At 64.7% G+C, this 54,544-nt stretch carries 63 protein-coding genes and 2 pseudogenes (2 of these 65 cut by a window edge); 41 read left to right on the top strand and 24 right to left on the bottom strand.

The features are described from left to right. On the bottom strand, positions 1–436 hold the beginning of the coding sequence (locus EJ074_RS22315) for a LysR family transcriptional regulator (RefSeq protein ID WP_095804292.1). 470 nt of this gene lie to the left of the window's left edge; only the first 436 of its 906 coding nucleotides appear in the window; it begins with the start codon at positions 434–436; its stop codon lies beyond the left edge, outside the window. A 108-nt stretch (positions 437–544) separates the two neighbouring features. On the opposite strand from EJ074_RS22315, the gene EJ074_RS22310 reads away from it, so the two are divergent. Together EJ074_RS22310 and EJ074_RS22305 are read left to right on the top strand one after the other, a co-directional pair. Next, positions 545–1,663: an FAD-binding oxidoreductase gene (locus tag EJ074_RS22310; protein ID WP_129553797.1), complete on the top strand. Its 1,119-nt coding sequence runs from the start codon at positions 545–547 to the stop codon at positions 1,661–1,663. A gap of 80 nt (positions 1,664–1,743) precedes the next feature. Then, the gene (locus EJ074_RS22305; protein WP_095804899.1) at positions 1,744–2,142 is read left to right on the top strand and encodes a hypothetical protein; all 399 of its coding nucleotides are present in this window, start codon (positions 1,744–1,746) and stop codon (positions 2,140–2,142) included. A 186-nt stretch (positions 2,143–2,328) separates the two neighbouring features. Here the strand turns inward: EJ074_RS22305 and EJ074_RS22300 are convergent, their stop codons facing one another. Further along, positions 2,329–2,763, bottom strand: a complete 435-nt coding sequence (locus EJ074_RS22300; protein WP_095804294.1) for a hypothetical protein — start codon at positions 2,761–2,763, stop codon at positions 2,329–2,331. Between the two features lie 619 nt (positions 2,764–3,382). Continuing rightward, entirely contained in the window at positions 3,383–4,870 is a 1,488-nt protein-coding gene (locus EJ074_RS22290; protein ID WP_095804295.1) for an ATP-binding protein, read from the bottom strand. Between the two features lie 213 nt (positions 4,871–5,083). Here EJ074_RS22290 and EJ074_RS22285 point away from each other — a divergent pair, with 213 nt between their 5' ends. Together EJ074_RS22285 and EJ074_RS22280 are read left to right on the top strand one after the other, a co-directional pair. After that, entirely contained in the window at positions 5,084–5,338 is a 255-nt protein-coding gene (locus EJ074_RS22285; protein WP_095804296.1) for a hypothetical protein, read from the top strand. Positions 5,339–5,573: 235 nt separating this feature from the next. Further along, the gene (locus tag EJ074_RS22280) at positions 5,574–5,939 is read left to right on the top strand and encodes a RidA family protein (protein WP_095804298.1); all 366 of its coding nucleotides are present in this window, start codon (positions 5,574–5,576) and stop codon (positions 5,937–5,939) included. Positions 5,940–5,958: 19 nt separating this feature from the next. On the opposite strand, the gene EJ074_RS22275 is transcribed toward EJ074_RS22280, so the two are convergent. Both EJ074_RS22275 and EJ074_RS22270 read right to left on the bottom strand, forming a co-directional pair. After that, on the bottom strand, positions 5,959–6,156 hold the full coding sequence (locus EJ074_RS22275) for a hypothetical protein (RefSeq protein WP_095804299.1): 198 nt from the start codon (positions 6,154–6,156) through the stop codon (positions 5,959–5,961). Positions 6,157–6,284: 128 nt separating this feature from the next. Beyond that, positions 6,285–8,075, bottom strand: a complete 1,791-nt coding sequence (locus EJ074_RS22270; protein WP_095804900.1) for an NAD(P)/FAD-dependent oxidoreductase — start codon at positions 8,073–8,075, stop codon at positions 6,285–6,287. A gap of 264 nt (positions 8,076–8,339) precedes the next feature. Between EJ074_RS22270 and EJ074_RS29820 the strand changes: the two genes are divergently transcribed. The 10 genes and pseudogenes from EJ074_RS29820 to EJ074_RS22225 all read left to right on the top strand — a co-directional run bounded on the left by EJ074_RS29820 (position 8,340) and on the right by EJ074_RS22225 (position 17,754). Continuing rightward, entirely contained in the window at positions 8,340–8,498 is a 159-nt protein-coding gene (locus EJ074_RS29820) for a hypothetical protein (protein ID WP_165349997.1), read from the top strand. Between the two features lie 15 nt (positions 8,499–8,513). After that, on the top strand, positions 8,514–8,603 hold the full coding sequence (locus EJ074_RS22265) for a K(+)-transporting ATPase subunit F (protein ID WP_095804300.1): 90 nt from the start codon (positions 8,514–8,516) through the stop codon (positions 8,601–8,603). A gap of 21 nt (positions 8,604–8,624) precedes the next feature. Continuing rightward, positions 8,625–10,327 (top strand): annotated as a pseudogene (gene kdpA / locus EJ074_RS22260) (potassium-transporting ATPase subunit KdpA). Position 10,328: 1 nt separating this feature from the next. Next, positions 10,329–10,559 carry a hypothetical protein gene (locus EJ074_RS22255; RefSeq protein ID WP_095804302.1) on the top strand — a complete coding sequence of 77 codons (231 nt, stop codon included), beginning with the start codon at positions 10,329–10,331 and terminating at the stop codon, positions 10,557–10,559. After that, the gene (gene kdpB, locus EJ074_RS22250; protein WP_095804303.1) at positions 10,556–12,652 is read left to right on the top strand and encodes a potassium-transporting ATPase subunit KdpB; all 2,097 of its coding nucleotides are present in this window, start codon (positions 10,556–10,558) and stop codon (positions 12,650–12,652) included. Before EJ074_RS22255 ends, kdpB begins: the two co-directional genes overlap by 4 nt. A gap of 11 nt (positions 12,653–12,663) precedes the next feature. Further along, positions 12,664–13,227, top strand: coding sequence for a potassium-transporting ATPase subunit KdpC (gene kdpC / locus EJ074_RS22245; protein WP_095804304.1), 564 nt, complete (start codon positions 12,664–12,666; stop codon positions 13,225–13,227). Between the two features lie 55 nt (positions 13,228–13,282). Further along, on the top strand, positions 13,283–16,006 hold the full coding sequence (locus tag EJ074_RS22240) for a sensor histidine kinase KdpD (protein WP_095804305.1): 2,724 nt from the start codon (positions 13,283–13,285) through the stop codon (positions 16,004–16,006). After that, positions 16,003–16,695 carry a response regulator transcription factor gene (locus tag EJ074_RS22235; protein ID WP_129553795.1) on the top strand — a complete coding sequence of 231 codons (693 nt, stop codon included), beginning with the start codon at positions 16,003–16,005 and terminating at the stop codon, positions 16,693–16,695. Before EJ074_RS22240 ends, EJ074_RS22235 begins: the two co-directional genes overlap by 4 nt. Positions 16,696–16,836: 141 nt before the next feature. After that, positions 16,837–17,139 (top strand): hypothetical protein, encoded by a 303-nt coding sequence (locus EJ074_RS22230; protein WP_095804901.1) that lies wholly within the window; start codon positions 16,837–16,839, stop codon positions 17,137–17,139. Between the two features lie 147 nt (positions 17,140–17,286). Then, entirely contained in the window at positions 17,287–17,754 is a 468-nt protein-coding gene (locus EJ074_RS22225; RefSeq protein ID WP_095804307.1) for an NUDIX hydrolase, read from the top strand. A 6-nt stretch (positions 17,755–17,760) separates the two neighbouring features. Here EJ074_RS22225 and EJ074_RS22220 read toward each other — a convergent pair whose 3' ends face one another. The 5 genes from EJ074_RS22220 to EJ074_RS22200 form a co-directional block, all read right to left on the bottom strand. Further along, on the bottom strand, positions 17,761–18,600 hold the full coding sequence (locus EJ074_RS22220) for a citryl-CoA lyase (protein WP_095804308.1): 840 nt from the start codon (positions 18,598–18,600) through the stop codon (positions 17,761–17,763). Further along, complete coding sequence (locus tag EJ074_RS22215; RefSeq protein WP_095804309.1) at positions 18,597–19,781, bottom strand: CoA transferase; 1,185 nt, start codon at positions 19,779–19,781, stop codon at positions 18,597–18,599. The genes EJ074_RS22220 and EJ074_RS22215 overlap by 4 nt, the downstream gene beginning before the upstream one ends. A gap of 15 nt (positions 19,782–19,796) precedes the next feature. Beyond that, a complete protein-coding gene (locus tag EJ074_RS22210) occupies positions 19,797–21,320 on the bottom strand; it encodes a tripartite tricarboxylate transporter permease (protein WP_129553794.1) in 1,524 nt (507 codons plus the stop codon). A gap of 4 nt (positions 21,321–21,324) precedes the next feature. After that, positions 21,325–21,858, bottom strand: a complete 534-nt coding sequence (locus EJ074_RS22205; RefSeq protein ID WP_095804902.1) for a tripartite tricarboxylate transporter TctB family protein — start codon at positions 21,856–21,858, stop codon at positions 21,325–21,327. 119 nt (positions 21,859–21,977) lie between these two features. Next, positions 21,978–22,955 carry a tripartite tricarboxylate transporter substrate-binding protein gene (locus tag EJ074_RS22200; protein ID WP_129553793.1) on the bottom strand — a complete coding sequence of 326 codons (978 nt, stop codon included), beginning with the start codon at positions 22,953–22,955 and terminating at the stop codon, positions 21,978–21,980. Between the two features lie 200 nt (positions 22,956–23,155). Between EJ074_RS22200 and EJ074_RS22195 the strand changes: the two genes are divergently transcribed. The 6 genes from EJ074_RS22195 to EJ074_RS22170 all read left to right on the top strand — a co-directional run bounded on the left by EJ074_RS22195 (position 23,156) and on the right by EJ074_RS22170 (position 25,906). Then, a complete protein-coding gene (locus tag EJ074_RS22195; RefSeq protein WP_095804312.1) occupies positions 23,156–23,914 on the top strand; it encodes an IclR family transcriptional regulator in 759 nt (252 codons plus the stop codon). A 94-nt stretch (positions 23,915–24,008) separates the two neighbouring features. Next, entirely contained in the window at positions 24,009–24,332 is a 324-nt protein-coding gene (locus EJ074_RS22190; RefSeq protein ID WP_095804313.1) for a metalloregulator ArsR/SmtB family transcription factor, read from the top strand. Continuing rightward, on the top strand, positions 24,329–24,739 hold the full coding sequence (locus tag EJ074_RS22185) for an SRPBCC domain-containing protein (RefSeq protein ID WP_095804314.1): 411 nt from the start codon (positions 24,329–24,331) through the stop codon (positions 24,737–24,739). The genes EJ074_RS22190 and EJ074_RS22185 overlap by 4 nt, the downstream gene beginning before the upstream one ends. Positions 24,740–24,800: 61 nt before the next feature. Further along, positions 24,801–25,028: a hypothetical protein gene (locus EJ074_RS22180; RefSeq protein ID WP_095804315.1), complete on the top strand. Its 228-nt coding sequence runs from the start codon at positions 24,801–24,803 to the stop codon at positions 25,026–25,028. Continuing rightward, the gene (locus tag EJ074_RS22175) at positions 25,028–25,477 is read left to right on the top strand and encodes a DUF1801 domain-containing protein (RefSeq protein WP_095804316.1); all 450 of its coding nucleotides are present in this window, start codon (positions 25,028–25,030) and stop codon (positions 25,475–25,477) included. The genes EJ074_RS22180 and EJ074_RS22175 overlap by 1 nt, the downstream gene beginning before the upstream one ends. A 33-nt stretch (positions 25,478–25,510) precedes the next feature. Then, complete coding sequence (locus tag EJ074_RS22170; protein WP_095804317.1) at positions 25,511–25,906, top strand: DUF1801 domain-containing protein; 396 nt, start codon at positions 25,511–25,513, stop codon at positions 25,904–25,906. A gap of 19 nt (positions 25,907–25,925) precedes the next feature. On the opposite strand, the gene EJ074_RS22165 is transcribed toward EJ074_RS22170, so the two are convergent. Continuing rightward, entirely contained in the window at positions 25,926–26,474 is a 549-nt protein-coding gene (locus EJ074_RS22165; RefSeq protein WP_095804318.1) for a GNAT family N-acetyltransferase, read from the bottom strand. Positions 26,475–26,680: 206 nt separating this feature from the next. Between EJ074_RS22165 and EJ074_RS22160 the strand changes: the two genes are divergently transcribed. Continuing rightward, positions 26,681–27,136 (top strand): DUF2214 family protein, encoded by a 456-nt coding sequence (locus EJ074_RS22160; protein WP_095804319.1) that lies wholly within the window; start codon positions 26,681–26,683, stop codon positions 27,134–27,136. Between the two features lie 50 nt (positions 27,137–27,186). Here the strand turns inward: EJ074_RS22160 and nth are convergent, their stop codons facing one another. Continuing rightward, positions 27,187–27,990 (bottom strand): endonuclease III, encoded by an 804-nt coding sequence (gene nth / locus EJ074_RS22155; protein WP_095804320.1) that lies wholly within the window; start codon positions 27,988–27,990, stop codon positions 27,187–27,189. Positions 27,991–28,012: 22 nt separating this feature from the next. On the opposite strand from nth, the gene EJ074_RS22150 reads away from it, so the two are divergent. From EJ074_RS22150 to EJ074_RS22125, 6 genes are all read left to right on the top strand, one after another. Further along, positions 28,013–28,507 carry a DUF2244 domain-containing protein gene (locus EJ074_RS22150; RefSeq protein WP_095804321.1) on the top strand — a complete coding sequence of 165 codons (495 nt, stop codon included), beginning with the start codon at positions 28,013–28,015 and terminating at the stop codon, positions 28,505–28,507. Positions 28,508–28,617: 110 nt separating this feature from the next. Continuing rightward, positions 28,618–29,511 (top strand): methylated-DNA--[protein]-cysteine S-methyltransferase, encoded by an 894-nt coding sequence (locus EJ074_RS22145; protein WP_095804322.1) that lies wholly within the window; start codon positions 28,618–28,620, stop codon positions 29,509–29,511. 167 nt (positions 29,512–29,678) lie between these two features. After that, positions 29,679–30,584 (top strand): ribokinase, encoded by a 906-nt coding sequence (locus EJ074_RS22140; RefSeq protein WP_095804323.1) that lies wholly within the window; start codon positions 29,679–29,681, stop codon positions 30,582–30,584. Then, entirely contained in the window at positions 30,581–32,041 is a 1,461-nt protein-coding gene (locus EJ074_RS22135) for an amidase (protein ID WP_095804324.1), read from the top strand. Before EJ074_RS22140 ends, EJ074_RS22135 begins: the two co-directional genes overlap by 4 nt. Before the next feature lie 97 nt (positions 32,042–32,138). Further along, complete coding sequence (locus EJ074_RS22130; RefSeq protein ID WP_095804325.1) at positions 32,139–32,753, top strand: LysE family translocator; 615 nt, start codon at positions 32,139–32,141, stop codon at positions 32,751–32,753. A 68-nt stretch (positions 32,754–32,821) separates the two neighbouring features. Continuing rightward, positions 32,822–33,139 carry a hypothetical protein gene (locus EJ074_RS22125; RefSeq protein WP_095804326.1) on the top strand — a complete coding sequence of 106 codons (318 nt, stop codon included), beginning with the start codon at positions 32,822–32,824 and terminating at the stop codon, positions 33,137–33,139. Positions 33,140–33,286: 147 nt separating this feature from the next. Here the strand turns inward: EJ074_RS22125 and EJ074_RS22120 are convergent, their stop codons facing one another. Beyond that, entirely contained in the window at positions 33,287–34,228 is a 942-nt protein-coding gene (locus EJ074_RS22120; RefSeq protein WP_129553792.1) for a nucleoside hydrolase, read from the bottom strand. Positions 34,229–34,392: 164 nt separating this feature from the next. Between EJ074_RS22120 and EJ074_RS22115 the strand changes: the two genes are divergently transcribed. Then, the gene (locus EJ074_RS22115; RefSeq protein WP_095804328.1) at positions 34,393–34,818 is read left to right on the top strand and encodes an Hsp20 family protein; all 426 of its coding nucleotides are present in this window, start codon (positions 34,393–34,395) and stop codon (positions 34,816–34,818) included. A 63-nt stretch (positions 34,819–34,881) separates the two neighbouring features. Then, entirely contained in the window at positions 34,882–35,139 is a 258-nt protein-coding gene (locus EJ074_RS22110; protein ID WP_095804329.1) for a DUF1150 family protein, read from the top strand. A 79-nt stretch (positions 35,140–35,218) separates the two neighbouring features. Here the strand turns inward: EJ074_RS22110 and ptsN are convergent, their stop codons facing one another. The 6 genes from ptsN to lptC all read right to left on the bottom strand — a co-directional run bounded on the left by ptsN (position 35,219) and on the right by lptC (position 40,579). Beyond that, the gene (gene ptsN, locus EJ074_RS22105; RefSeq protein ID WP_095804330.1) at positions 35,219–35,683 is read right to left on the bottom strand and encodes a PTS IIA-like nitrogen regulatory protein PtsN; all 465 of its coding nucleotides are present in this window, start codon (positions 35,681–35,683) and stop codon (positions 35,219–35,221) included. Positions 35,684–35,745: 62 nt separating this feature from the next. Further along, positions 35,746–36,333 carry a ribosome-associated translation inhibitor RaiA gene (gene raiA / locus EJ074_RS22100; protein ID WP_095804331.1) on the bottom strand — a complete coding sequence of 196 codons (588 nt, stop codon included), beginning with the start codon at positions 36,331–36,333 and terminating at the stop codon, positions 35,746–35,748. A gap of 421 nt (positions 36,334–36,754) precedes the next feature. Continuing rightward, positions 36,755–38,284, bottom strand: coding sequence for an RNA polymerase factor sigma-54 (rpoN, locus tag EJ074_RS22095; protein ID WP_095804903.1), 1,530 nt, complete (start codon positions 38,282–38,284; stop codon positions 36,755–36,757). Between the two features lie 195 nt (positions 38,285–38,479). Beyond that, positions 38,480–39,298 (bottom strand): LPS export ABC transporter ATP-binding protein, encoded by an 819-nt coding sequence (gene lptB, locus EJ074_RS22090; protein WP_095804332.1) that lies wholly within the window; start codon positions 39,296–39,298, stop codon positions 38,480–38,482. After that, positions 39,298–39,879 carry an LptA/OstA family protein gene (locus EJ074_RS22085; protein WP_095804333.1) on the bottom strand — a complete coding sequence of 194 codons (582 nt, stop codon included), beginning with the start codon at positions 39,877–39,879 and terminating at the stop codon, positions 39,298–39,300. The genes lptB and EJ074_RS22085 overlap by 1 nt, the downstream gene beginning before the upstream one ends. Then, entirely contained in the window at positions 39,866–40,579 is a 714-nt protein-coding gene (gene lptC / locus EJ074_RS22080; RefSeq protein WP_095804334.1) for an LPS export ABC transporter periplasmic protein LptC, read from the bottom strand. Before lptC ends, EJ074_RS22085 begins: the two co-directional genes overlap by 14 nt. A 302-nt stretch (positions 40,580–40,881) precedes the next feature. Between lptC and sppA the strand changes: the two genes are divergently transcribed. The 4 genes from sppA (at position 40,882) to EJ074_RS22060 (ending at position 43,610) form a co-directional block, all read left to right on the top strand. Continuing rightward, the gene (gene sppA / locus EJ074_RS22075) at positions 40,882–41,838 is read left to right on the top strand and encodes a signal peptide peptidase SppA (RefSeq protein ID WP_095804904.1); all 957 of its coding nucleotides are present in this window, start codon (positions 40,882–40,884) and stop codon (positions 41,836–41,838) included. Positions 41,839–41,915: 77 nt separating this feature from the next. Beyond that, a complete protein-coding gene (locus EJ074_RS22070; protein ID WP_027165368.1) occupies positions 41,916–42,200 on the top strand; it encodes an integration host factor subunit beta in 285 nt (94 codons plus the stop codon). A gap of 65 nt (positions 42,201–42,265) precedes the next feature. After that, positions 42,266–42,601, top strand: coding sequence for a DUF1049 domain-containing protein (locus EJ074_RS22065; RefSeq protein WP_095804905.1), 336 nt, complete (start codon positions 42,266–42,268; stop codon positions 42,599–42,601). A 28-nt stretch (positions 42,602–42,629) separates the two neighbouring features. After that, entirely contained in the window at positions 42,630–43,610 is a 981-nt protein-coding gene (locus EJ074_RS22060) for an ornithine cyclodeaminase family protein (protein ID WP_095804335.1), read from the top strand. A 29-nt stretch (positions 43,611–43,639) separates the two neighbouring features. On the opposite strand, the gene EJ074_RS22055 is transcribed toward EJ074_RS22060, so the two are convergent. Both EJ074_RS22055 and EJ074_RS22050 read right to left on the bottom strand, forming a co-directional pair. Continuing rightward, positions 43,640–44,008: a VOC family protein gene (locus tag EJ074_RS22055; protein WP_095804336.1), complete on the bottom strand. Its 369-nt coding sequence runs from the start codon at positions 44,006–44,008 to the stop codon at positions 43,640–43,642. Positions 44,009–44,115: 107 nt separating this feature from the next. Next, positions 44,116–44,807, bottom strand: a pseudogene (locus EJ074_RS22050) (YafY family protein). Positions 44,808–44,909: 102 nt separating this feature from the next. Here EJ074_RS22050 and EJ074_RS22045 point away from each other — a divergent pair. The 7 genes from EJ074_RS22045 (at position 44,910) to EJ074_RS22015 (ending at position 52,407) form a co-directional block, all read left to right on the top strand. Then, positions 44,910–45,395, top strand: a complete 486-nt coding sequence (locus tag EJ074_RS22045; RefSeq protein ID WP_095804337.1) for a DUF1772 domain-containing protein — start codon at positions 44,910–44,912, stop codon at positions 45,393–45,395. A gap of 85 nt (positions 45,396–45,480) precedes the next feature. After that, positions 45,481–46,557: a class I SAM-dependent rRNA methyltransferase gene (locus tag EJ074_RS22040; protein WP_129553791.1), complete on the top strand. Its 1,077-nt coding sequence runs from the start codon at positions 45,481–45,483 to the stop codon at positions 46,555–46,557. Then, the gene (locus EJ074_RS22035; protein ID WP_095804339.1) at positions 46,557–47,396 is read left to right on the top strand and encodes an RNA methyltransferase; all 840 of its coding nucleotides are present in this window, start codon (positions 46,557–46,559) and stop codon (positions 47,394–47,396) included. Before EJ074_RS22040 ends, EJ074_RS22035 begins: the two co-directional genes overlap by 1 nt. Before the next feature lie 16 nt (positions 47,397–47,412). After that, positions 47,413–47,901 (top strand): signal peptidase II, encoded by a 489-nt coding sequence (lspA, locus tag EJ074_RS22030; protein WP_095804340.1) that lies wholly within the window; start codon positions 47,413–47,415, stop codon positions 47,899–47,901. Positions 47,902–47,957: 56 nt separating this feature from the next. Continuing rightward, entirely contained in the window at positions 47,958–48,947 is a 990-nt protein-coding gene (locus EJ074_RS22025; protein ID WP_095804341.1) for an MDR family oxidoreductase, read from the top strand. A 106-nt stretch (positions 48,948–49,053) separates the two neighbouring features. Beyond that, positions 49,054–51,336 carry a PAS domain-containing hybrid sensor histidine kinase/response regulator gene (locus EJ074_RS22020; RefSeq protein ID WP_095804342.1) on the top strand — a complete coding sequence of 761 codons (2,283 nt, stop codon included), beginning with the start codon at positions 49,054–49,056 and terminating at the stop codon, positions 51,334–51,336. 183 nt (positions 51,337–51,519) lie between these two features. Continuing rightward, positions 51,520–52,407, top strand: coding sequence for a GNAT family N-acetyltransferase (locus tag EJ074_RS22015; protein ID WP_095804343.1), 888 nt, complete (start codon positions 51,520–51,522; stop codon positions 52,405–52,407). 77 nt (positions 52,408–52,484) lie between these two features. On the opposite strand, the gene EJ074_RS22010 is transcribed toward EJ074_RS22015, so the two are convergent. Then, a complete protein-coding gene (locus EJ074_RS22010; RefSeq protein WP_095804906.1) occupies positions 52,485–53,117 on the bottom strand; it encodes a trimeric intracellular cation channel family protein in 633 nt (210 codons plus the stop codon). 107 nt (positions 53,118–53,224) lie between these two features. Then, positions 53,225–53,857: a nucleotide exchange factor GrpE gene (gene grpE / locus EJ074_RS22005; RefSeq protein ID WP_095804907.1), complete on the bottom strand. Its 633-nt coding sequence runs from the start codon at positions 53,855–53,857 to the stop codon at positions 53,225–53,227. Positions 53,858–54,073: 216 nt separating this feature from the next. On the opposite strand from grpE, the gene EJ074_RS22000 reads away from it, so the two are divergent. After that, positions 54,074–54,274 carry a hypothetical protein gene (locus tag EJ074_RS22000; RefSeq protein WP_095804344.1) on the top strand — a complete coding sequence of 67 codons (201 nt, stop codon included), beginning with the start codon at positions 54,074–54,076 and terminating at the stop codon, positions 54,272–54,274. Positions 54,275–54,337: 63 nt separating this feature from the next. Here the strand turns inward: EJ074_RS22000 and EJ074_RS21995 are convergent, their stop codons facing one another. After that, positions 54,338–54,544, bottom strand: the 3' portion of a protein-coding gene (locus EJ074_RS21995; RefSeq protein ID WP_095804345.1) for a DJ-1/PfpI family protein. 414 nt of this gene lie beyond the right edge of the window; only the last 207 of its 621 coding nucleotides appear in the window; the start codon falls outside the window, past its right edge; it ends in the stop codon at positions 54,338–54,340.

The following is a 54,544-nucleotide window of genomic DNA, read 5'->3' as shown; positions in this document are numbered from 1 at the left end:
CGACGCCGAGGCTGGCATCGCCGGCGCGCAGCATGTCGACGATCGCGGCGATCGGCGCGCTATGGGAGCGCAGCAAGATGTTGGGATGCTGCGCCCTAAATGCGGTGAACGCGCGCGGCAATATCGCCATGGCCGGCGGCGGCGAGGCCGCGACCCGCACCAAGCCCGCTCGGCCGAGACGCAGGTCGGTGGTCTTGCGGCGTAGGCCCTCGAGCCCGGCCGACAGCCTCTCGGCATCGGGAAAGATCTCAAGCGCCTCCGGTGTCGGGCGCAGCCGGCCCTTCACCCGCTCGAACAGCGTGAAGCCGAGCTCGTCCTCGGTGTGAAGCAGCACCTGGCTGAGCGCCGGCTGCGAGATGTTCAGCATCCGGGCCGCGGCGGTCACGGTGCCCGCGCGCATGACGGCGATGAACACTTCGAGCTGCCGGGCCCGCATTGCCACTCCATAGGTAAAGCTTATGGCTCTTGTCCAAACCCATCTTTGACGCAATGCCACGGCGGCGACAAGATCGCTCAATGGGTCGGGTGTTCTCAAGGGGCCGCTATGGATGTGATCGTGCTGGGCGGCGGGCTGATGGGAACGGCCTCGGCCTATTTCCTCGCCAGGCGCGGCGCGCGCGTGACGCTCATCGAGCGTAACCGCATCGGCACCGGGGCGACGGTTGCCTCCTTTGGCAATATCCGGCGCACCGGGCGCCATGTCTCTCAGCTCCCGCTCGCCCACCGCTCGCTCAGCCTGTGGGGCGAGGCCGAAGAAATGCTTGGCCGCGACGTGGAGTTCCGCGCCACCGGTCATATCCGGCTGATATTCGATGAAGGCGGACTTGCCGACATGCGCGCCTATGCTGAAGCCGCGCGACCCTGGGGGCTTGGGCTGGAGGAACTCGGCCCGCCCGAGATTCGCGCCCGTTTTCCCGGTCTCGGTCCCGACGCGATCGCGGCCTCGTTCTCGCCGCAGGACGGCAGCGGCAACCCGCGGCTGATCGCCCCGGCCTTTGGCGAGGCCGCCCGTAAGCTCGGCGCGCAAATCATCGAGGAAGCTGCCGTCGGGAAGATCGAGCACATGGGCTCCGGTTTCCTGGTCGCCACTTCAAAAGGTTCCTTCGGCGCCGGATGCCTGCTCAATACGGCCGGGGCCTGGGGCGCGCGCATCGCCGCTGCGTTCGGCGAAGAGGTTCCGCTTGACGCGCGCGGTCCGCAGATGGGCGTGACCGAGCCACTGCCCTACCGTGTCCTGCCGGTGGTCGGCATCTGGACGCGCGACAAGGAGTATGGCGCCTATCTGCGTCAGGTCGAACGCGGCAACATCGTTTTCGGCGGAGCAGCCGAAAGGGTAGCAGTGGACCTCGATCCGGGCCATGCAGTCGCCGACCCCATGCGCCTGCCGGCGCAGTTGCGCGCCGTCGCGCGGCTGCTGCCGGCAATCGCAAAGGTCGCAGTCATCCGTACCTGGTCCGGCTGCGAGGGCTATATGCGCGACATGCTGCCGGTCATGGGCCGCTCGGCGACGACGCCGGGTCTGTTCCATGCCTTCGGCTTCAGCGGACACGGTTTCCAACTGGGTCCTGGCGTGGGCGACGCCATGGCCGAGCTCATCACCACCGGCCGATGCGAAACGCCGCTCGATGATTTCAGCATCGATCGCTTCAGCCGCGCCGCCTGACGTGCGCCGATTCCTTCGCCGGAACCATCGCCCGGCACAAAGGTTCAGTCCTCAGACTTCGAGCCATGGAAGGAAAGACGATGCGAACGTTGACGATGCTGCTCGCTCTTTCAACCTTTGCCCTGCCGCAGCCCGCTCTCGGCCAACGCGCCGATCCGCAGCCGCCGCAGACCTTGCCGCCGGCTGGACAGCGCTCGCCCGAACCGGCGCAGCAGCCTAGGCAGGGCAATCCAAGTCAGGGCGTCACCAAGGTCATAGTGGTCGCGATGGAAGACCTGCCGGCCGAGATCAAGGCCCAGGCTGAAGCCATTGTGACCAGGACGACCGCACAGGACTTGGCCAAGCTGCAGAACTCGGTCGATGCTTCGCCCGAAGCGGTTTCGGTTCTGCGAGCGAATGGCCTGAACTCCTCTCAGGTGGTCGCCGCCAATATCGATGGCGACGGCACGTTGACGCTGATCATCCAGGCAACGACCTGATCGGCGCGCTTGCGGCGCGATGCCCGACCGCCACTGCGGCGGGGGGCACAGTTAAATCGCAAAACGAGCAAAGGGCGACAGGCCGCCCTGCCGGCCCCGTGAAGAGGTCCGGCATCTCCCCCGCTCCCACGAGGCCGCGGCCCTGCCTTGAGAGGCCTTGCCTCTCAAAGAAGGTCAGTCGTCTTCTCAGCGCAGGAACACGCCGCGCAGCCAGGCAAAGAAGCCGGCGCCCGGAGAGATCGCCGCGCGGACGCGGGACGCAGCCCAGCGAGCCGGCAGGCTGGCGCCGACATGGCAATGGCAGACGACTTCGTGCAGTTGCCAGTCGCTGAGCTCGAAGAAGCGTTTCGCTTCACCGTAGCTGTCGTCCTTCAAGCCTTGCGCGCGAAAGACCGGATCTTCGAAGGCGACGGTCATCGGCGAGCCAGCCGAACGCATCTTCTCGCGTACGTCGGGGGTCGCGTATTCCGTGCCGGCAAGCGCGGTCAGGCGTCGGCCCGGATCCTGCTCGAGAAGTTGTGCCCAGCGTTCGAGGCGCTGGCTTCGATTGGCGAAAAGAACCGTCGCTTCGGTGCGAACGTCGGCAACGGCATTGAGTTGGTCAACGGTTTGATGCTTCACGGCCGCCTCCTATATCGGCAGATGCCCTCCAAAACCATAAATGGAACTAAGGCGCGGCGTGTGGCCGGCAAGGGCCGGATGCACGATGTGATGAAATGACAACACGCGCTGGCGATGCTTTCGACAATGGGCGGGTTCGCACCGGGAACTATCGGCCGTCGTGATCCGTTCTGCCAACCTCAGCCTTCGCCACGCAATCCGACGAGAAAAGCCGCAAGGCAGCGCGCTGCGTCTTGGTCGCGCCAGCAGGATCTTCGGTCCTAGCGGATCCGACTTCCCTGCCGGCGCCCTGAGCGAAAGGAAAAATCACCTTGGCCATCCTTCCCAATCCCGACCCGACGCCTATACCGACTCCGCCGCCGATCCCCGACCCGAAACCGATGCGCGAACCGGACCCGGAACAGCTTCCGGACGAACAGCCTCTCCCCAATCCGGATGAGAACGATGCGCCACCGAAGCGCCTGGGAGCCGCCCATGCTTCATTCCTGGGGCAGAACAAATACTTGGACAAGGTCGGCCCTTCTCTCGGGGTTGAGGCCCAAGTCTGCAGGAGCCGATGAGAGGCGGTGGTCGCGCGGGGGGCTAGGCCGCTCTACTGAACTGGCGCCACTCCACGTCCCTAACCGCCTTGCGCCTCTGCGGCATTCGGGTCGCCGGGCGCCGTCGCCCAGGCAAGTTCCACCAGCGTCACCGTCCGACGCCCGGCGCCGTCGATCTGGCAGACGATGAGGCCTTGCTCCTCGATATAGTCGAGCAGGCGACGCGCCCGGCGAAGCGAATGCGAGCCATAGGCCCGTGCGATGGCCGGATCGCTCGGACAGGGCTGGCCCTCCTTCGCAGCGCGCGCGATCATCATGAACACGCCCTGCATGTCCTCGGGCAGAAGCGAGGCGCGCACCGAGACATCGCGCCAGGCGTCGTCCTCGGCCATGTCGGAGCCGACGCCGGCGCGGGCGCGCGTCAGCATGCGCCGAAACTCCGAAAGGTCGGGCACGACCGAGGCGAGCCCCTCGATCCGGCAGCGAACCACGAATTCCTGGTAGAGCACGCCGATGACGCGAAAACCCGCGTCAGGCTCGGCAAGTATCGCGCGCAGGATACGGTCCATGCGCTCGCGCCGCTCGGCCAAGTCCTCGGCGCTCGGCGCCGGCTCCGCCGGCTCGGGACGGATGTCCAGCGGCGCGGACTTGGCCGCCATCAGTTGGTCGAGCAAGTCCGGCGAGGGCCGGCGCTGCGGCCGGACCGTCTCGGGCGGCGGCGCCGCGAGAATGATGGCGCGCGCGTCCTCGAGCGCCGCCTGCGGCAGCGGCATCAGCCGCGGCGTGCCGTTGCGCGGCTGGGTTTCGGTCGACCCGATGCGCACGCCAAGCGGCCTGCGCGACAGGGCCGGGCCGAGCGCCATGAAATGCCCGCGTTCGAGGTCGCGAAAAGCCTCCGCCTGCCGCCGCTCCATGCCGAGCAGGTCGGCCGCCCGCGCCATGTCGATATCGAGAAAAGTACGACCCATGAGGAAGTTGGAGGCCTCGGCGGCAACGTTCTTGGCGAGCTTGGCCAGCCGCTGCGTGGCGATGATGCCGGCGAGCCCGCGCTTGCGTCCGCGGCACATCAAATTGGTCATGGCGCCGAGGGAAAGCTTGCGCGCCTCGTCCGAGACCTCGCCGGCGACGGCCGGCGCAAAGAGCTGCGCTTCGTCGACCACGACCAGCATCGGATACCAATGGTCGCGCGCGACCTCGAACAGCCCGCCGAGGAAGGCGGCGGCGCGGCGCATCTGGTTCTCGGCGTCGAGCCCTTCAAGATTGAGCACGGTCGAGACGCGGTGGATGCGCGCCCGCTCGCCGGCCGCCTGCAGGCCTCGTTCGGTGTGATCCTCGGCATCGATCACCAAATGGCCGTAACGCTCGCCGAGCGAGACGAAGTCGCCTTCGGGATCGATGATGGTCTGCTGCACCCAGGGCGCGCTCTGTTCCAGCAGCCGGCGCAGAAGATGCGACTTGCCTGAGCCCGAATTGCCCTGCACCAGCAGGCGGGTCGCCAGCAGTTCCTCGAGGTCCAGAGCCGCCGGGGCGCCGGCGCTCGTGTGCCCCATCTCGATCGCAACCGTCATGTCTCGACTCGACTAGTCTCCCTGCCCCGCAGGGCTTACCAACCGCAGCGCAATGCGTCGAGCATGGGGCGCGACCGTCGCGCGGTGTTCCACACCTATGGGCTGGTGTCGGCAGCTGGCGCCAGCCTCTCTGGTCGGACCACCATTTCACTGGCGCAATCCAACCATTGGCGTATCATCCTTCCGGGGAGGGTTCATGGCAGGAGGAGGCCAATGAACGTCGCTGCGGAAGTGGTCGTCGTCGTCACGGCGGCGCAAGATCTTGTTTCGTGTGCGCTTTCGAAATACCGCGCCGGCGACACCATCTCGACCCGCGCTATGCTGGACGCCGTTCGCCGCTCCGATCCGGCCTGTGAAGACAGCGACGATCACCTGATCGAGCTCATCGTCATGACCGCCGTTGGTAAGACCATGGCTGTCGTGTTCGATCACCGCTCGGCCGAGGAAAGGCTGCCGCGCATTTCCTGAGATCTTCGTTCATCCGAACTGGGTAGCTTCTCCCTCGAAACTTCCTGAAGCCTGTGCCGGCGTTGTTGGTTCGATGCTCCCGCGGAGGATCCGCTCCCGTCGGAAGCAGGGGCTCTGCAGGTCGGAGACCACCGGCTCTCCAGCCCCTATCAGGATCGCGCCGACAAGCGTAAGGGTCCCGAACATAGAGAGCCGCGCGAGTGCGGTGGACTTCATTCCGAACAGGAGGCTTTCCTTGCCAAAGCAGTGTTTTGGGACTTCGCATGTCCCGCTCTCGCCCGCCGTGCGCGCCGGCGACTTCGTCTATGTCTCCGGTCAGGTGCCGGTGGGACGCGACGGGATGGTGGTCAAAGGCGGCATCGCCGAGCAGGCCGAGCAGGTGCTGCAGAACGTCAAGGCGGCGCTGGCGCTCGCCGGCTGCACCATGGACGATGTCGTCAAGACCACGGTATGGCTCGAGGATGCCCGCGATTTCGGCACCTTCAACACCGTTTATGCCAGGCACTTCCCCAAGGACCCGCCGGCGCGCACAACGGTGGAGGCGCGCCTGATGATCGACATCAAGATCGAGATCGAGGCCGTCGCCTACCGGCCGGTCTGATTGCGAAAATAGCGACGTTTCATCCGGCGGCGCCAGGCAGGGACGATGATGGAATTGCGTAAAATCCGAAGGCGATGGCCATCTTCATTTCCATCCAAAACGAGGCGATCAAAATCAGGAAAAACAGCCGGAAAAGAAATTTGCGGCTGACCCTTTCACGCAAGAGCAGGCAGACGACAGCTGCGATGCCCGGCCGCAGCAAGCGCCAGCAGATCAATCACAACGCTTCGCGACGACATAGTGCCCTCTCCAATGGAGCGGAGTTCGTGACGCGAACGGCTCGCCTCGTGGGACGGCCCCGCGCGCTTCTGTGCCGGACGGGCCTGACCGCGTAAGACACACAGGTCACGGCCTGGCATTGCTCGGCTCGCCATAGACCGGTGTCGCGATTCCTTCCATGCGCGCCTTGAGCTGCAGCGCCACGAATTTCGAATAGAAGCGCGACAGCGCCAGATTGCCGCCGTGAAACCACAGCGCTTCCTGCGCCGTCGGCTTCCACATGTTGCGCAATTCGCCCTGCCATGGGCCAGGATCGCCCTTCACGCCGGAGCCCAGGCCCCAGCACGGGCCGACCTTGTCCGCGACCTCGCGCGAGACGATCGTAGCCACAGTCTCGTTCATCGACTGGAAGCCGGTGCAGCAGACGATCGCATCGATAGCGAGCTCGCTGCCGTCCTCGAACAGGATGCCTTGCGGCGTCAGCGACTTGATGCCGGCGCCGCTCCGCACGCCAATCTGGCCGTTGATGATCAGTTCGCAAGCGCCGACGTCGATATAGAAGCCCGAGCCGGTGCGGTAGGCCTTCATCAGCAGCCCGGTCTCGTCCTCGCCGAAATCGATGGCGAAGCCGCTGTCGCTGAGGCGCCGGTAGAATTCGGCATCCCGCGCACGGATAACGTCGTAGAGCGCGCGCTGCCCCTTCGGCACCAGCGCAAACGGCGTCGAGGCGACGATCAGGTCGGCCTTGTCCGTCGTGATGCCGCGCGCCAGCGCCTTTTCCGAGAAGATCTCGAAGCCGACTTCCATCAGCGTGTCGGACTTCACCACTGTCGTCGGCGAGCGCTGGACCATGGTGACCTCGGCGCCCGCCTCCCAGAGGTCCACGCTGACGTCATGCCCCGAGCTTGCCGCGCCGATCACCGCGACGCGCTTGCCGCGGAATTTTTCGCCGCTGGAATACTGGCTGGAATGCAGCAATTCGCCCTTGAAGCTCTCGGCGCCAGGCAAATCGATCCTGCGGGGCGGCCCGTAGGCGCCGGTGGCGAAGACGATGTGCTTGGGCTTCAGCGTCATGCGCTGGCCGACGCGGTCGACCACCACCGTCCAGACCTTTTCCGCCTCGTCATAGGCAGCGCTGATGCATTTGGTGGCGACCCAGTAGTTCAGTTCCATCACCCGGGCATACATTTCCAGCCAATCGCCCATCTTGTCCTTGGGCGTGAACACCGGCCAGTTTTCCGGGAACGGGATGTAGGGCAGATGGTCGTACCAGACCGGATCATGCAGCACGAGCGAGCGATAGCGGTTGCGCCAGGAATCGCCGGCGCGCGCGTTCTTCTCGATGATCAGGGCGGGAACGCCGAGCTGCCGCAGCCTTGCGCCGAGCATGATGCCCGCCTGGCCGCCGCCGATCACCAGGCAATAAGGCTGCTCGTGCACGCCGAGGTCGCGCGCCTCGCGCGCTCGGGCTTCCGCCCAGGTCTCGCGCTGAGGATCGGCCTTGTGGCGCAGGCCAAGCGGCCGCGCCGGGCCCTTCCGCTCCTCGAAGCCCTTGAGTTCGCTCATCGCCGTGAGCAGCGTCCGGCAGCGGCCGTCCTTGAGGCGCAGAATCCCCTCGCCGCGCGCCACGGCCGTCTCGAAGGTGAACCAGGCTTCGACCACGCCATCGTCGGCACTGGCTTCGCCGGACAGGCGCCAATGCGATGGCTGCGCCGTCGCCAGCGTCGCCGTCAGCATCTCGCGGATCGCCGCCTGCCCCTCCATGGTCTTGACGTTCCAGGTGAAGCTTAGCAGATCGCGCCAGTAGCAATCGTCAACGAAAAGGCTGGTGACCGCCTCGATCTCGCCTGCCTCGAGCGCACGGCCGAAGGACGCGAGCCAGGTGGCTGCCTGCTGTGATGGTCCGATGTCGAGCATTGTCGTCTTTCTTGCCGGCCGCGCCTGCGCCGCCTTCACTCATGTCAGCCGTCGCCAAGAACCTAGCATATTTGCGATTGCTCGCTCCTGACCATAGCCAATGTCGACAGGCCGTCCGCGTCGCCCGCCCGGCGTCTTGATGCTCAAAATGCGCGCAGCATGCCGGCAGCCGAAGTCTTTATAGAATTCCTATATCTTTTCGCTCCGCCCCGTCTCGAACCTTTATGGCGACAGGCTCCATATTCCGTTCCGAAAAGACTCCCTTTGACCGCCGTCATCGCCAAGGTGACGCGCGACTGCGTGCAGCTTCGAGAGCCAGAAACGAAACAAGGAACATCTGCAATGGACCTCATTGTTCTTGGCGTCGGGATTTTATTCTTTGTCCTGTCCTTAGCCTACGTCAAAGCCTGCGACAGAATTTGAGAGGAAGCCCCGGCAATGCTTTTCGATTACACCCTCGGCGGCGCGGTCACCTTGTTCCTGCTTGCCTACCTCACCTACGCGCTCATTCGCCCAGAGCGCTTCTGACCGGCGCATGGGAAGCTCATCATGACACTCAATGGCTGGATACAGATCGTCGTCTATTGCGCGATCCTGCTCTTGCTGGTGAAGCCGCTCGGCGGCTACTTGCACCGCGTCTTCAGCGGTGACCGCACCTTCCTGTCGGTGGCGCTTGTACCGATCGAACGCAGTCTTTATCGCCTCGCCGGAACGAGCCAGAATCAAGAACAGCACTGGGCCGCCTACACGACCGCCATGCTGCTTTTCAACCTCGCCGGCCTGCTGGTTCTCTATGCGCTGCAGCGGCTGCAGGGCCTGCTTCCCTACAATCCCGCGGGAATGACCGGCGTCGACCCAGGACTTGCCTTCAACACTGCCGCCAGCTTCGTCACCAACACGAACTGGCAGAACTACGGCGGCGAAAGCACGATGTCCTATCTGGTGCAGATGGCCGGCCTGACCGTTCAGAACTTCGTCTCGGCCGCCACGGGAATTGCCGTCGCGATCGCCCTGATCCGCGGCTTCGCGCGCGCTTCCGGCAAATCGATCGGCAATTTCTGGGTCGATCTCACACGCTGCACGCTCTACCTGCTCCTTCCCGCCTGCATCGTGCTGACGCTCGTCTATGTCTGGCTGGGCATCCCACAGACGCTCGGGCCCTATGTCGCCGCCACCACGCTGGAAGGCGCCAGGCAGACGATCGCGCTCGGCCCGGTCGCCTCGCAGGTCGCCATCAAGATGCTCGGCACCAATGGCGGCGGCTTCTTCAACGCCAATGCCGCGCATCCCTTCGAGAATCCGGACGCGATCTCGAACCTCATCCAGATGCTGACCATCTTCGCCTTGGGTGCTGCTCTCACCAACGTCTTCGGCCGCATGGTCGGCAACCAGCGCCAGGGCTGGGCGATCCTGGCTGCGATGGGCGTTTTGTTCCTCGCCGGCGTAGTCGTCTGCTACTGGGCCGAGGCCGCCGGCAATCCGCTCGTGCATGCCCTGGGCATCGACGGCGGCAACATGGAAGGCAAGGAGACCCGCTTCGGCATCGCCTTGTCGGCGCTGTTTGCCGTCATCACCACGGCCGCCTCCTGCGGCGCCGTCAATGCCATGCATGATAGCTTCACCGCGCTTGGCGGCATGATCCCGCTCATCAACATGCAGCTCGGTGAGGTCATCGTCGGCGGCGTCGGCGCCGGCCTCTATGGCATCCTGATGTTCGTCGTCGTGGCCGTCTTCGTCGCCGGCCTGATGGTCGGCCGCACGCCGGAATATCTCGGCAAGAAAATCGAGGCCAAGGAGGTCAAGATGGCGATGCTGGCCATCCTGTGCCTACCGCTGGCGATGCTGATCTTCACCGCGATCGCAGTGGTCCTGCCGAGCGCGGTGGCCTCGTGGCCAATGGCGGCCCGCATGGCTTCTCCGAGGTGCTCTATGCCTATACTTCGGCGGCCGCGAACAACGGCTCCGCCTTCGGCGGCCTGAACGGCAACACGCCCTGGTACAACATCACCATCGCCGTCGGCATGCTGATGGGTCGCTTCCTGGTGATCATTCCGGCGTTAGCCATCGCCGGCTCGCTGGCCGCGAAGAAGACCGTGCCCGCCTCCGCCGGCACCTTCCCGACCGACGGCATGCTGTTTGTCGGCCTGCTGGTGGGCGTCATCGTCATCGTCGGCGGCCTCACATTCTTCCCCTCGCTCGCCGTCGGCCCGATCGTGGAACACTTAGCGATGATCCACGGACAGACGTTCTGAGATGCCCTGGTTCAACAACATATTTCGGCACGATCGTCACCAGCCCGGTAACGGAAGATCTGACGGCGGCGGGGACGAGAAGCCTCGTCCTTTCCCGACTTTCTCCACCTTCCTCGGCATGGCTGCCGTACTGCTCGTGCTGTGGCTGCTGGCCTCCGGCCTTCCGCACCTCTTGCCGAAGGCCGAACAGCCGGCGCCGTCTAACATCACCGATACCGGAGCCGTCAAATGAGCCAGTCCAAATCCGCAAGCATCATGGATGCCCGCATCCTGATGCCCGCTATTGGCGGTGCCTTCCGCAAGCTCGACCCGCGCACGCTGATCCGCAATCCGGTGATGTTCGTCGTCGCCATCGTCTCGGCGCTTACCACCGTTCTGTTCCTCAAGGATGTCACCACCGGTGGCGGCGATCTCGGCTTCACCCTGCAGATCATCATCTGGCTCTGGTTCACCGTGCTGTTCGCCAACTTCGCCGAAGCCGTGGCCGAAGGCCGGGGCAAGGCGCAGGCGGATTCACTGCGCAAGGCGCGCACCGAGACCCAGGCCAAGCTGCTCACCAACGGCGAGGATCGCACGAAGTTCAAGCTCGTGCCCGGTACGAGCCTGAAGGTCGGCGATGTCGTGCTGGTCGAGGCTGGCGACATCATCCCTTCGGACGGCGAGGTGATCGAAGGTGTCGCCTCCGTCAACGAAGCCGCGATCACCGGCGAATCCGCGCCCGTCATCCGTGAATCCGGCGGCGACCGCTCGGCCGTCACCGGCGGCACTCAGGTGCTGTCCGACTGGATCCGCGTGCGCATTTCCGCCGCATCCGGCCAAACCTTCCTCGACCGCATGATTTCACTGGTCGAAGGCGCCGAACGCCAGAAGACCCCGAACGAGATCGCGCTCAACATCCTGCTGGTCGGCATGACCCTGATCTTCGTGCTGGCGACAGCGACCATCCCGAGCTTCGCTTCCTATTCGGGCGGCTACATCTCGGTCACGATCCTGGTCGCCTTGTTCGTGACGCTGATCCCGACCACGATCGGTGCGCTGCTCTCGGCCATCGGCATCGCCGGCATGGATCGCCTCGTTCGCTTCAACGTGCTCGCCATGTCGGGCCGCGCCGTCGAAGCAGCCGGCGACGTCGACACGCTGCTGCTCGACAAGACCGGCACCATCACGCTCGGCAATCGGCAGGCAACCGAATTTCGTCCGATCGGGGGCGTCAGCGAGCGGGAACTGGCGGATGCCGCCCAACTCGCCTCGCTGGCCGACGAGACGCCGGAGGGCCGCTCGATCGTCGTGCTCGCCAAGCAGATATACGGCATCCGCGCCCGCGACATGGCGACCTTGCACGCGACCTTCGTGCCGTTCACCGCGCAGACCCGCATGAGCGGCGTCGACATCGACGGCTCGTCGGTGCGCAAGGGCGCGGTCGATGCGGTGCTGGCTCACGTCAACCGGGCGACGGTCGCCGCCCGCGGCACGCGGCCCACAAGCGACGCCATTCGCGATCTGCAGGCCATCGCCGACGAGATCGCCAAGGCTGGCGGCACGCCGCTAGCGGTCGAACGCGACGGACGCCTGCTTGGCATCGTCCACCTCAAGGACATCGTCAAGGGCGGCATTCGAGAGCGCTTCGCCGAGCTGCGCAAGATGGGCATCCGCACTGTGATGATCACCGGTGACAATCCGCTGACCGCAGCGGCCATTGCGGCAGAAGCCGGCGTCGACGATTTCCTCGCCCAGGCGACGCCGGAGAACAAACTGTCGCTGATCCGCGAGGAGCAGGCCAAGGGCAAGCTGGTCGCCATGTGCGGCGACGGCACCAATGATGCGCCGGCGCTCGCCCAGGCCGATGTCGGTGTCGCCATGAACACCGGCACCGTCGCCGCGCGCGAGGCTGGCAACATGGTCGACCTCGACAGCGACCCGACAAAGCTGATCGAGATCGTCGAGATCGGCAAGGCGCTGCTGATGACACGCGGATCGCTGACTACCTTCTCGATCGCCAACGACGTGGCGAAATACTTCGCCATCATCCCGGCCATGTTCGCGGTCTTCTATGTCGCGCCCGGACAATCCGCCGGGCCGTTGCAGGCGCTCAACATCATGCATCTGGCGACGCCGCAGAGCGCCATTCTGTCGGCCATCATCTTCAACGCGCTGATCATCATCGCGCTGATCCCGCTGTCGCTGAAGGGGGTGAGGTACAGAGCCATCGGCGCCGGCGCGCTGCTCACCCGCAACCTGTTCGTCTATGGGCTCGGCGGCATCGTCGTACCGTTCGTCGGCATCAAGGCGATCGACCTGATCGTCACCGCCTTCGGCCTCGCGTAAGGATCTCTTCCATGCTCAAGCAACTCAGACCGGCGATCGTCATGATCGCCTTCTTCAGCGTGCTCACCGGCCTGATCTATCCGATCGGCATGACCGGCATCGCACAGGCGCTGTTTCCAAAACAGGCAAACGGCAGCCTGATCACCAGGAACGGCAAGGTGATCGGCTCCAGCCTGATCGGCCAAGCCTTCGCCAGCGATCGCTATTTCCACGGCAGACCCTCTGCCGCCGGCAACGGCTATGACGCTTCATCATCCGGCGGTTCCAATCTCGGACCGGCCAATCCGAAGCTGACCGAGCGCATCAAGGCCGACGCCGACAAGCTGAAGACCGAAAACCCGAATGCACCGGTGCCGATCGACCTCATCACCACGTCGGGCAGCGGTCTCGATCCCGACATCAGCCCGCAGGCCGCCTATTTCCAGGTTCCCCGGGTTGCGAAAGCGAGGGGCATCGACGAGGCGAAGGTGAAGATGCTCGTCGACAGCCATATTGCGGATCGCGAGCTCGGCTTCCTGGGCGAGCCGGTGGTCGACGTGCTCGCCCTCAACCTCGCGCTGGATGATCTGAAATAGGCAGGCAAAGCGCCGGGGATCGACACCATCCCCGGCGCAATTCATGATTGGATCGATGCCGGACGACAGGACCAATCTCGAGAACAGACCTTCTCCCGACGCGCTGCTCGAGCATGCCGAGCGGGAGGGTCGCGGCCGGCTGCGCATATTTCTCGGGGCCGCGCCCGGTGTCGGCAAGACCTACGAGATGCTGATGGCGGGCCGCGCCCGGCGCGCCGAAGGTATCGATGTCGTGGTCGGCATCGTCGAGACGCATGGCCGCAAAGAAACCCAGGCCCTCGTCGACGGCTACGAGGTGATCCCGCGCCGCCAGGTCGAGTACAAGGGACGCGCCCTTGAGGAGATGGATATCGACGCCATCCTGAAGCGGCTGCCGGCGCTCGTCCTGGTCGACGAGCTTGCCCACACCAACGCGCCCGGCAGCAGGCATCCCAAGCGCTATCTCGATGTGCAGGAGATCCTCAGGCAAGGCATTGACGTTTACACCACGCTGAACATCCAGCATGTCGAGAGCCTGAACGATGTCGTGGCCCAAATCACTCGGATCAGGGTGCGCGAGACGGTTCCCGATTCCATCATCGACCAGGCCGACGACATCGAGATCATCGACCTCACCCCCGACGACCTGATCCAACGGCTGCGGGAAGGCAAGGTCTACTTCCCTCACACCGCCCAGCGAGCGATCGAGAACTATTTTTCGCCGGGCAATTTGACGGCGCTGCGCGAGCTGGCGTTGCGCCGCACCGCCCAGCGCGTCGACGAGCAGTTGCTCAACCACATGCAGTCCCACGCCATTCCCGGGCCGTGGGCGGCGGGCGAGCGGGTTCTTGTCTGCGTCGACGCGCGTCCGGGCGGGGCCGCCCGCATCCGCTACGCGCGAAGGCTGGCCGACCGGCTCCGTGCGCCCTGGACGGCGCTCCATGTCGACACCCCGCGCATCGCCGGCATGTCCGAGGAGGACAAGGACCGGCTGGCGACGAACCTGCGTCTTGCCGAGCAGCTTGGCGCCGAGACCGCGACCATTCCTGGCCAGAACGTCGCCCAGGATATCATTCGCCACGCGACGGCGAACAACTTCACCCATATCGTCGTCGGCCGACCGACCCGCTCGCGCTGGCGGGAGCTGATCGAGGGTTCGCTCACCTATGATCTGATCCGCAATGCCGGCAACATCAGCGTCCATGTCATTGCCGGCACCGAACGCGACGCGGAGGTCGCCTCTGCGAGGGTCAAGGCCGCAGCCGAACAGAAGCCTTTTCAGATCTGGCCCTACCTGTTCGCCACCGCCTTTGTCGCCGGCGCGGTGGCAGTCAGCTCGGTACTCGATCAATTCCTCGACGTTCGCAATCTCGCGATCGTGCTTCTGCTGTCGGTGCTGACATCGGCGGTGACGTTCGGGCTTTGGCCAGCACTTTACGCCTGCTTTCTGAGCGCGCTTGCCTTCAACTACTTCTTCCTCGAGCCTCGCTACACGCTGACGATCAGGGAACCAGAGAGCATCGTTGCCTTTGCCGTTTTCCTCGTCGTCGCTGTCATCGCCAGCAATCTGACCGCCCGCGTTCAACGCCAGGCGGTCGCCGCCCGCTCGCGCGCCCGGGCCACGCAAGATATCTACTCCTTTTCGAAGAAGCTGGCCGGCGCCGGCACGCTCGACGACGTGCTTTGGGCCACCGCCTTCCAGATCGCCTCGATGCTGAAGCTGCGCGTGGTGCTGCTGCTGCCCGAAAACGGCACCATCACCGTCAAGGCCGGCTACCCGCCGGACGATACGCTGGCCGAGGCCGACATCGCGGCGGCGCGCTGGGCGTGGGAGCATGACCGGCCGGCCGGCCGCGGCGCCGATACGCTGCCCGGCGCGAAGCGGCTCTATCTGCCGTTGCGAACGGGACGTACGGCCGTCGGCGTGGTCGGCCTCGATAGCGACAAGCAGGGGCCGCTGCTGACGCCCGATCAGCAGCGCCTGCTCGATGCGCTTGCCGACCAGGCGGCGGTCGCCATCGAGCGCATCCAGCTCGTCGCCGATGTCGACCGCGCCAAACTGGCGGCGGAGGCCGATCGGCTGCGTTCGGCTCTGCTGAGCTCCATCTCCCATGACCTGAAGACGCCGCTGGCGGCGATCATGGGCGCGGCCGGCACGCTTCGCGAGTTCGCGCCGGCGCTGCCCGAGGAGGATCGGGCCGAGCTTCTGTCGACCGTGCTGACGGAATCGGAAAGGCTGAACCGCTTCATCGCCAATCTGCTCGACATGACCAAGATCGAATCCGGCGCCATGGAGCCGAACTACGCTTTCCACTATGTCGGGGACATTGTCGGGTCGGCGCTCAATCGTGCCCACAAGATCACCGGCGAGCACAGAGTTGACACCGACATTGCGCTGGACCTGCCGATGCTGCGGCTCGATCCCGTGCTGTTCGAGCAGGCGCTGTTCAACCTCCTCGACAACGCCGCCAAATACGCACCGCCCGGCTCGGCCATTCGCTTGCAAGGCTGGGTCGACAACGGCTCCGTCATCCTGCAGGTCATGGACGAGGGGCCGGGCATCCCGCCCGAGGACCTCGAGCGGGTTTTCGACAGCTTCTATCGGGTGCGCAAGGCCGACCAGGTCCGCGCCGGTACCGGCCTTGGCCTGTCGATCAGCCGCGGCTTCATCGAGGCCATGAGCGGCACCATCTCTGCCGGGAACCGCTCGGACCGGTCGGGCGCGGTCTTCACCATCAAAATGCCGCTGCCGGAAGAAGTTCCGGATGTTGCTGCCGCCAAAACGGATGATGCTGCATGACCAATCCGAACGTCAGCATCCTTGTCGTCGACGACGAGCCCCCGATCCGCAAGCTGCTTCGGGTCGGCCTCGGCAGCCAGGGCTACACGGTCTCCGAGGCGCCGAATGGCAAGGCCGCGATCGATCTCATGAACGCGGAGCGGCCCGACCTGATCCTGCTCGATCTCGGCCTACCAGGCATCACCGGCCTCGAGCTGCTCGGCAAATGGCGCGCCGACGGCCTCGACATTCCGGTCGTCATCCTGTCCAGCCGGACCGACGAGGCGGGCATCGTGACGGCGCTTGATCTCGGCGCCGACGACTATGTCACCAAGCCGTTCGGCATGAACGAGCTTATCGCTCGCATTCGCGTCGCGCTGCGCCACAAGTTCCAGCAGCAGGGCGAGAAGCCGGTCTTCCAGACCGGTGATCTCAGCGTCGACCTCGTCAAGCGCATCGTCAAGGTCGAGGGCAAGGAGGTGAAGCTGTCGCCGAAGGAATACGACATCCTGCGCATCCTCGTGCAGTACGCCGGCAAGGTGCTTACCCACCGGTTCCTGATGAACCATATCTGGAACGATTCGACCGATGTGCAGTATCTCAGGGTCTATGTTCGCCAGCTGCGTCAGAAGATCGAGAAGACGCCGGACCAGCCACGCTACATCACGACCGAGACCGGCGTCGGCTACCGTTTGCGCGAGGTTGACTGAGCCGAGCGCGCCGATGCCCGATTGGCCATTTTCCTTGGCACGATGATCAACCAGCTGGTCATCTCCCAGCCTTGGGACCATGGTACATCGGGACAGACGCCCTATATTATCGCGAAGGTTCTTTTTCTGCGGAAGGAAGCGATGGCGCACCCTCGCCTGTTGACGATTGGGATATCGGCGGTTCTCACGGCGGCTGTGCTGTCGGGCATGGCGTCGCATGCCTCGGCCCAAGTCGCCATCCCTGCAAATCGCAACGCCATCCAGCAGAACGAGCTGCAGATGCTGCAGAACCGGCTGCAGCGGCAGCAGTTCCAGCAAGAGCAGCAGTTCTATCGCGAGCAGGACCGGCAGGTCGTGCCGAAGCCTCGCCCCGACGTGCCGGTGGTCAAGCCGAGTTGCCAGTCCCAGGTGATCGGCAACACAATTTCACGCGTTTGCCGCTGACAATCCGCTTTTTTCGGATTATTTAGCCGACTTACTTGCTGGCAATGCCGGATCGCATGGGCGGCGGTTTTGGGGTTTTGCACGGGCGATGCCTCGTCGCGCGCGGTGTGGGCGCGACCGGGGCTTGGCCCTTGACCGGATTTTGGGATGGCTACAGCCAAGAAGAAAGCAGTGCGCAAGGCAAGGAAGGGAGAGCGGATCCGCCAGGTCGCGGCCATTCCCTTCCGCCTGGACGGACGAGGCGGCATGGAAGTGATGCTGGTCACATCGCGCACCACGCGTCGCTTCATCGTGCCCAAGGGGTGGCCGATGAAGAGCAAGAGCGGGCGCAAGGCGGCGATGATCGAGGCCCAGGAAGAAGCGGGCGTGCTGGGGAAGATCCTGAAGCAGCCGGCCGGCACTTATTCCTATTGGAAGCGGCTGGAGAGCCGTTTCGTACGCGTCGACGTCATCGTCTACCTCCTTGCCGTTGGCGAGGAGATGGCCGACTGGCAAGAGTCCGGGAAGCGCGAACGGGCCTGGCTTCCGCCGGCGGATGCAGCACTGCTGATCGACGAGCCGGAACTTTCGACATTGCTCAGGGATTTGCGGATTCCCGCCGCCGAGGCGACCTGAAATCCCTCATGTCGCGTCGTCCGGAAAAGGTCGCGCCGGGGTTCCTGTATAGGCCCACAGCCACTCCCTTGGCAGCGGTCCCTTGTTGCGCTCGCTCTCCTGCGACTGCTCCCAGGCATGCGCGAGGATGCCGACCGAGCGCGACAAGACGAACAGGCCGCGCGTCAGCGCCGGCGGGAAGCCAAGCTCGCCATAGATGACGGCGGTGGCCCCATCGATGTTGAGCGGGATCGCCTTCCCCTTGCGCCTGGCCACGTCCGCCTCGATCGTCTCGGCGATGTCGGCGTAGCGGCCGCCGACCACGCCGCGGGCCGCAAACGCGCGCGTCAGTTGAATGAGGCGAGGCGCCCGTGGGTCGACCGGGTGGAAACGATGGCCGAGGCCGGGCACATAACCCTTCTCCTCGGCAAAGAAGCGGTCGAGCCGGATTGTTGCCGCCTCGGCCAGCGTCGCGCCGCCATCCATCGCCGCCGCGATGTCGCCATAGAAGGCAAGCGCCTGCTCGCCGGCGCCGCCATGCACGTCGCCCAGCACGTTGATGGCCGAAGCCATGGCGTTGTTGATGCCGACGCCGCAGGTCGCCGCCATGCGCGCAATCGCAATCGACGGCGCTTGCGGGCCGTGGTCGACGGCGGCGCCGAGTGCTATGCCGAGAAGCGCTGCCTGCTCCTCGCTCGGCAGTTCTCCGCGCAGCATCAACCAGATCATCGCCGGGAAGCCGACGCGGCCGATCAGGTCCTGGATTTCATAGCCGCGCAGCCGGATGACGCCGGGATGCATCTCGATGATGCCGGTCTGCCACCATTCCTCGCCGCGCTCGCGGCCAGTCTTCTTCTGCGCGCTCATGGCCGCGTTCCCGTCTTGTCACGCTTCGGCAGTGCGGCAAGGATTTCGTCCATATGCTCGCCGAGGCGCGGCGGCGGGGCGGCGGGCGACGGTGCCGCGCCGTCGACCATGAAGCCGCCGCGCACCACCGTCAGCGGTCTGTCCATGCCGGGGACGTGCTGGAAGCGGGTCGCCATGCCACGCTCCGTAACCTGACGTTCTTCCAGCACCTGAGGGATCGTCAGCACCCGTCCCGCCGGCACGCCGGCCCGGTTGAGCTTTTCCTCCCAGGCTGCGGCCGGCGCGCCCGCAAGGGCTTCTTCGATCAATAGCTTCAACGCCGCGCGATTGCGCTTGCGTGTTTCGCGCTCCGCAAAGCGCGGCTCCGACGCCAGTTCCGGCCGTCCGATCAATTCGCACAGCGTGACGAACTGCTCCTGCTTGTTGGCAGCGATGTTGAGCAGGCCAGCGCCGGTGCGAAATGCACCCGAGGGTGCTGCGGTCATGTTCTCATTGCCCATGGGCTGCGGCTCGACGCCTGCCGTCAGATAGTTCGACACCGGCCAGCCGAGCGCCGACAACGTGCATTCCAGCATCGAGACGTCGAGAAAGGCGCCCTCGCCGCTCGTCTTCTGCCGCACCAGCGCCGCGGCGATCGCAAAAGCTCCGACCAGGCCGCCGAGTGTGTCGGCCACGGGATAGCCGACGCGCAGCGGCGCGGTGTCCGGCGTGCCGGTGATGCTCATGATCCCGGACAGTCCCTGGATGATCTGATCGTAGGCGGGGTTGCCGCGCATCGGTCCGGTCTGCCCGAAGCCCGATATGGCGCAATAGACCAGGCTCGGCCGTATTTCTCTCAGCTGTTCATGGCCGAGGCCCAAACGGTCCATGACGCCGGGGCGGAAATTCTCCACCAGCGCATCCGACGTGGCGACGAGATCGAGGAAGCGGTCCCGGTCCGCCTCGTTCTTCAGATCGAGCACGACCGATCGTTTGCCGGCATTCTGCGCCAGGAACGAGGCGCCCATGCCGGCACTGTTGAGCTCCGGCGAAGCGCCAAGCTGGCGCGCGAGATCGCCGCCCGGCGGCGCTTCGATCTTGATCACGTCGGCCCCGAGCAGCGCCAGCTGATAGGCGCAATAGGGGCCTGCCAGCACATTGGTGAGGTCGAGGACGCGGATGCCGGAAAGCAGGCCGTTCATGGCGCAGCGAGCCGTTCAGGCGTCGCCGGGCACATGCTCCGGCCCGCGCCTGCGCCGGTGCTCGATATAGGCCCAGATGTGCGGGCCGGCGAGGCCGATGAAGGCGAGCGTCAAGAGCGTCAGCGACAGCGGATGCCGGAAGAACACCGTCCAGTCGCCATTGGCGATCGTCATCGCCCGGCGGAACTGCGTTTCGGCAAGCGGCCCGAGGATCATGCCGATGATGACCGGCGCCGTGGGAAAATCGAAGCGCCGCATCAGGAAGCCCGCGGCACCCAGCAGATAAAGGATGAGGAGGTCGATGGGCGACTGCGAGATGCCATAGGTGCCGACCGTGGCGAAGACCAGGATACCGGCATAGAGCTGCGGCGCCGGTATCTTCAATAGCCGCACCCATAGCCCGATCAGCGGCAGGTTGAGGATGACGAGTATGACGTTGGCGATGAACAGGCTGGCGATCAGGCCCCAGACGAGATTGGCCTGCGTCGTCAAGAGCAGCGGTCCGGGATTGATGCCGTAGCTCTGGAAGGCGGAAAGCATGATCGCGGCGGTCGCCGAGGTCGGCAGGCCCAGCGTCAGCATCGGCACCAGCACGCCGGCGGCCGAGGCGTTGTTGGCCGCCTCCGGCCCGGCCACGCCCTCGATGGCGCCGACGGTTCCGAACTCTTCCTTGTGCTTCGACAGCTTCTTTTCGATCGCATAGGAGAGGAAGGTGGGGATCTCGGCACCGCCGGCTGGCATCGCGCCGATCGGGAAGCCGATCACCGCGCCGCGCAGCCAAGGCTTCCACGAGCGCGCCCATTCGGCAGCCGTCATGTAGAGCGAGCCCCTCAGCGGCACGATCTCGTCCTTGCCGGCATAGCGGCGCGAGGCCATGTAGAGCGTCTCGCCGACGGCGAAGAGGCCGACCGCCACGATGATGACGTCGACGCCGTCGAGCAGTTCGCCCGTGCCGAAGGTGAAGCGCGGCTGCCCGGTCTGCAGGTCGACGCCGATCATGCCGATGACGAAGCCGACGAAAAGGCTAGTCAGTCCTCGCACGGAGGACGAGCCGAGCACCGCCGAAACGGTGATGAAGGCGAGCACCATCAGCGAGAAATACTCCGCCGGTCCGAACGCCAGCGCAAACTTGACCACGACCGGTGCCAGGAATGCCACGCCAAGCGTGCCGATGGTCCCGGCCACGAAGGAGCCGATGGCCGAGGTGGCGAGCGCAGCCCCGCCGCGCCCGGAGCGCGCCATCCGGTTGCCTTCGAGCGCAGTGACGATAGTGGCGCTTTCACCAGGCGTGTTGAGCAGGATCGACGTCGTCGATCCGCCATACATGGCGCCGTAATAGATGCCGGCGAACAAAATGAAGGAAGCTTCCGGCGCCACTTGGTAGGTGATCGGCAATAGCAGCGCAATGGTCAGCGCCGGCCCGAGGCCTGGGAGCACCCCGATGGCGGTGCCGAGGGTTGTGCCGACCAGGCACCACATAAGGTTGGTCGGCGTGAAGGCGACTGCAAATCCGTGCGCGAGATAACCGAGCGTGTCCATGATCTCAGCCCCTCGCACCGAAGACTGTGTTGATCAGCGCATTGAGCTGGTTCTCGATGAGACCCGCGCCGATATTGACGCCGAGCGCCCTGGCGAAGCCGAAATAAGCTGCCAGCGCCAGCACCAGGCCAAGCAGCGCGTCGCGCAAAGGATGCCGGCTGCCGAAACCGAAGCAAACCAGCACGAACATGATCACCGACGCCGCGGTGAAGCCGAGCGGCTGGATGAGAAGCAAGTTGGCGAGGAGGCCGGCGATCACGAAGCCCATCGACTTCCAGTCGGTGGGGGTTTCCTTCTCCTCGACCGGCTGCCAGCCGCCGCGAACCGCGGCAAGGATCAGCAGCAAGGAAAGCACGATCATCCCGAACATGGTGATGTAGGGAAAGACGGTCGGGCCGACCTTGGAATAAAGCGGCGACACCGGGATCGCCAGGGTCTGCCAGGCGACGGCACCGGCGCAGGCCAGAAGCCCGATGCCGATCAACAATTCGGGTACGGCCAGGCGCGGCGCTGGAGGCTGTTGTTCGCTGGTGCTCATGATCTCCTCCCGGATGGCCGACATCGCCGGCATCGCCGCAGTTTCAATGCTGCTCGGTCAGCTGTCATACCGGTCCGAAGGGAAACCAGGTCCCCTTCGGACCTTGGGCAGGCTGGAAATCAGGCGAGGCCGAGATCCTTGAGGATGGCGGCGATGCGGGTCGTATCTTCGGTCACGAACTTGGCGTAGTCGTCGCCCGTGAGCAGGATCGAAGTCCAGTTTCGGTTCTTGCATTCGGTCGCCCAGGCCTCGCTCTTGGCCATGGTCTCGATCAGCTTGATCATCGCCGCCTTGTCGGCATCCGAAACGCCGGGCGGGGCGAAGACGCCGCGCCAGTTGAACAATTCGACGTCGATGCCCGCTTCCTTGAGCGTTGGCGCGTCGATGCCCTCCTGACGCTTGTCGGAGGAGATGGCGAGCAGCCTGAGAGCGCCTGCTTTGATCTGCTCGGAGAATTCGCCGTAGCCGGAAATGCCTGCCGCGACCTGGTTGCCGAGCAGCGCCGACAGCGCCTCGCCACCGCCGGCGAAAGGCACGTAGGACAGGTTCGCGGCGGGCACGCCGGCCGTCTTGGCGATCAGGCCGAACAGGATATGGTCCGTGCCGCCGGCCGAACCGCCTGCCACCGGAACCTTCGTCGGATCTTCCTTCAGCGCGGCGACAAAGTCGGCCGCGGTCTTGAACGGCGAGTCCGCCGGCACGACCAGCGCCTCGAATTCGCCGGTGAGCCGGGCGATGGGCGTCACTTCGGTGAGATTGTTGGCGGCCTTGTTGGCGATAATGGCGCCGACCATGACCATGCCGGCGACCATCAGCGAATTGCCCTTCCCCTTCCACTGATTGACGAATTGCGGCAGGCCGACCGTGCCGCCGGCGCCGCCGACATTGGTGATCTGCGAGCCCGAGATCAGCTTTTCAGAGCGCAGCACCTGGTCGATCGTGCGCGCGGTCTGGTCCCAGCCGCCGCCGGGCGCTGCCGGCACGAAGATCTGGATCTGCGGCGCGTCCTGCGCAAAAGCCGGCGTGAGGTGCAATGCGGCGAAGCTGGCGGCGCCGACCGCGGCGGTGCTCGTCAAGAACTTGCGTCTGTTCAGCATGGGGATTCCTCCAAATCACGACACCTCCTCCGGTGCCTGCCAAGGCCGGGCCTGAGCGAAGACCCGCTTATCGAGTTCAAGCAATGTCGCCTCGTTCTGTCAATGGGAACGGCATTCTTCTAGACAGAACGCGTCCGACCGGCCAAAATCTGTTGTCCGGGTCGCTCCCGGATTGGAGCGACCATGAAATCACGGCAGAAATGACAGACACTCCCTCCAGCCCGCCGGCAAACGACGGAGTTGCCGCGCTCGACCGCGCGATCGCCATCCTCGATGCATTCACTTCCGCGGACCGCTCGCTTGGTTTGGCCGAGATCGCGACCCGCACCGGCCTCTACAAGAGCACGATCCTGCGGCTGGCGAACTCGCTCATGCGCGGGCAGTTGCTGGAGCGCCTGGAGGACGGGCGATACCGCGTAGGCCCGGCCACCTTCAGGCTGGGTACGCTTTACCAGCGTTCGGTCGTGGCGATCGACATCCTGCTGCCGATCATGCGGGACCTGTCCGACCACAGCGGGGAAAGTGTCGCTTTCTATGTCCGCGCAGGTGACGTGCGCACCTGCCTCTACCGGGTCGAGTCCAAGCATCCGATCCGCTACACGATACGCGAAGGCGACGTGCTGCCGCTGCTTGCGGGCTCCGGCGGGCGCGTGCTCGCCGCCTTCTCGGGCGAGCCGGGCGAGCCTTACGAGACGATCCGCAAAAACTGCTTCTATATCTCCCTCGGTGACCGGGACCCGCAGACATCGGGTGTTTCCGCACCCGTATTTGGACCGGGCCGGACATTGGTCGGCGCATTGACGCTCGCTGGTCCGAGCGCGCGGGTCGACCTGGCTTTCCTGCAGCGGATGCAGCGCCCGTTGCTCGAAGCCGCCGCGCGCGCCACGCGCGCTTTTGGCGAGCATTCGCCGTGGCCGCATGAAGCCAGTGTGAAGGCGGACACCGCCTCCCCGACTTGAGCGCCCGCATCATGGCCGCACCGGTATAGCGGCTTGACATACATATATCCCGCTGGTTATAGATCAATCAATAACCAATGAGTTATTGATTGCCATGTCGGCCACGCACGAAATGCTCTTCCGAACGCTTGCCGACCCGACAAGGCGCGCCATTTTCGAGTGTCTGTGCCGCCAGGGCGAGCAGTCGGTGGGCACGCTGACGGCGCAGGCCGGCGTCTCGCAGCCGGCGGTGTCGAAGCATCTCGGCCTCCTCAAGGAAGCCGGATTGGTACGTGACCGCCATGAGGGCCGGCAGACCCATTACAGCGCGCAGCTCAGCGCGCTGGCGCCGCTGATGGACTGGACGCGGGACATGGCCGGGTTCTGGGAAAGCCGGTTCGATGATCTCGAAAACCTGCTCAAAAGGATGGACCAATGAATGAAGTTTCGGTCGAGACCCGCTCCGTCGTCGTCGAGCGCGAGATCCGTCACCCGCCGGAAAAGATCTGGCGCGCGCTCACGCAACCGCATCTCATCGAGGAGTGGCTGATGAAGAACAACTTCAAGCCGGTTGTGGACCACCGTTTCGATCTCAGCGCGGACTGGGGTGCCGTCGCCTGCCGGGTCCAGACCGTGGAGCCCAACAAGACGCTGTCCTACACATGGGACACCAAGGATCTGGAGAGCGTCGTCACCTGGACACTCACCCCGACGAGCATGGGCACTCATCTGCGCATGGAGCAAACGGGCTTCCGCGCGGATCAGCAGTCATACTATCGTGGCGCCACCGTCGGCTGGCAGAGGTTCCTTACCGCCCTGGAAGATGTCCTGGCGCGGATCGACTGAAGGCCCGCCGAAGGGTCGGAACAACGTGACGAAGATTGCCCATTCTGCAGAGGAGGCGGCTTTGGACTGGAGCAAGTCGATCAGGCAGCTGCATCGCTGGTTGTCGATCATCTTTACGGTGACCGTGATTGCCAACTTCGTCGCCATGGCATTGGGCGAACCACCCGCCTGGGTGGTCTATTCGCCTCTGCCGCCGCTGTTCCTGCTGTTGTTCAGTGGGCTCTACATGTTCGTGCTGCCCTACGCCGCCAAACGGCGCGGCGCTCGCGCAGAGGCGGGTTCGGCCTGATGGGGAAGGCGAAATCGGCGAAGGTCGCCGCCAAGCCGGCGGGTGAGAAGCCGGTCCTGCTTTCCGGCGGCAACCCGCAGATTGCCAAAGGCTATGGAGACGCTCCTGTGCAGGCCTATATCGCCGCGATGCCGGGCTGGAAGAGCGAAGTCGGCCGACGTCTCGACGAACTTGTCATGGAAGCCGTGCCCGAGGTGCGCAAGGCCGTCAAATGGAACTCGCCGTTTTACGGGATGGAAGGCGAAGGCTGGTTTCTCGGCATCCACTGTTTTACCAGGTATATCAAGGTGGCGTTCTTCCGCGGCATGTCGCTCGAGCCCATTCCGCCCGTTGAGTCCAAGAGCAAGGACACACGTTATCTCCACATCCATGAGGGCGACCAGCTGGACGAAGCGCAATTCGTCTCCTGGGTAAAACAGGCGAGCCGGCTGCCCGGCGAACGCATGTGAACCGGTCTTGCATCGAAGCCAGAAGGAAAACAGATGAAAAGCGAATCGCAGGACAGCAGATCTCCTTCCGAGCTGATCGATGGCCGGATCGAGGAACTGGGCGACTGGAGGGGCGATATGCTCGCGCGGTTGCGCGCCCTGATCAGGCAAGCGGACCCGGACGTCACCGAGGAGTGGAAATGGCGCGGCGTGCCGGTCTGGGAAGACGCCGGAATGATCTGCACCGGCGAGACCTACAAGGAGGTCGTCAAGCTGACTTTCGCCAAGGGCGCGGCACTGCCCGATCCGACGGGTCTCTTCAACGCCAGCCTCGAAGGCAACACACGGCGCGCCATCGACTTCCGGCAAGGCGAGCAGGTCGATGAAGAGGCGCTGAAGGCTCTTATTCGCGCGGCCGTGGTCCTGAACAAGTCCAGGCTCAAGCGCTGATCCGAACGTCTGTCGCCGCCTATTCGCTGCCTCCGGCCTGCCTCTTCAACAGGATCGTCGGCTTTTCGTGATAGGTGGTCCGCAGGGTTTCGCGATAGCCGTTCCTTTCGGCCACCTTGAGCGATGCGCCGTTTTCGGGATCGATGATGCACACGGTGCTGGCCGGCCCGAACACCTCGTCTCCCCACGCAACGATCCGCCCGACGACCTCGCTGGCAAGTCCCTGACCCTGCGCCTCCGAGGCCAGCGCCCAGCCTGCCTCCGGCACACCCTCGATCGACGGCTCGATATCGCGCTTCAGATCATGGAACCCGGCCTCGCCGGCAAAGCGGCCCGTCTTTTTGTCCTCGATCGCCCAGAAGCCGTAGCCCAGCAGGGACCAGAGGCCCGCATGGCGCAGGAAGCGCATCCAGCTCTCCTCCCGGGTGCGCGGCTTGCCGCCGATGAAACGGGTGACTCCGGGATCGGCCCACATGGCGACATAGGTCTCGAAATCGTCGAGCGCATGTGCCCGCAGGATGGTCCGCGCCGTCTCCAGGACCGGAACGCCGGCTTGCTTGCTGTTCATGGATTTCGCCCCTGTTGAGCCCGCAGCGCTACGCAGGCTGGCGCAGCCGGACAAGGGCCAGCATCACCCAGGACCACGGGGCAGCCAAGACCTGACCGGCGCCGAGCGCGTCGACGTCTCGCGCATTCTGCCGCCTGCCCAGCCGTCTGGGAATTTTGAGCGACGATGCTACTCTTCGAACGATTCAGCCACGTCAGGAAGAGCGCATGGATACGACTGATCTTGTATTGGCCATTCTGCATCACCTGCTGGTGTTTTCGCTGGCCGGCATCATCGGCGCCGAATTCGTGCTGGTGCGCGGCGACTTGCCTGCCGCCACGCTGAAGCGCCTGGCCGGTATCGACCGCCACTATGGCATCATCGCCACGCTCATCGTGGTCGTCGGCGTCTGCCGGGTGTTCTTCGGCCTGAAGGGCTGGGAATTCTACGTCTACAACTGGGTGTTCTGGGCCAAAATGATCGCCTTCATCATCGTCGGGCTTCTGTCGATCATCCCGACCGTGCGCTTCATCTCCTGGAACCGGCAGGCGGGCGGCAATCAGTCCTTCTCGGTGCCGGCGGCCGAACTCGCCTCGGTCAAGACCTATGTCCGCGCCGAAGCCTTCATCTTCCTGCTGATCCCGGTCTTTGCTGCAGCCATGGCGCGCGGCTATGGCTACTGAGCCCGGAAGGTTGTGCAGCAGTTTCTCCGGAATTTGCGAGCAAACGAACCCTAAGCTCCGGCAGAAGGCGCCTCCTCCAGCGGCGCGATCGGCACCAGCGGCGCCGGCACGTCGGTGGTCTTCTCCTTCGACTTGCAGATATCGGCGATCACGCAGGCCGGGCAGTCGGGCTTGCGCGCCTTGCACACATAGCGGCCGTGCAGAATCAGCCAGTGATGCGCATGGCGCATATACTCGGCCGGGATGACCCTCAACAACCCCTGCTCGACCTCCTCCGGCGTCTTGCCGGGCGCTAGCCCGATCCGGTTGCCGATGCGGAAGATATGCGTGTCGACAGCCATCGTGTGCTGGCCGAAGGCGACGTTGAGCACGACATTGGCGGTCTTGCGCCCGACCCCCGGCAGCTTGACCAGTTCGTCACGGTCCTCCGGCACGTTGCCGCCGTAGTCGTCGATCAGCGCTTTGGAAAGCGCGATGACATTCTTGGCCTTGTTGCGCCAGAGCCCGATGGTTCGGATATAGTCGCCGACCTTGGCCTCACCCAGCGCCAGCATCTTCTGCGGCGTATCGGCCACCGCGAATAGCGGCCTCGTCGCCCTATTGACGCCGACATCGGTCGCCTGCGCCGAAAGCACCACCGCGACCAGCAGCGTGAAGGCGTTGACATAGTCGAGCTCGCCTTTCGGCTCCGGACGCTGCACCGAAAAGCGCCGGAAGATCTCATGCACCTCGGCAGCGCTGTAGACGGAGCGCGTCCTGCCCTTCAGGGGTCGCGCCCTCGGTCTCGCATCGATCGAGGCTGATGCGGAGGGCTTTTTGACAGGGGCGGGATTTTTGGACTTGGGAGGCGCCATTTCCTTCCTATAATATTACCTCATGAGCGACACAAACGCCTCGTACCAAGCCGACGAGCCATTCTTTCAGGCACTGCTCACGCCCCATCGTTCCCTCGGCCGCACCGGCTTCTTCATCCTGATGGCCGCGCTGCTGTTCGGCTGGGCGGTTACCGGCGCGATCTTCCTGGCGCATGGCGCATGGCCGGTGTTTGGTTTCTTCGGGTTGGACGTGATCGGCGTCTACGTCGCCTTCCGCCTCAACTACCGCGCCGCACGAGCCCGTGAGGAAATCTCCGTCTCGCGCACAAGCCTCGACATCCGCAAGACCGCGCCGTCCGGCCGCTCCGAAGCGCATCATTTCAACCCGTTCTGGACGCGGTTTTCGATCGCCCGCCACACCGAGATCGGCATCACCAGGATGGCGGTCGAGGCGCAAGGCAAGAGCGTTTCGATCGGCGGCTTCCTCAATCCGGACGACCGCGAGAGCTTCGCCTCCGCCTTTTCGCGGGCTTTGGCGACCGCCAAGGCGCGCTGAGACGCGCTCCAGCCGAAATCGAAGTCCATCGGGTATGCTCCCGGCAAGGCAAGTTTCGGGTGGTGATCGGCCGTCCGAACGGCGATATTCGCGCTCAAGGAGATAGACCGATGAACGCTCAAATGCCTGTCAAGACGACCGCGGTCCTGGAGAAGGACATCACCCCGGAAGGCAGCGACTACGAGATCGTGCGCCGCGCCATCGAGAAGATCAGCCTCGACTATCGCGACCAGCCCTCTCTCGAGGTTCTGGCGGCGGAAGTCGGCGAGACGCCCACCGGGCTGCAGAAGCTGTTCACCCGCTGGGCCGGGCTGTCGCCGAAAGCCTTCCTGCAGGCGGTGACGCTCGATCACGCGCGCAGGCTGCTCGATTCCGGCATGCCGCTGCTGGAGACCTCTTTCGAGCTCGGCATGTCTGGACCGGGACGGCTGCACGACCTGTTCGTCACCCATGAGGCGATGTCGCCCGGCGACTACAAGACCCGCGGCGCCGGCCTCACCATTCGTTATGGCTACCATATCTCGCCCTTCGGCATCGCGCTGATCATGGTCACCGATCGCGGCCTGGCCGGCCTCGCCTTCTGCGACGCGGGCGGCGAGCGAGAGGCCTTCGCCGACATGTCCGGCCGCTGGCCGAACGCAACCCATGTCGAGGATATGTCGGCGACCCAGCCTTATGCGGCGCGGATCTTCGATCCGGCGCTCTGGCGCGCCGACCAGCCGCTGCGCGTGGTGATGATCGGCACCGACTTCCAGCTGCGGGTCTGGGAAGCGCTGCTGCGCATCCCGATGGGCCGGGCCTGCACCTATTCCTCGATCGCGGCCAGCATCGGCGCGCCGAGCGCAAGCCGGGCTGTTGGCGCCGCGGTCGGCGCCAACCCGATGTCTTTCGTCGTGCCTTGCCACCGCGCCCTCGGCAAATCCGGAGCGCTCACGGGCTACCACTGGGGCTTGACCCGCAAGCGCGCCATACTGGGCTGGGAAGCTGGCCAGCTGGGATCCTGAGACCACGATCACGCCAATGATGTCGGCCGCCGGCGCGCAACCCACGTGATCTGGAACCCGACGGTCTTTGCAGCTAGCCTCCTGGCCAAGCATTTGTGTAAATGCAAACACTTGGAGTGAATCGGCATTCGATCGAAGGCTGAACGGCTCCTGCAGGAGGCGCTTCTTTGATCATCATTGTCGGCTCGATCAATCTCGACCTCATCGCCAAAGTCGACCGTTTGCCGGCACCTGGCGAGACGGTGCGCGGCTCCGGCTTCGTCACCGCGCCCGGCGGCAAGGGCGCCAACCAAGCGCTGGCCGCGGCTCGTGCCGGCGCCCAGGTGCGCATGGTCGGCGCCGTCGGCAAGGACAGTTTTGCCGGGGACGCCCTGGCGCTGCTCAAGGCCGGCAATGTCGATCTTTCCGGAGTCGGCGAGAGTTTTGCCTCCACCGGCACGGCGCTGATCCTGGTCGGCGCCGACGGCGAGAACGTGATTGCCGTCGTCCCAGGCGCCAACGACTCCTTGGTTCCTGGCGACCTCGCCAAGGCCTACCTTAAGAAGGGTGATGTCGTGCTGTTGCAGCATGAGATCTCGCTGCAGACGGTCGAAGCGGCACTCGACGCGGCACGGGAGGCCGGCGCCGTCAGCGTGCTCAACACCGCGCCTTTTCGGGCAGAGGCCGCCGGCTTTCTCGGCAAGGCCGACTATGCCGTCGCCAACGAGACCGAATTCGACCTCTATGGCGAGGCGCTTTCGCTCTCCGGAGACGACCGGCAGGAGCGCATGCGGGACTATGCCAGCAAGACCGGCAAGACCATTGTCGTCACCCTCGGCGGCGACGGTGTTCTGGCCGCTACCCCGGACAGTTTCCTGACCGTTCCGGCGCTGAAGATCACCCCGGTCGACACGGTCGGCGCGGGCGACACCTTCTGCGGCTATTTCGGCGCCGCCCTGTCGACGGGCCTGCCGCTTGAGAAGGCGCTGGCCCGCGCCGCCGCGGCCGGCTCGCTTGCCTGCCTCAAGCCCGGAGCACAGCCGGCGATCCCGCTGGCAAAGGATGTCGAGGCGGCTTTGGCGGTCGGGCGGTGACGGCCACCCGTCCCAAGACGAAGCATGCCGTGCCGCCGGCCGGCGACATCTGCCGGCTGTCCGCCGTGGCGCTTGCCGCCAGCATCAGACAACGCCAGTTTTCGGTGCGCGAAGTCGTCAGCGCTTTTCTCGACCGCATCGACGCCGTGAACCCGCTGGTCAACGCCATCGTTTCGCTGCGCGACCGGGCCGGCATTCTGGCCGAGGCAGAAGCGGCGGACGCCCGCCTGGCCGGCAACGGCGAGGTTGGATCGCTGTTCGGCCTGCCGATCGCCATCAAGGATCTGGCTCTGACGAAGGGGCTCAGGACGACGTTCGGCTCGCCGATCTTCGCGGACTTCATTCCGCAGGAGGACGACTTCTTCGTCGAGCGCATCCGCAGGGCCGGAGCCATCATCATCGGCAAGACCAATGTCCCGGAGTTCGGGCTGGGCTCCAACACCTACAACCCGGTCTTCGGCCCGACGCTCAACGCCTTCGATCCGGCGCTCACGGCCGGCGGCTCGTCGGGCGGCGCGGCCGTGGCGCTGGCGCTCGACATGCTGCCCGTCGCCGACGGCAGCGACTTCGGCGGCTCGCTGCGCAATCCCGCCGCCTACAACAATGTCTATGGCTTTCGCCCCTCGCAGGGGCTGGTGCCGGCCGGGCCCGACATCGACGTGTTCCATGCCCAGATGGGTGTCGAGGGGCCGATGGGCCGCAGCGTGCGCGACATTGCGCTGCTGCTCGACGAGCAGGCCGGCTATCACCCGGGCGCCCCGCTTTCGCACGACAGGCAGGGCTCCTTCCTCGAGGGCCTGCGGGCGAACGCGGCCGGCGGCCGCATCGCCTGGCTCGGCGACCTCGGCGGCCATTTGCCGATGGAGCCGGGCATTCTCGAGCTTTGCGAATCCGCCCTCGCGCGCTTGGCGGATGCATCCTTGGCCAGCGAGGCTCTGGTGCCGGATGTTGACTTCGAGGCCTTGTGGCAGGCTTTCGTCGTTCTTCGCCAGGCCAGCAGCGGCTGCGGACTGAAAGCCCACTACGACGATCCGGCCAAACGCAAGCTGCTGAAGCCCGAAGCGGTTTGGGAGGTGGAACAGGCGATGCGCCTGGCGGCGCCGCAGGTGCACGCCGCCACCGTCCGACGCTCCTCATGGCACCGCACGCTGCTGTCGCTGTTCGAACGCTTCGATCTCGTCGCCTTGCCGAGCGCACAGGTCTTTCCCTTCGACGTCACCACCCATTGGCCACGCGAGGTCGCCGGGCAGTCCATGGACAGCTATCACCGCTGGATGCAGGTCTCCGCCTTTGCCACGCTGGGCGGCTGCCCGGCGCTCAATGTGCCGGTCGGCTTCGATCAAAGGGGACGGCCGATGGGCATGCAGCTGATCGGCCGCCCGCGCGGCGATCTGGCCGTGCTCAAAGCCGGCGCTGCCTATGAAGCGACGCTGCCCTGGCCGGCAGGCGCCGTCTGAAAGGCTTGTCTCCGGTTCGCGCTGAGCTTGCGCCGGCAGCGGTGCCGTGCATTGATCCTGCCCGGCCGCGCCGCATCGCCGCCATCGAGGGAAGACCATGTCGCTGGAACTTTACGCCACCTATGTCGTCGCCTGCATCGTCATCATCCTGGTGCCCGGCCCCACCATCACGCTGATCATCGCCAACAGCGTCCGCCACGGCTCGAAGGCTGGTCTGGCCAATGTTGCCGGCACCCAGGCCGGGCTCGCGATCATGATCGCCATTGTCGGCATCGGCCTAAACACGCTGATCGCTGGCATGGGCCACTGGTTCGAATGGGTGAGGCTGATCGGCGCCGCGTACCTGATCTGGATGGGCGTCCAGATGTTCCGCGCCAAGGCCGCGCTCAATCCCGACGGATCGGCCAGGAAGCCGCGCGGCGGCTTCTTCCTGCAGGGCTTCCTGGTGGCGATTTCCAACCCGAAGACGCTGGTCTTCTTCGGCGCCTTCTTCCCGCAGTTCATCGCGCCGCAGGGCAATTATACGCTGCAGATCGTGGTCATGGGCCTGACCGCGATGGTCTTCGCGGCCATGTCGGATTCGACCTACGCGCTTGCCGCCGGTCGGGCCGGACGCATGCTCTCTGCCAGGCGCGTCAAGCTGCTGTCCCGCATCAGCGGCAGTTTCATGGTTGGGGGCGGGTTGTGGCTGGCATTCTCGAAGGCAAAGTAAGACACAACCCGCAGGCCTTCACAACAACACTTCTGATCCCCACATCATAGGCGCTGGGGGTCAAGCAAATGCTTAGCATCTACACTGAACTGCGCAAGAACGCCTTCGGCATTCTGCTGCTTGGCATGCTGTTTGCATTTGGTGCGTTCGACTTCATGCGCCAAGTGGCAAATGATGCAAGTCCCATCCGTTCAGTGGAGTCGTTGGGCGCTACAATCAAAAGCGTTCAGTGGGACAAAGGCTCTCCGATAACCTATGTGCTTTTTCTCGACAGCGGCGCCACGGTGCTCATCAATGAAGATCGGCCGCAGCTTATCGGCTCACACGCGAATATAGAACGCGTCACCCGCAACAACGGCTTCGTCTTCTACCGCTTTCCGGAATGAACGCGCGACAATGGCACCAAAAACCTTCGGCTGCTTACTGCATGTCGCCCAGAAGTGTGCAGCGGTCCTGGGGCAACGACATGCATCAAAGAAAGACTTAAAGCACGCCGGCCGAATCCTTTTCTGCGCGACACGCATTAAGCGGCCTTACAGCCGCCCCAGCCTCTCCAGCAACAGCGCAAAGAAACCGTCATGGTCAATGTCGCGCATCACCATGGCGTTCTTCTCTCGCTCGGTGACGCCCCACCAGTCGATCACCGTCATGCCCATGGTGAGCTCGGAGGTCGTCTCGACGCTGACGTTGCAGCGGCGGCCCTTGAACAGCTCCGGCTTGATCAGATAGGCGATTACGCAAGGATCGTGCAGCGGCCCGCCGTCGGTGCCGTATTTCTCCTCGTCGAAACGCTCGAAGAATTCCAGCATCTCCGCGGTCGCGGTGCCGACCTTGGTGCCGAGCTCGCGAAAGGCTTTGGTGCGCTTGGCCGTGGTCAGCGCCTTATGGGTGACGTCGAGCGGCATCATCACGATCGGAATGCCCGATTTGAAGACCATGTCGGCCGCATGGGGGTCGACATAGATGTTGAATTCGGCGGTGGGCGTGACGTTGCCGCCCTCGAAGAAGCCGCCGCCCATCAGCACGATTTCCTTGATGCGCGGCGCAATGCGCGGTTCGCGGATCAGCGCCAGCGCGATGTTGGTGAGCGGTCCGAGCGGGCAGAGCGTGATCGTGCCGCTGTCCTCCCGCATCAGCGTCTCGACGATGAAATCGACGGCGTATTGTTCCTGCAGCGGCATCGTCGGCTCCGGCAGCTGCGGTCCGTTGAGGCCGGTCTTGCCATGCACTTCCTCGGCGGTCACGGGCTCGCGGGCCAGCGGGCGGATGGCGCCGGCATAGACCTTGATGTCGCGCCGGCCGGCGAGTTCGCAGATCTTGCGGGCATTCTTCTGGGTGAGGCTCAGCGGCACGTTGCCGGCAACGGCGGTGATGCCGACGATCTCCAATTCGGAGCTGCCGAGCGCCAGCAAGATGGCGACGGCATCGTCCTGGCCGGGATCCGTATCGATGATGATCTTTCGTGACTGCGGCATTTCAATTCCTTTTGGGAGTCTTTTTTGGGCGGGGTTTTGGGTGGGATTTTGGGCGGGTCTATGACGGCTTGAACTTGATCGCGCGGCGGACCATATCAAGACCATCGGGAAAAATGCCATGCGGGTTTTTCCAGTTTATGTCGCTCTCGAGAGGACAGTGTAACATGAGCCGAATGACGCCCTTCTCCAGCCCGCTTCTCTTGGGCTTCGACGCGATGGAAAAGACCCTCGAGCGTCTGGCGAAGTCGGGCGACAGCTATCCTCCTTACAACATCGAGCGCCTGAGCGCGTCCGACGGCAACGCCGAAAGGCTGCGCATCACACTCGCGGTCGCGGGCTTCGCCGAAAGCGATCTCGATGTCACCACCGAGGAGAATCAGCTCATCGTGCGCGGCCGCCAGACGGACGATACCGAGCGCGAGTTCCTTCACCGCGGCATCGCCGCGCGCCAGTTCCAGCGCTGCTTCGTGCTGGCCGACGGCATGCGGGTGATCGGCGCGGAGCTGAAGAACGGGCTTTTGTCGGTCGATCTCGACCGGCCCGAGGCCGAGCGGCTGGTACGGAAAATAAACATATCGGTGAAAGACTGATCTTCGCCGATGGCTCTATGCGAGGCGGCCCTGAGCGGCGTTCTCGCGGCAAGGAGGCTTGAAATGACCAGAACTGACGAAACCCTTACCATGACCAGCGGCGAACTCGCCCATCTCGGCGAAGGATCGGTCGCTTATTTGAGGAAAGTGTCGAGCGACGATCTGCGCGGCCGCTTCCCCGGCCTCGAGGAAATCGCTCCCGGCCTGGAACTGTGGGCGTTGTTTGCCGCCAACGGCCAGCCGATCCTGCTTTCCGACGCCCGCGACCGGGCACTGGCGGGCGCGCTGGAGAACGATCTGACCACGGTCGCCATTCACTGACCTCAATCAATCTCTGAATTTGGGGCCTGAATTGGAAAGGGCCGCACGCGCGGCCCTTGCAAGGACTGATCCTGAAACCTCAAGCCGCGTGCGAAGCCTGCGTATCCGACAGCAGCGCATGGATCGCTACCGCGTCGCGCGTCCCTCTGATCTTGGCCACCGTGTCGGCATCGCGCAGCACCCGTGCGATGCGCGACAGCGCCTTGAGGTGATCGGCGCCGGCGCCTTCGGGCGCCAGAAGCAGAAACACCAGATCGACCGGCTGGTCGTCCAGCGCCTCGAAATCCACCGGCGACTCCAGCCTGGCGAACACGCCGGCGATCCGCTTCACCCCGGCCAGCTTGCCGTGTGGGATGGCGATGCCGTTGCCGACGCCCGTCGAGCCCAGCCGCTCGCGCTGCAGGATGGTGTCGAACACTTCCCGCTCCGGAATCCCCGAAATTGTTGCCGCCCTCTCCGACAACAATTGCAGAAGCTGTTTTTTGGAATTCGCCTTCAACGCCGGCATGATCGCCGGAACGCTGATGAGATCACTAAGATCCATGCTTGAAAAATCCCTTGCTCGCCTGCCGCGCCGGTCGTCGCCCCCTCGCGCGGCCGGCTTCTTTATCCCTGCGCGACTTTGGTCGTCGATGGATCGATCCAGCCGATATTCCCATCCGGCCGGCGGTAGACGATGTTGAGATGGTCGTTTCCGGCGTTGCGGAAAACGAAGACAGGGCTGTCCTTGGTATCGAGCTCGATGACCGCCGACGCCACCGACATGGTGCGCAAGGTCATGGTTGATTCGGCAACGATGACCGGAGCGAAATCCTCCGGAATGTCCTCCTCATCGTCGGCGAGCGGGGCCACCACGGTGTAGGCGATATCGGTGGGCTCCTCGCCGTTGCCGTTGCCGGCGTTGCGCGACTTCAGCCGGCGCTTGTAGCGCCTCAGCCGCGTTTCCAGGCGATCGGCTGCCGCCTCGAAGGCAAGCGTCGGATCCTGGGCGTCGCCCGTCGCCTGCAATGAAGCTCCGGAATCAAGCCGGATCATGCAGTCGGCCGAAAAACGCGACCCTGATTTGATGACCGTGACATGTCCTGAAAAACCCCGATCGAAATATTTCTCGATCGCCTCGCCGACGCGGTCGTTGATGCGTGTGCGGAACGCATCGCCGATGTCCATGTGTTTTCCCGAAATGCGCAGATTCATCTGAAAACTGACCTTCCTTGCTCAGGCTTCAAACTGTTCCGAGTTTATACCCGTGGCACGCGCGCACAAGCTTTGCGGCGGCGCGCGCGCCGATTTTAACCCTGAACTTTCCGGTTGATCACAAGTTGCCTTATTGGCCGTCCAAGACTTTCGCCTTGGCGGACCCGTCCGCGTGCGGCCATCAGGGCCCCGTCTCATGCGGGCGGGCTTCTAGCCACTTCATCGCGGCTTGTCAATGAACTGCGAAGCTGTGGAAATCCGGCAAAGCCGGAACGTTACCAAGGTCTGTCGAGATTCAGGTCAGGCCGAGACGAGCATGGGGTTTGCGGGAACCGGAACGGAGCACAGTTTTGGTCCGTGAGTACCAGAAGCGCGGAACACCAGCATTCGCAGGCCGGCATCACCTGAATCTCGATGGGCATTAGCGCCCTGCGTTGGCCAGCGCCCTCTTCTCGCGTCGCCGCTGGACCGAGGAAGGTATGTTCATTCCTTCCCGGTATTTGGCCACGGTGCGCCGGGCAATGTCGACGCCGCTCTCCTTCAGCATGTCGACGATAGCATCGTCGGAAAGCACGTCGACGGGCTTTTCCTCATCGATCAGTTGCTTGATGCGATCGCGCACGGCTTCCGACGAATGCGCCTCGCCGCCGGCCGCCGAAGCGATCGAGGCGGTGAAGAAGTAGCGCAGCTCGAACACTCCGCGCGGCGTCAGCATGTATTTGTTGGCGGTGACGCGGCTGACCGTCGATTCGTGCATGCCGATCGCGTCGGCCACCGTGCGCAGGTTGAGCGGCTTGAGGTGACGCACGCCATGGACGAGGAACGCGTCCTGCTGGCGCACGATCTCCGAAGCCACCTTCAAAATCGTCCTGGCCCGCTGGTCGAGGCTGCGCGTCAGCCAATTGGCGTTCTGCAGGCACTCGGCCAGAAAATCCTTTTCCGCCTGGTCCTTGGCATGGCTGGAGACACGGGCGAAATAGACCTGGTCGACCAGCACCCGCGGCAGCGTATCGGCGTTGAGCTCGACCGCCCAGCTGCCGTCGGCGGCCGCCCGCACCTCGACGTCGGCCACGATGGCGTCGCTCGCGCCACCTGAAAACGCCATTCCGGGCCGCGGATCGAGCGCCCGGATCTCCGCCAGCATGTCGAGAAGGTCTTCCTCGTCGACGCCGCAAATCCGCTTCAGGGTCTGGAAATCCCGCCGTGCCAGAAGCTCGAGATTGGCAACCAGCACCTTCATGGCCGGATCGAGCCGGTCGCGCACGGCAAGTTGCAGCGACAGGCATTCGGCCAGGTCGCGGGCAAACAGGCCGGCCGGCTCGAAGCTTTGGCACACCTCCAACACCCGCGCCACAGCCGCTTCGTCAGCGCCCAGCCGCGCGGCGACTTCCTTCAAGTCGACTCGCAGATAACCAGCTTCGTCGAGGCCATCGGCCAGTTCCCCGGCGATGAAGCGCGCTGCCGGCGCGTGGAAGGCAAGGGCGATCTGCTCGCCGACATGCTCGCGCAGCGTGGCCGCGCTGGCGGCCATGTCGCCGACATCGAACCCCTCCGACGACGAAGCGCCGACGCCGGATCCGGAGGCCGACTTCCATTGCGCCGTCAGGTCGGGACCGAGCCGTTCACGGGTGCCAGGATCGTCGGGGAACAGGTTTTCCAGTGAAGAATCGAGTTTTTCCGAGATCGCCTCGGCGCTCCACTCCGCCTCGCTCTCGAACCAGTCGCCGTCGGCGCCAGGCTCCGAAGCGGCTTCGCTCTTCTGCTCGGGTTCGCTCGCCGCATCATCCTGCGGCTCGGCACGCTCGAGCAGAGGATTGCGCTCGATCTCATCGTCGATGAAGCGTTCCAGTTCGATATGGGTGAGTTGCAGCAGCCGGATCGACTGCATCAGCTGCGGCGTCATCACCAGCGACTGGGACTGTCTGAGCTGCAGTTTGGCCGCCAGCGCCATGGTTTGGTTCAAACGCCTCGTCTATGCATCGGACTGTGCCGAAGCAGAATTTGCCGACCGGGAATAGAAACTGGCCCGGCTTTTGCTTGTCAAGGCAAACGCTAGCAAAGGCCGCTTACCGGAGCGTTATCTGCGGTCGGAATCGCGAGCAAGGAGTCGAAATCCGCCGGAATCACCCGGAACTGTATCTTACGCTCAGAGCGTAAAGCCCTCGCCGAGATAGAGGCGCCGGACATCGGCGTTGGCGACGATCTCGTCGGCGCGGCCATGCGTCAGCACCTGGCCGGCATGGATGATGTAGGCGCGGTCGATGAGACCGAGCGTCTCGCGCACATTGTGATCGGTGATCAGCACCCCGATGCCGCGCGCGGTGAGATGGCGCACGAGTTGCTGGATGTCTGCAACCGCAATCGGGTCGATGCCTGCAAACGGTTCGTCGAGCAGCATGTAGGCCGGGCGCGTCGCCAATGCGCGCGCGATTTCCAGGCGGCGTCTTTCGCCGCCGGAGAGCGACAGCGAAGGCGCCTTGCGCAAATGGCTGATATGGAATTCCTCGAGCAGTTCGTCGAGCGAGCGCTCGCGCTCCTTGCGGCTCTTCTCGACCACTTCCAGCACGGCGCGGATGTTTTGCTCGACGCTGAGGCCGCGGAAGATCGAGGCTTCCTGCGGCAGATAGCCGATGCCGAGGCGGGCGCGGCGATACATTGGCATCGAGGTGACGTCAAAGCCGTCGATCTCGATCGTGCCCTCGTCCACCGGCACCAGGCCGGTGACCATGTAGAAACAGGTGGTCTTGCCGGCGCCGTTGGGCCCAAGCAGACCGACGGCCTCGCCGGCCCGCACGCCCAGCGTCACGCCGCTGACGACCTTGCGGCCCTTGTAGCTCTTGGTCAGGCCCTTGGCGATCAGGGTGCCCTTGAACTTCGCCTTCTCGGCGCTGACCGTGGCCGGCGCAGCCGGCTTGCCGGCCGCCCGCCCCGGGAGTCGGGCCAGCAGCGATGATACGCCGGCCATTACTTGTTCGCCGCTCCCTGCTTCTGGGGCGTGAACGACATCATGACGCGCTTGCCGCAGCCGTCGACATTGCCGAGACCGCTCTTCATCTGCACCGTCAGCTTGCAGCCCTTCAGCACATTGTCGCCCTGCGACAGGACGACTTCGTTGCCGGAAAGCACGAGCACCTGCGTCTTCATGTCGAATGTGCCGGTGTCGCCGGTAGCGATCTGGTCGTTCGATTTGATGTAGACCCTGTTCTCGACCACCAGGTGATCGATGTTGCCGGCGCCGGTCATTGCCGATGCACCGGCCGCCGCGCCCTTGGGCGCGTTGGGATCCTTGACATAATAGACCGTCATCTTGCCTGCCTTGAGCAGGGTCGGCCCCTGGGTGACCGTGACGTTGCCGCTGAACACGGCCACGCTGTCGGCCTGCCGGACCTCCAGCTTGTCGCTCTCGATCTGGATCGGCTGGTCGCCGGACAATTTCAGGCCGGGCATCTGGCTGGTCGCTCCCGACTGCGCAAGCGCGGACGCCGCACCCAGCAACAGCAGCGCTAAGGACGCGCCTGGAAGCCGTGCCGCACTACTGGGACGCATTCTGCTCTCCGCTCTTTGCCTCTGCCGCCTTCAGGCTGGCCGGATCGATGTTGACGCGCACCCGGTTCTCGAAAACGACGAGCTTGCCATTGTCCTGGACCGACAACGAGTCCGCGGTAATGCGCGACCCGCCTCGGCTTACATCGACCGGTTTGTCGGTCTTCATAGAGCCTTTGCCCATGTCTAGGAAGACCGATTTGAACGTGGCCAGCATGCCGTCGCTGGTCCTCACCGTGACGTCGCTGGTGAGGTCCATCGTGTTGGCGTCGCGGTCGTAGATGCCGTGTGCGGCGTCGACCGACACGACGTTGTCGGCGGCCACCGGCAATTTGGCGTTGATACCTTCGAGATCGATGATTCCTTGCTTGCCGACGTCCTGCGTCGCCCTGGTCGCCGTCAACGAGTAGGGCAGCTTCTGCTTGGTGAAGCCGTTGAGCTTGGGATTGGCCATCACCAGCTTGCCGTTGGAGAACGCGCTGCCGTCTGCCTGCACCGAGACCGAAACTGGAGCGGCAAGATAGGAATAGACCGGGAAAGCGACCGCAATGGCGGCCGCAAGCAGCGGCACGGCGAATTTCAGCACGCGCACGCGGCGCGAATGGCGCTGCGCCCGATCGAAGGCATCGCCCCGCGTGCTGGCCGGCCCCTCGGCAGCCGGCACCGTCTCGGCATCGCTCGTTTTTTCAGATCGCGCCAACATGACTGTTTCTATGGAGCCCTTGCCCGCCAAACACCGCCTATAGGTGGTATGCCGGCCCCCGCACGCAAGCACAAGCGGAGGAAAACTGCAAAAATATGACACCCGCCGCGGCAGAACCGCGACGGAATTCGACAGAACCTACTACCCTTCATAGCAGATAGGGACCGGCAGCGTTAAATTTTCGTGAAAGCGTGGTGACGGTAGGTGACGGCTTCGGTCAGCCAAGGTCCGTTCAGGAAACGGTAGCCGGGCGCGGGCGGTTGCTTTAAAAGCGTCCTTTCCCACCCATTGTGAGGCTGATGATGGCAATGAGAGCCGACGACCTGATCGACCGCCGCCGCTTGCGCCGCAAGCTGACGTTTTGGCGCGTGGCCGCGTTTGTCGTCCTGGCGGCTGCGCTGATCGCCTTTTCGGCATGGGTCTACGATGACGAGTTCGCCGGCCAGGCGGTCAATCACATCGCCAGGGTCAAGATCGAAGGCACCATCACGGAAGACGATGAACTGATCAAAAGGCTGGAGGCCATTCGTCAGTCCTCGACGGTGAAAGGCGTCATCCTGTCGATCGATTCGCCCGGCGGCACCACGGTCGGCGGCGAATCGATCTATGAGGAAGTGCGCAAGCTTGCCGGCGAAAAGCCGGTCGTGGCTGAGGTCGGGACGCTCGCGGCATCCGCCGGCTATATGATTGCCAGCGCCGCCGACCACATCGTTGCCCGCAAGACCTCCATTGTCGGCTCGATCGGCGTGCTGATCCAGTATCCCGATGTCAGCGGCCTGATGGACAAGCTCGGCATCAAGCTCGAGGAGGTGAAATCCTCGCCGCTCAAGGCTTCGCCTTCGCCTTTCAAGCCGACCAATGACGAGGAGCGCGCCATGGTGCGCAAGCTCATCCTCGACAGCTATGACTGGTTCGTCGGCATCGTCGCCGAACGCCGCAAGATGACGCGCGAGCAGGCGCTGGCGCTTGCCGACGGCTCGATCTTCACCGGGCGCCAGGCGCTCGCCAACCATCTGGTCGACGCGGTCGGCGGTGAGACCGAAGCCGTCAACTGGCTGGCCAGCAAGGGCGTCGATGCCAAGCTGAAGGTCATCGAGTGGAAGGACAAGGACAGGCGCGGCAGTTTCCTGTTCTCCGAATCCATGGCCAAGACCATGGCCCGCGCGCTCGGCCTCCCGGATGCCGGTGGCGACCTCATCCACGAGCTTGGTGCCGACCGCATGTTTCTTGACGGTCTCGTTTCGGTCTGGCACCCTTGACGCCCGTTGGGATGAGTGAAAAAAGCAAATAAAATCATCCTGATAATTGACCGCAGTGGTTTACGGGGAACGTACTTATGATCAAATCCGAACTTGTGCAGATCATTGCCGCGCGCAACCCGCACCTTTTCCTGCGCGACGTCGAAAACATCGTCGGCGCGATCTTCGACGAGATCACCGACGCGCTTGCCGAAGGCAACCGGGTGGAATTGCGTGGCTTCGGTGCCTTTTCGGTGAAAAACCGCCCCGCCCGCACCGGCCGCAACCCGCGTACCGGCGAGTCCGTCGAGGTGGAGGAGAAGTGGGTACCGTTCTTCAAGACCGGCAAAGAGTTGCGTGAAAGGCTGAACGGCGGCAAATAGGCGCGCCGCCGGCCGGGGTCGAACGAGGCCACTTCGGCAGTGCCCGCCTTTCCATGGGAAACCAGATGTTCAATCGCTTCATGCTCGTCGTGGTCTTCGTGCCGCTAGCCGTCATTCTGATCGCGCTCGCCGTCGCCAATCGCGGTCCGGTCGCCTTCACGCTTGATCCGTTCAACCCCGGCAATCCCGCTCTCACGCTGACGCTGCCGCTCTTCATCTTCCTGTTCCTGGCGCTTGCCGCCGGCATGATTGTCGGCAGCATGGCGACCTGGGTGAAGCAGGGCCGCTATCGCAAGCTGGCGCGCCAGCGCGGTATCGAGGCCGAGAACCTGCGCCAGGCGGTGAGTCGCGCGCCCGCGGCGCCGCCGAGCGGTCCCGCCTTGCCGAAGCCGACGAATTGAACGGCATCTCGCTGCCACGGAGCCTCCCATGCTGACCATTTCGGCCGCCGAGGTTGATCAGGCTCTGACCTTTCCAGGCCTGGTCGAGACGCTGCGCGCAGCTTTCCGCGAGGGCGCCGTGCAGCCCGTTCGCCACCATCACACGGTCGAGCGGCCCGACGGCGCCGCTTCGACGCTGCTGCTGATGCCGGCCTGGACCGACCTCAACGCCGCCGGCACCTCGGCTGGCGGCCACATCGGCGTCAAGATCGTCACCGTGTCGCCGGACAACAACGCCATCGCCAAGCCGGCCGTGATGGGGCTCTATCTTCTGCTCGACGGCGTCACCGGCGAGCCGGAGGCGCTGATCGACGGCCAGCGGCTGACGCAATGGCGCACCGCCTGCGCCTCGGCGCTCGCCGCCTCCTATCTTGCCCGCAAGGATGCTTCCAGGCTGCTGGTGGTCGGCGCCGGAGCGTTGTCGCCCTTTCTCGCCAAGGCGCATTCGGCGGTGCGACCGATCAGTTCCATCCGGATCTGGAACCGCACGCCGGCCAATGCCGAGAAGGTGGCGGCCGCCCTGCGCGCCGAGGGGCTTGCCGCAAGCGCTGGCGGCGACCTCGCCGACGAGCTTGGCGAAGCCGATATCGTCTCGTCGGCCACCATCACCAGCGAGCCCCTGATCAAGGGCGCGCTGCTGAAGCCGGGCACCCATGTCGACTTGGTGGGCGGTTTCACGCCGACCATGCGCGAAAGCGATGACGACGCCATTTCGCGCGCCCGCGTTTATGTCGACACCCGCGCCGGCGCCACCAAGGAAGCCGGCGACATCGTCCAGCCCTTGGTTTCCGGTGTCCTGAAGCCTGAGGCGATCATCGCCGACCTGCATGAATTGGCGCGCGGCGAGAAACAGGGCCGGCAGAGCGACGGCGAGATCACGCTGTTCAAGTCGGTCGGGGCGGCGCTCGAAGACCTCGCCGCCGGCATCGCCGTCTACAAGGCGCTCAAAGCTAAGGGAGTAGGGGAGTAAGGAAACTCAATGCCTACTCCCCTACTCCCCTACTCGAACGGCCAGTACACCCGCAGCCGATGCCCGTCGGGATCGAGCGCGACGAATGTGCGGCCGAAATCCAGATCCACCGGCGCCTGCAGCATCTTCAGGCCGCGCCCGGTCCAATCGGCATGCATGGCATCGACAGCATCCGCATTCTCGACTGCAAGCACGAGTTCACCGCCTCCGCCTGCGGCAGCCGCCGCCGGCTCCACGGCGTGGCGCGACCAGAGCCCAAGCTTGAAACCCTTGTCGAGCACGAACATCACGAAGGTCGGCGAGGCCTCGACCGGCGCGCGTCCGAGCAGCGAGGCGTAAAACGCACCGCTCCGCTCGGGGCTGTCGACATAGAGGATGACGAAGTTGGGCGTATTCATGTGTGATCTCCAAGGGGTGTTTCGACCTTGGTGACCTTAGAATACGATGCTGTCAGATTCTGGCAGCAGCGATCAACGAGCAGAGGCGTTCAGGCCTCGCGACCCGGCTAAACTTTGTTATCCGGTTTGTCGATCGTCCTCCGCCATTCCTTGAGCATTGCCTGGCGGCGGCGCGGATAGCGGATGTCGGTGGCTGTCAGATTGGACATACGGTCGGCGCGGAAATGCCGGAAGTCCTGGCGCGTCTCGCACCACGCAGCCATCACCCGCACCTTGTCGAAGAATCCGAGCGCGAACGGCCAGACCATGCGCTGCGACGCCGCGCCGCCGGCGTCACGATAGCGAAAGCCGAGTTTGCGCTCTCTGCGGATCGCCTCGCGCACGACGCCAAGATCGATGGCCTCGGCGCCTCCAGCGGGCGGGCCGACCAGCAGCGTCGTGGCGTCGAGATTGTCACGCAGATCGTCGGGCAGCACGGCCGCGATCTTGGCCAGCGCGTCGGTCGCCGCAGCCGCAAGCCGCTTGTCCGGCTGCCTGGCGACCCAGCGCGAGCCAAGCACGATGGCCTCGATCTCCTCGTCCGTGAACATCAGCGGCGGCAGCATGAAGCCGGGCTTCAGCACGTAGCCTAGCCCCGCCTCGCCTTCGATCGGCGCTCCCTGCCCCTGCAGCGTCGCGATTCGCGATAAACCGTGCGGATCGAGATTTCCATCTCGCCGGCAAGCATGCGGCCGCTCACCGGCCGGCGGTGGCGGCGCAGGATCTGGACCAGGTCGAGCAGGCGTTGGGAGCGGGACATCTTTTCCATCCGGAATGGCCGGACGATAGGACTGCGGTGGTTAGTGCGACAAGCTATTTGCTAATATTGGAACACCTGCCGCCGAGCGCGGTTGTGCCCACGATGGAGATGCGCGGATTTCTGTTCTTCTGGTCGGTGCTTACAGCCACGGTTGCAGCTCTCAGTCTGGGGCCATCCTTTGCCCATGTCCTGGAATCGCTGCCCCGGTTGACGAGATGGTCGCCGGAACTCTGGCGGGAAACGACAGTCTTCAATGCGCAGTTCCAGCTCTTTCTGCTCGTCGGTGCGCCGCTCGATATGGCCGCGATCGCCTGTCCGGCCCTGCTGGCCTGGATGCTGCGCGATGAGCCTCGCGCATTTTGGCTGGTGATTGCCGCCACCCTCCTCTATGCGCTCTCGCTGGCCCTCTGGTTCATGCTTGTGAAGCCCGCCAACGACGTTCTTGCGACCTGGGCGCCTGGCCCGATCCCCGACAATTTCGAAGCCATCCGGCTGCGCTGGGAAACCGGACATATGGTTGTCACGGCGGCGAAGGCCGTCGGGTTCGTTTCGCTTTGTCTCGGCCTGCTCACGATGCGGCACGGATGAAAGCTTCCAGCCATGTCGCATGGTTTGTTGCGCCGACAGGTTGAGCTGTGGCAGAAGCGGGCCGGACCGCCGGAGATGCCCGTTCTTGAAATCCTTTCGCGACAAACGCCGCGACAGCCGCCCCGCCAGGACGGAGCCGCCGGACCGGCGCGAGTCCATCGCGCCGGCACGGAAACAGCCCAAGACTGGCGAGCGCCCCGCGACAAGATTGGCTGATCGGCTTGAGGCAGAGCCCTCGCCGCGAGTGCTCGCGCGCCGCGAGGGCGTGCTGCCGGCCGAGCGCCTGCCGCTGATACTCGAGGTCGCTCCCAATGCCGACTATGCGCTGCTGGACAGCGGCGCCGGCGAGAAACTGGAACAATACGGCCCCTACCGCATCGTGCGCCCGGAAGGCCAGGCGATCTGGCAGCCCGCGCTTTCCGCCAAGGAATGGCAGCGTGCCGACGCCATCTTCACCGGCGATACCGACGAGGAAGGCATCGGCCGCTGGCGTTTTCCGAAAACGCCGCTCGGCGAGACCTGGCCGATGAAGCATGATGGCATCGATTATCTCGGCCGCTTCACCTCCTTCCGTCATGTCGGAGTATTTCCCGAGCAGGCCTCGCATTGGGACCACATGGCCGGGCTGATCGCCGCCGCGAAACGGCCGGTCAAGGTGCTGAACCTCTTTGGCTATACCGGCCTCGCCTCGCTGGTGGCTGCGCGCGCCGGCGCCGAGGTCACCCATGTCGATGCCTCGAAGAAAGCGATCGGCTGGGCGCGCGAGAACCAGGAGATGGCCGGCCTCGGCAACAAGCCGATCCGCTGGATTGTCGAGGACGCGGTGAAGTTCGCCGAGCGCGAGGAGCGCCGCGGCAGCCGCTACGATATCGTTCTCTTCGACCCGCCAGCCTATGGCCGCGGCCCCAAGGGCGAGGTCTGGCAGTTGTTCGAGGACCTGCCGGGATTGACCGACCTCTGCCGCTCGATCCTGACGCCGAAGCCGCTCGCCGTGGTGCTGACCGCCTATTCGATCCGCGCCTCCTTCTTCGCCATCCATGCCTTGATGCGCGATACCTTCGCCGGGATGGGCGGCACGGTCGAATCCGGTGAGCTGATCATCCGCGAGAAGTCCGCCGGCCGCGCGCTGTCGACCTCGCTGTTCTCGCGCTGGGTGGCCTGATGCACGAACGTCATGCAGGGGCACCAGGGCAGGTGAAGGAAGTGACCAGCCTCGCCAACCCGCTGGTCAAGGACATCAAGGCTCTGGCGCTGAAGAAATTCCGCGACCAGCAGAACGCTTTCCTGGCCGAGGGCTTGAAACTGGTCATCGACGCGCTTGATCTCGGCTGGTCGATCAGGACGCTGGTCTTCGCCAAGGCAGGGCGCGGCAATGCCGCGATAGAAAAGGTTGCCGCACGCACGGTCGCCGCCGGCGGCACCGTGCTCGAAGTCTCGGAAAAGGTGCTGGCGGCGATCACTCGCCGCGACAACCCGCAGATGGTGGTCGGGGTCTTCGCACAGCAGTTCATGCCGCTGAAGGAGATCCGCGCCAAAGATGGCGACGTATGGGTCGCGCTCGACCGCGTTCGCGATCCCGGCAACCTCGGCACCGTTATCCGTACGGTCGATGCCGTCGGCGCCAGGGGCGTGATCCTGGTCGGCGACACCACCGATCCTTTTTCACTGGAGACGGTGCGAGCCACCATGGGCTCGGTCTTTGCCGTGCCTGTCGCCAAGGCGACGCAGGACGCTTTTCTCGCCTGGCGGCGCGATTTTCCTGGCCTGGTCGCGGGCACGCATCTGAAGGGCGCGGTGGACTACCGTTCGGTCGATTTTTCCCGAGGTCCTACATTGCTCTTGATGGGCAACGAGCAGCAGGGCCTGCCGGACGCGCTTGCCGAAAGCTGCGACAGGCTGCTCAGGATCCCTCAGGCCGGCCGCGCCGATTCGCTCAACCTGGCAGTGGCCACCGGGGTCATGCTGTTCGAGATCCGTCGCGGCGCCTTGAAACTCGAGTGATAAGGACGGCTAAATCGTGAAATCCTGGTCTCCCTATGCGCTGCTGGTGATCGCGGCAATCGCGCTCGATCAGTGGGTCAAGCAGCTGGTCGAGAACGGCCTTGCCTTCGAGGACAAGGTGGATCTTCTGCCGTTCCTGGCGCTGTTCCGCACCTACAATATCGGCATTGCCTTCTCGATGTTCCCCTCCTTCGGCGACACCGGCCTGGTGATCATCGCCGCATTGGTCGTCGCCTTCGTGCTCTATCTCGCCGCGCGGACGCCCGCCGGCCACATCGTTTCCCGCATCGGCTTTGCCCTGATCGTCGGTGGCGCGCTGGGCAACCTGATCGATCGCGCCATCTACGGCCATGTCATCGACTACATCCTGTTCCACACGCCCGTCTGGTCCTTCGCGGTGTTCAACCTGGCCGACGCCTTCATTTCGGTGGGCGCGGCGCTGGTCGTCCTGGACGAGCTGATCGGCTGGCGGCGCGAGGCCAGGCCCCAGGACCCGGGCAATTGACCTCATGCGGCCACCGCCGCAAAGTCGATCCAATTGCCAGAACCGAGGAGACAAAAGTGCCCGACACCTTCAAAGCCATCCTCGTCTCGCGCGACGCCGAGAAAAAGCAGTCGGTCGAAATCGTCGATATGACCGAAGCCGAACTGATGGAGGGCGATGTCACGGTCGCCGTCGAGGCGACGACGGTCAACTACAAGGATGGGCTCGCCATCACCGGCAAGGCCCCGGTCGTGCGCCGCTGGCCGCTGGTGCCGGGCATCGACTTCGCCGGCACCGTCATTGCCTCTTCGCACGCCGACTGGCGCAAGGGGAACAAGGTGATCCTCAACGGCTGGGGCGTCGGCGAGACGCATTTCGGCGCCTATGCCGGGCGCGCCCGGATCAAGGGCGACTGGCTGGTGCCGCTTCCCGATGGCATCAGTCCGCACGATGCGATGGCCGTCGGCACGGCCGGCTACACCGCGATGCTCGCGGTCATGGCGCTCGAGCGGCACGGCATCGTGCCGGACCGCGGACCGGTCGTGGTGACAGGCGCCGCCGGCGGCGTCGGCTCGGTCGCGATCTCCATCCTGTCGACTCTCGGCTACCATGTGATCGCTTCCACCGGACGCAGTGCCGAGAGCTCTTATCTGATGGACCTCGGCGCGGCCGAGGTGATCTCGCGTGACGAGCTCGGCCAGCCGGCAAAGCCCCTTGCCAAGGAACGCTGGGCCGGCGGCATCGACTCGGTTGGCAGCCACACCCTGGCCAACGCGCTTTCCATGACGTCCTATGGCGGCGCGATCGCCGCTTGCGGACTGGCCGGCGGCATGGACCTGCCGGGGAGCGTGGCCCCTTTCATCCTGCGCGGGGTGTCATTGCTCGGCATCGATTCCGTCATGGCGCCGAAGGCGGTCCGCCTCGAGGCCTGGCGCCGCATCGGCAACGATCTCGACCTCAAGAAACTGTCTGCCCTGTCGCGGACGATCGGCTTCGACGGTATCATCGGCGCCGCGCACGACATCCTGGACGGGAAGATCAGGGGTCGCGTGGTGGTGGACATGTAACCACCGGCTGTGTTCAGCCGGATCTGGTTCCAAAATCCGCGTGATTGCTAAAATTCGAACGGTCCGCCGCAACCTTCCATAATCTCTGGCTGGCAAGGTGGTCCGCATGATCGCGGACTCCGGCACCAGGCAGGGCAGCAACGCCACGGGTATCGACAGGCTGGGCGGCGCCGAAGCGCCGAAGCGGCAGCTTGTCGTCGCGCCCCCGCTGGCACCCGAACTGCCGGCGGGCAACCGCGAAGGCCTGCCCTTCCTGATTGTCGTGGCCATCGCCGTGCTGGCCGGTCTGGTCCATTTGACGGGAGCGCCGTTCTTCATCACCCTCGGCCTGCTGGCGACTGGACTTGCCGGCCTCGCCATGCATTTGCGCAACCGGCGCATGGAGCGCCGTACAGCGGCGCTGCTCGACGAGACCGCGGCCCGCAGCCGCGCTGAGATCGAGACGCTCGCCGACCGCATGTGGGAGATGCAGGAGAGCGAGGAACGTTTTCGCGGCCTCATCGACGCGCTCGGCGACCTCGTTGTTCACCGCGACCGCGACGGTCATGTCGTCTACGCCAACAAGGTCTTCGCCTCGCTCGTCAACGTTGATCAGCGCGATCTCGCCGGAAAGACCTTGTCCGACCTCGGCATCGATGTCGGCATCGTGCCCGACGCGGCGTTTTCTGACCATGAATGTCTTAGTTCAACCGACGTCGCGATCCGCACGCCGAACGGGCCGCGCTGGTTCTCCTGGATCGAGCTTTCGGTGCGCGACAAGGACACGGGCGCCGTGTCGCACCGGGCGATCGCCCGCGACATCACCGCCCGCAAGCGGGCGGAATCGTCGCTGATCACCGCCCGCGAACGCGCCGAATATGCCAGCCAGGCCAAGTCGCGCTTCCTCGCCACCGTCAGCCACGAGATCCGCACCCCGATGAACGGCATCATGGGCATGGCGAAGCTGCTTGCCGACACCGATCTGTCGCCCGAGCAGCGCACCTATGTCGGTGCCGTCTCCACCTCGGCGAGCGCGCTGCTTGCCCTGATCGAGGACCTGCTCGATTATTCCAAGATCGAGGCCGGCCGCTTCGACCCGGAGCCTCAACCGACCTCGCTGCGCGAGATCGCCGACAACATCATCGAGCTGCTCGCGGCGAAGGCCTTTGCCAAGAACATCGGGCTGGGATGCTATGTCGAACCCGACGTGCCGCAGATGATCACCGCCGATCCGGGCAGGGTGCGTCAGGTCTTGCTCAACCTGATCGGCAATGCCGTCAAGTTCACCGATGCCGGCGGCGTGCTGCTCACCGTGGCGCGTGCCCGCACCGAAACGACCGACCGCATCTGCTTCACGGTCTCCGATACCGGCCCCGGCCTGCGCGAGGAGGACATGGAGCGCATCTTCGAGGAGTTCGAGCAGTCCGACGGCACCTCGACCAGGGTGCATGGCGGCGCCGGCCTCGGGCTCGCCATATCCAAGCGTCTCGTCAGCGCCATGGGCGGCTCGATTTCGGTGTCGAGCCGGCTCGGCGAGGGGTCGGAATTCATTTTCGAGCTGCCCGCGACTGCCGCAACCGAGCCGCCGCAGAACAGACAGAACATACTCTCCGGCTGGCATGCAGTGATCGTATCCAAGAATGCCGTCGAGGCCGATGCCATCGCTCGCACAATTCGCGCCCACGGCGGCATGGTGAACATTGCCGCGACGCCAGCGCGGGCCGCGTCCTTCGCCGCCGATTGCAACGTGCTGCTGGTCGATGCGACGATCGAGAACAGCGATGGGCGCCTGCTCAGGCAGCTGCGCCAGAGCGGCTTTGCCGCTTGCGAAGCCGTCACGCTGATCGCACCCACCGACCGCGGGTTGCTCGGGGAGCTCCGCGCCAACGGCTACTCCACCTTCCTGGCCAGGCCGGTCCGAGGCGAGACGCTGCTGCGCATGCTCTTGACCAGCCATGTGCCCGTTCTTGCCGAGCCGCAACCGCAGCCGCGCGGCGCCTCTGCGGCGCGCAGGCGCGATCAGGGGCTGTCGGTGCTCATTGCCGAAGACAACGACATCAATGCCATGCTGGCCCGAGCCACGCTTCTCAAGGCGGGGCATCGCGTCAAGATCGTCGGCAACGGCAAGGCGGCCGTCGAGGCCGTCACCGATGCCGGGCTCAAGCATCGTTTCGACGTGGTGCTGATGGACCTGCACATGCCGGTGATGGACGGACTGGACGCGATTGCCGCCATCCGCCGCCACGAGGAAGCGACGGCCGTGCCGCCGATCCCCATCATGGTGCTTTCAGCCGACAGTCAGGAAAAGACCCGCCACGCCGTGCTCGCGCACGGCGCCAGCGGCTTCGTCACCAAGCCGCTCGATCCCGACGCGCTCGTCCAGGCCGTCGAGGGCCAGGTTGCGGCGTGACGAAATTTTCGGGCCCCGAAAACCTTGGATTGCTTGGCTTTCGGGACTTCAAGATAGCCGGTTGAGCGTATTCGCCAGCCGGCGAAGTATTGCCCGGATCGCCGTATCACGGTACTGTCACAATCCTGTTGCACCTACACCGTATCCCCGTGCCAAGAGGGATGGCTCGAAGGAGAATCACTCGTGCACACAGTCATGCCGGAATGTGACACTCGGCCGAACACCAACGGTGCCCTGCTCACCGCCCGGACCGCCGATGCCGTCGCAACTGGGGCACCGCTGGGCCGCATTGGCAACCTCGAAGTGCGGCTCGCCCGCAACGCAGCCGAAATCGCCGCTGCCCAGGAAGTCCGCTACCGGGTGTTCTATGACGAACTGGGCGCCAGGATGGACTTGTTCCAGGCGCAGAACCGGCGCGACGCCGACCGCTTCGACCCGCTCTGTGACCACCTCCTGGTTGTGGACACGTCGCTTCCCGGGCCCGAGCATCGCCGCATCGTCGGCACCTATCGCTTGCTGCGGCAGGAGATCGCGACGGCTGCGGGGGGGTTCTACTCCGAAGGCGAGTTCGAGCTGACCAAGCTGATCGCGCGTCATCCAGGCCAGCGCTTCCTCGAGCTCGGCCGCTCCTGTGTCCTCCCGGAATACCGCTCCAAGCGCACCATCGAGGCGCTCTGGCAAGGGATCTGGGCCTATATCAAGCACTATGGCATTGGCGTCATGACAGGCTGCGCCTCCTTCCACGGCACCGTACCCGCTGCCCATGCCGAAGCGCTCACCTACCTTGCCCATCACTGCCGCACAGACTCCGCCTGGGATGTCCGGGCGGTGGCAGGCCGCTACTGTTCGATGGACCTGATGCCGATCGAGGCGGTCAATGCCAAGGCGGCGATCGCCGCCATGCCGCCGCTGGTCAAGGGTTATCTGCGCGTCGGCGCCCGCATCGGCGACGGCTGCGTCATCGACCAAGAATTCTCGACCGTCGACATCTTCGTGGTCATGCCGGTCAAGGAGATCGGCGCCCGTTACGTCAACTATTATGGCGGTGAAGGGCAGCGCTTCGCTGCGTGATTGCAGGTGAATGGTGAATGGTGAATGGTATTCAATACCTCACTATTCACTATTCACTATTCACTATTCACCACCACTCAGGGAATATCTTCCGGCCGCCGGCCCGGCCGGCTCTTATAAGCCGGAAACGACCAGCCGAATTTGAGCGCGCCGCCGCGGACCACGAAAGCCGCCGCGAAGCCGAGCAGGCTGGATGGCAGCGTCGGCAGGCCGGCAAGGTCACACAGCGTGAAGAGCGCCGCGCCGGCAAGGGCCGCCGTCACATAGATTTCGGGCCGGAGCAGCACCGAAGGCTCGCCGGCGAGCAGGTCGCGCGCTATGCCGCCGAACGTCGCGGTAAGCACGCCGGTGATGACCGAGACGACGGGCGAGCCGGTGATCGCCAGGCCTTTTGCCGCTCCCATCACCGCATAGGCGGCGAGCCCGATGGCGTCGAGCCAGAGCAGGAGCTTGTAGCGGGACTCGACCAGATGGGCGCTGAAGAAGACGAACACCGCCACCACGGCGCAGATCAGCACATAGTCGCGATTGCCGACCCAGAACACCGGCAGGTTGAGGATGACGTCGCGCAGCGTGCCGCCGCCTATGCCGGTGACGCTCGCCAGGAACAGGAAGCCGATTATGTCGAGCTGCTTGCGCGAGGCGGCAAGCGCGCCCGTCGCCGCAAACACCGCGACGCCGGCATAATCGAGGAGGTCGATGGGATTCAAGGGCATAGGCAGTAGGGAGTAAGGCAATGGGGTGGAGTATGAATAACACGAAGCCGAGCGATTGATACGACCCCTTATCCCCTACTGCCTACTGCCTTATTCCCTAACTACGCATCCTTCTCGGCCTGCTCGTTCACCGGCCCCGGCTCGACCGGTGCCTCGGCCGCCGCCTTCGGACCCCCTTTGGAAACACCAACCATCGCGGGCCTCAGCACGCGCTCGCCGATCGAGTATCCGGGCTGCACCACCTGGACCACCGTTCCGGCCGGGACGTCGGGGTTGGGCACCTCGAACATAGCCTGGTGGAAGTTGGGGTCGAACTTCTCGCCTTCAGGCGCGAGCTTCTTCACGCCATGGCGTTCCAGCGCCGACAGCATGGCGCGCTCGGTGAGATCGACGCCCTCGATCAGGGCCTTGAAGCCGGCATCGCCGCCTGCCTTCGTCTCGGCCGGAATGGCGTCCAGGGCGCGGCGCAGATTGTCCGAGACCGACAGCATGTCGCGGGCGAAATTGGCCACCGCATAGGTGCGCGCATCGTGCACGTCGCGCGCGGTCCGGCGGCGCAGATTCTCCATTTCGGCCGCGACGCGCAGCGCACGGTCCTTCAACTCCTCGTTTTCCTTCAGCAGCCGCACAAGCGCTTCGTAGTCGCCGTCGACGCCGCCTTCCGCACGTTCGCCGGAAGCCTGGGCGGCTTCGATGTCCTCGGGCGCGCGTTCGTCTTTTGCCTGGTCGCTCATCGCGTTTCCCATCATTCGGATTGGTCTGGATTTGCGCCCGATATCGAGGTTTGAGGGCCAAAAATCAAGGGGCAAGCCGCCTCGCGCATAGGTCTGGGGCGCTTCGATATTAATTCAAATTTTACCGTGATGCCCGGCTCTGCTTGCGATCACGACTTGGTGCGGGAACCATTGCCGGGCTGCAGGAGTTTCGAAGCCGACACAGGATTTTGGACCATGACCGGCAAGAACGGTGACAGGCGAGCCGGGCTCGCCGCCGACATAAGGCGGCAGTTGGGGAGCGAGGCGACCAAGCGCTTCCTGCGTACGCTGCCTCCATTTCGGCTTGAGAAGGACACGCCGAGGCAGTTCAGCGACCTGCTCGATCGCCTGGACAAGATCGAGGCAAGGAGCGCTCGCGGCGGGCAACGCCAATAACTGCGCGCCGCCATTGGCACCTTGCCTTGCCTCCAACCCCGCTGAGGGTCCCGGCAGAACGCTTCAGGCGGCCTTACGCTCGTCGCGCATCAGTTTCTCGCCATGCTGGATCTCGGTGCCCAGCACCTTCAGGCATTCGCGCATGAAGGCGGCGAGACCGGGCCAGCCCTTGGCCGAGACCAGATTGCCGTCGACATGGGCGCCGGTCGGCGCAACGTCGATATAGATGCCACCGGCAAGCGTCACCTCCGGCTCGCAATAATGCAGCGC

The sequence above is a fragment of the Mesorhizobium sp. M3A.F.Ca.ET.080.04.2.1 genome, from assembly GCF_003952525.1.
GTDB lineage: Bacteria > Pseudomonadota > Alphaproteobacteria > Rhizobiales > Rhizobiaceae > Mesorhizobium.
Note: the sequence above shows the minus strand (reverse complement) of the source record. Positions and strands in the feature narration are given on the sequence as shown.

Coding starts and splice junctions, on each gene's coding strand:
- EJ074_RS22310 (WP_129553797.1), top strand. CDS start 545: ATGGATGTGATCGTGCTGGGCGGCGGGCTGATGGGAACGGCCTCGGCC.
- EJ074_RS22305 (WP_095804899.1), top strand. CDS start 1,744: ATGCGAACGTTGACGATGCTGCTCGCTCTTTCAACCTTTGCCCTGCCG.
- EJ074_RS22290 (WP_095804295.1), bottom strand. CDS start 4,870: ATGACGGTTGCGATCGAGATGGGGCACACGAGCGCCGGCGCCCCGGCG.
- EJ074_RS22285 (WP_095804296.1), top strand. CDS start 5,084: ATGAACGTCGCTGCGGAAGTGGTCGTCGTCGTCACGGCGGCGCAAGAT.
- EJ074_RS22270 (WP_095804900.1), bottom strand. CDS start 8,075: ATGCTCGACATCGGACCATCACAGCAGGCAGCCACCTGGCTCGCGTCC.
- EJ074_RS22265 (WP_095804300.1), top strand. CDS start 8,514: ATGCTTTTCGATTACACCCTCGGCGGCGCGGTCACCTTGTTCCTGCTT.
- EJ074_RS22255 (WP_095804302.1), top strand. CDS start 10,329: ATGCCCTGGTTCAACAACATATTTCGGCACGATCGTCACCAGCCCGGT.
- kdpB (WP_095804303.1), top strand. CDS start 10,556: ATGAGCCAGTCCAAATCCGCAAGCATCATGGATGCCCGCATCCTGATG.
- kdpC (WP_095804304.1), top strand. CDS start 12,664: ATGCTCAAGCAACTCAGACCGGCGATCGTCATGATCGCCTTCTTCAGC.
- EJ074_RS22240 (WP_095804305.1), top strand. CDS start 13,283: ATGCCGGACGACAGGACCAATCTCGAGAACAGACCTTCTCCCGACGCG.
- EJ074_RS22235 (WP_129553795.1), top strand. CDS start 16,003: ATGACCAATCCGAACGTCAGCATCCTTGTCGTCGACGACGAGCCCCCG.
- EJ074_RS22230 (WP_095804901.1), top strand. CDS start 16,837: ATGGCGCACCCTCGCCTGTTGACGATTGGGATATCGGCGGTTCTCACG.
- EJ074_RS22225 (WP_095804307.1), top strand. CDS start 17,287: ATGGCTACAGCCAAGAAGAAAGCAGTGCGCAAGGCAAGGAAGGGAGAG.
- EJ074_RS22220 (WP_095804308.1), bottom strand. CDS start 18,600: ATGAGCGCGCAGAAGAAGACTGGCCGCGAGCGCGGCGAGGAATGGTGG.
- EJ074_RS22215 (WP_095804309.1), bottom strand. CDS start 19,781: ATGAACGGCCTGCTTTCCGGCATCCGCGTCCTCGACCTCACCAATGTG.
- EJ074_RS22210 (WP_129553794.1), bottom strand. CDS start 21,320: ATGGACACGCTCGGTTATCTCGCGCACGGATTTGCAGTCGCCTTCACG.
- EJ074_RS22205 (WP_095804902.1), bottom strand. CDS start 21,858: ATGAGCACCAGCGAACAACAGCCTCCAGCGCCGCGCCTGGCCGTACCC.
- EJ074_RS22200 (WP_129553793.1), bottom strand. CDS start 22,955: ATGCTGAACAGACGCAAGTTCTTGACGAGCACCGCCGCGGTCGGCGCC.
- EJ074_RS22195 (WP_095804312.1), top strand. CDS start 23,156: ATGACAGACACTCCCTCCAGCCCGCCGGCAAACGACGGAGTTGCCGCG.
- EJ074_RS22190 (WP_095804313.1), top strand. CDS start 24,009: ATGTCGGCCACGCACGAAATGCTCTTCCGAACGCTTGCCGACCCGACA.
- EJ074_RS22185 (WP_095804314.1), top strand. CDS start 24,329: ATGAATGAAGTTTCGGTCGAGACCCGCTCCGTCGTCGTCGAGCGCGAG.
- EJ074_RS22175 (WP_095804316.1), top strand. CDS start 25,028: ATGGGGAAGGCGAAATCGGCGAAGGTCGCCGCCAAGCCGGCGGGTGAG.
- EJ074_RS22170 (WP_095804317.1), top strand. CDS start 25,511: ATGAAAAGCGAATCGCAGGACAGCAGATCTCCTTCCGAGCTGATCGAT.
- EJ074_RS22165 (WP_095804318.1), bottom strand. CDS start 26,474: ATGAACAGCAAGCAAGCCGGCGTTCCGGTCCTGGAGACGGCGCGGACC.
- EJ074_RS22160 (WP_095804319.1), top strand. CDS start 26,681: ATGGATACGACTGATCTTGTATTGGCCATTCTGCATCACCTGCTGGTG.
- nth (WP_095804320.1), bottom strand. CDS start 27,990: ATGGCGCCTCCCAAGTCCAAAAATCCCGCCCCTGTCAAAAAGCCCTCC.
- EJ074_RS22150 (WP_095804321.1), top strand. CDS start 28,013: ATGAGCGACACAAACGCCTCGTACCAAGCCGACGAGCCATTCTTTCAG.
- EJ074_RS22145 (WP_095804322.1), top strand. CDS start 28,618: ATGAACGCTCAAATGCCTGTCAAGACGACCGCGGTCCTGGAGAAGGAC.
- EJ074_RS22130 (WP_095804325.1), top strand. CDS start 32,139: ATGTCGCTGGAACTTTACGCCACCTATGTCGTCGCCTGCATCGTCATC.
- EJ074_RS22125 (WP_095804326.1), top strand. CDS start 32,822: ATGCTTAGCATCTACACTGAACTGCGCAAGAACGCCTTCGGCATTCTG.
- EJ074_RS22120 (WP_129553792.1), bottom strand. CDS start 34,228: ATGCCGCAGTCACGAAAGATCATCATCGATACGGATCCCGGCCAGGAC.
- EJ074_RS22115 (WP_095804328.1), top strand. CDS start 34,393: ATGAGCCGAATGACGCCCTTCTCCAGCCCGCTTCTCTTGGGCTTCGAC.
- EJ074_RS22110 (WP_095804329.1), top strand. CDS start 34,882: ATGACCAGAACTGACGAAACCCTTACCATGACCAGCGGCGAACTCGCC.
- ptsN (WP_095804330.1), bottom strand. CDS start 35,683: ATGGATCTTAGTGATCTCATCAGCGTTCCGGCGATCATGCCGGCGTTG.
- raiA (WP_095804331.1), bottom strand. CDS start 36,333: ATGAATCTGCGCATTTCGGGAAAACACATGGACATCGGCGATGCGTTC.
- rpoN (WP_095804903.1), bottom strand. CDS start 38,284: ATGGCGCTGGCGGCCAAACTGCAGCTCAGACAGTCCCAGTCGCTGGTG.
- lptB (WP_095804332.1), bottom strand. CDS start 39,298: ATGGCCGGCGTATCATCGCTGCTGGCCCGACTCCCGGGGCGGGCGGCC.
- EJ074_RS22085 (WP_095804333.1), bottom strand. CDS start 39,879: ATGCGTCCCAGTAGTGCGGCACGGCTTCCAGGCGCGTCCTTAGCGCTG.
- lptC (WP_095804334.1), bottom strand. CDS start 40,579: ATGTTGGCGCGATCTGAAAAAACGAGCGATGCCGAGACGGTGCCGGCT.
- sppA (WP_095804904.1), top strand. CDS start 40,882: ATGGCAATGAGAGCCGACGACCTGATCGACCGCCGCCGCTTGCGCCGC.
- EJ074_RS22070 (WP_027165368.1), top strand. CDS start 41,916: ATGATCAAATCCGAACTTGTGCAGATCATTGCCGCGCGCAACCCGCAC.
- EJ074_RS22065 (WP_095804905.1), top strand. CDS start 42,266: ATGTTCAATCGCTTCATGCTCGTCGTGGTCTTCGTGCCGCTAGCCGTC.
- EJ074_RS22060 (WP_095804335.1), top strand. CDS start 42,630: ATGCTGACCATTTCGGCCGCCGAGGTTGATCAGGCTCTGACCTTTCCA.
- EJ074_RS22055 (WP_095804336.1), bottom strand. CDS start 44,008: ATGAATACGCCCAACTTCGTCATCCTCTATGTCGACAGCCCCGAGCGG.
- EJ074_RS22045 (WP_095804337.1), top strand. CDS start 44,910: ATGGAGATGCGCGGATTTCTGTTCTTCTGGTCGGTGCTTACAGCCACG.
- EJ074_RS22035 (WP_095804339.1), top strand. CDS start 46,557: ATGCACGAACGTCATGCAGGGGCACCAGGGCAGGTGAAGGAAGTGACC.
- EJ074_RS22020 (WP_095804342.1), top strand. CDS start 49,054: ATGATCGCGGACTCCGGCACCAGGCAGGGCAGCAACGCCACGGGTATC.
- grpE (WP_095804907.1), bottom strand. CDS start 53,857: ATGAGCGACCAGGCAAAAGACGAACGCGCGCCCGAGGACATCGAAGCC.
- EJ074_RS22000 (WP_095804344.1), top strand. CDS start 54,074: ATGACCGGCAAGAACGGTGACAGGCGAGCCGGGCTCGCCGCCGACATA.